Annotated in this window: 54 protein-coding genes and 2 pseudogenes (2 of these 56 cut by a window edge); 13 read left to right on the forward strand and 43 right to left on the reverse strand. The window is 40.8% G+C overall.

From position 1 onward, the window contains the following. From mutL to P6N53_RS09305, 12 genes are all read right to left on the reverse strand, one after another. Positions 1–82, reverse strand: partial view of a DNA mismatch repair endonuclease MutL gene (mutL, locus tag P6N53_RS09250; protein WP_304542560.1) — the 5' end (the start) only. 1,763 nt of this gene lie to the left of the window's left edge; 82 of the gene's 1,845 nt are visible here — the first part of the coding sequence; the start codon lies at positions 80–82; its stop codon lies beyond the left edge, outside the window. 11 nt (positions 83–93) lie between these two features. Then, positions 94–1,449 carry a histone deacetylase family protein gene (locus P6N53_RS09255; protein WP_304542561.1) on the reverse strand — a complete coding sequence of 452 codons (1,356 nt, stop codon included), beginning with the start codon at positions 1,447–1,449 and terminating at the stop codon, positions 94–96. Then, the gene (locus tag P6N53_RS09260; protein WP_304542562.1) at positions 1,446–3,128 is read right to left on the reverse strand and encodes a hydantoinase/oxoprolinase family protein; all 1,683 of its coding nucleotides are present in this window, start codon (positions 3,126–3,128) and stop codon (positions 1,446–1,448) included. Before P6N53_RS09260 ends, P6N53_RS09255 begins: the two co-directional genes overlap by 4 nt. Positions 3,129–3,261: 133 nt before the next feature. Continuing rightward, positions 3,262–5,871: a DNA mismatch repair protein MutS gene (mutS, locus tag P6N53_RS09265; RefSeq protein ID WP_304542635.1), complete on the reverse strand. Its 2,610-nt coding sequence runs from the start codon at positions 5,869–5,871 to the stop codon at positions 3,262–3,264. A gap of 474 nt (positions 5,872–6,345) precedes the next feature. Beyond that, positions 6,346–6,723, reverse strand: a complete 378-nt coding sequence (locus P6N53_RS09270) for a YlbF/YmcA family competence regulator (protein WP_304542563.1) — start codon at positions 6,721–6,723, stop codon at positions 6,346–6,348. A gap of 34 nt (positions 6,724–6,757) precedes the next feature. Next, positions 6,758–8,092 (reverse strand): tRNA (N6-isopentenyl adenosine(37)-C2)-methylthiotransferase MiaB, encoded by a 1,335-nt coding sequence (gene miaB, locus P6N53_RS09275; protein WP_373323029.1) that lies wholly within the window; start codon positions 8,090–8,092, stop codon positions 6,758–6,760. Positions 8,093–8,186: 94 nt separating this feature from the next. Further along, the gene (locus P6N53_RS09280; RefSeq protein WP_304542565.1) at positions 8,187–9,938 is read right to left on the reverse strand and encodes a two-component system sensor histidine kinase NtrB; all 1,752 of its coding nucleotides are present in this window, start codon (positions 9,936–9,938) and stop codon (positions 8,187–8,189) included. A 1,014-nt stretch (positions 9,939–10,952) separates the two neighbouring features. Beyond that, positions 10,953–12,590, reverse strand: coding sequence for an AMP-binding protein (locus P6N53_RS09285; RefSeq protein WP_304542566.1), 1,638 nt, complete (start codon positions 12,588–12,590; stop codon positions 10,953–10,955). Positions 12,591–12,836: 246 nt separating this feature from the next. Further along, complete coding sequence (locus P6N53_RS09290; protein ID WP_304542567.1) at positions 12,837–13,760, reverse strand: NAD-dependent epimerase/dehydratase family protein; 924 nt, start codon at positions 13,758–13,760, stop codon at positions 12,837–12,839. Positions 13,761–13,794: 34 nt separating this feature from the next. Next, entirely contained in the window at positions 13,795–14,778 is a 984-nt protein-coding gene (locus P6N53_RS09295; protein WP_304542568.1) for a GDP-mannose 4,6-dehydratase, read from the reverse strand. Beyond that, the gene (gene rfbF / locus P6N53_RS09300; RefSeq protein WP_304542569.1) at positions 14,771–15,559 is read right to left on the reverse strand and encodes a glucose-1-phosphate cytidylyltransferase; all 789 of its coding nucleotides are present in this window, start codon (positions 15,557–15,559) and stop codon (positions 14,771–14,773) included. Before rfbF ends, P6N53_RS09295 begins: the two co-directional genes overlap by 8 nt. Then, positions 15,516–16,262, reverse strand: coding sequence for a glycosyltransferase family 2 protein (locus P6N53_RS09305; RefSeq protein ID WP_304542570.1), 747 nt, complete (start codon positions 16,260–16,262; stop codon positions 15,516–15,518). Before P6N53_RS09305 ends, rfbF begins: the two co-directional genes overlap by 44 nt. Before the next feature lie 119 nt (positions 16,263–16,381). Between P6N53_RS09305 and P6N53_RS09310 the strand changes: the two genes are divergently transcribed. Beyond that, positions 16,382–17,797 carry an MptA/MptB family glycosyltransferase gene (locus tag P6N53_RS09310; protein ID WP_304542571.1) on the forward strand — a complete coding sequence of 472 codons (1,416 nt, stop codon included), beginning with the start codon at positions 16,382–16,384 and terminating at the stop codon, positions 17,795–17,797. 141 nt (positions 17,798–17,938) lie between these two features. Next, on the forward strand, positions 17,939–18,628 hold the full coding sequence (gene minC, locus P6N53_RS09315) for a septum site-determining protein MinC (protein WP_304542572.1): 690 nt from the start codon (positions 17,939–17,941) through the stop codon (positions 18,626–18,628). Positions 18,629–18,793: 165 nt separating this feature from the next. Here minC and P6N53_RS09320 read toward each other — a convergent pair whose 3' ends face one another. Next, positions 18,794–19,333, reverse strand: coding sequence for an NUDIX domain-containing protein (locus tag P6N53_RS09320; protein WP_304542573.1), 540 nt, complete (start codon positions 19,331–19,333; stop codon positions 18,794–18,796). 176 nt (positions 19,334–19,509) lie between these two features. Here P6N53_RS09320 and P6N53_RS09325 point away from each other — a divergent pair, with 176 nt between their 5' ends. Genes P6N53_RS09325 through P6N53_RS09335 form a run of 3 tightly spaced genes read left to right on the forward strand, consistent with a single transcriptional unit; the run spans position 19,510 to position 22,588 of the window. Further along, complete coding sequence (locus tag P6N53_RS09325) at positions 19,510–20,517, forward strand: acyl-CoA dehydratase activase-related protein (RefSeq protein ID WP_304542574.1); 1,008 nt, start codon at positions 19,510–19,512, stop codon at positions 20,515–20,517. Further along, positions 20,511–21,632 carry an acyl-CoA dehydratase activase-related protein gene (locus P6N53_RS09330; protein WP_304542575.1) on the forward strand — a complete coding sequence of 374 codons (1,122 nt, stop codon included), beginning with the start codon at positions 20,511–20,513 and terminating at the stop codon, positions 21,630–21,632. The genes P6N53_RS09325 and P6N53_RS09330 overlap by 7 nt, the downstream gene beginning before the upstream one ends. Continuing rightward, complete coding sequence (locus P6N53_RS09335; protein ID WP_304542576.1) at positions 21,629–22,588, forward strand: acyl-CoA dehydratase activase; 960 nt, start codon at positions 21,629–21,631, stop codon at positions 22,586–22,588. Before P6N53_RS09330 ends, P6N53_RS09335 begins: the two co-directional genes overlap by 4 nt. A gap of 329 nt (positions 22,589–22,917) precedes the next feature. On the opposite strand, the gene P6N53_RS09340 is transcribed toward P6N53_RS09335, so the two are convergent. Continuing rightward, positions 22,918–23,832: a DMT family transporter gene (locus tag P6N53_RS09340; protein WP_304542577.1), complete on the reverse strand. Its 915-nt coding sequence runs from the start codon at positions 23,830–23,832 to the stop codon at positions 22,918–22,920. A 167-nt stretch (positions 23,833–23,999) separates the two neighbouring features. After that, positions 24,000–25,379 (reverse strand): coiled-coil domain-containing protein, encoded by a 1,380-nt coding sequence (locus P6N53_RS09345; RefSeq protein WP_304542578.1) that lies wholly within the window; start codon positions 25,377–25,379, stop codon positions 24,000–24,002. A gap of 389 nt (positions 25,380–25,768) precedes the next feature. Between P6N53_RS09345 and P6N53_RS09350 the strand changes: the two genes are divergently transcribed. Further along, positions 25,769–26,431, forward strand: a complete 663-nt coding sequence (locus tag P6N53_RS09350) for a GNAT family N-acetyltransferase (protein WP_304542579.1) — start codon at positions 25,769–25,771, stop codon at positions 26,429–26,431. A 47-nt stretch (positions 26,432–26,478) separates the two neighbouring features. On the opposite strand, the gene guaB is transcribed toward P6N53_RS09350, so the two are convergent. The 5 genes from guaB to cobU form a co-directional block, all read right to left on the reverse strand. Beyond that, positions 26,479–27,933, reverse strand: coding sequence for an IMP dehydrogenase (gene guaB / locus P6N53_RS09355; RefSeq protein WP_304542580.1), 1,455 nt, complete (start codon positions 27,931–27,933; stop codon positions 26,479–26,481). Between the two features lie 102 nt (positions 27,934–28,035). After that, complete coding sequence (locus P6N53_RS09360) at positions 28,036–28,428, reverse strand: FxsA family protein (protein WP_304542581.1); 393 nt, start codon at positions 28,426–28,428, stop codon at positions 28,036–28,038. Between the two features lie 77 nt (positions 28,429–28,505). After that, a complete protein-coding gene (locus tag P6N53_RS09365; protein ID WP_304542582.1) occupies positions 28,506–28,730 on the reverse strand; it encodes a helix-turn-helix domain-containing protein in 225 nt (74 codons plus the stop codon). A 145-nt stretch (positions 28,731–28,875) separates the two neighbouring features. Beyond that, positions 28,876–29,511: an alpha-ribazole phosphatase gene (gene cobC, locus P6N53_RS09370; RefSeq protein WP_441315723.1), complete on the reverse strand. Its 636-nt coding sequence runs from the start codon at positions 29,509–29,511 to the stop codon at positions 28,876–28,878. A 13-nt stretch (positions 29,512–29,524) separates the two neighbouring features. Continuing rightward, a complete protein-coding gene (gene cobU, locus P6N53_RS09375) occupies positions 29,525–30,094 on the reverse strand; it encodes a bifunctional adenosylcobinamide kinase/adenosylcobinamide-phosphate guanylyltransferase (RefSeq protein ID WP_304542584.1) in 570 nt (189 codons plus the stop codon). Positions 30,095–30,188: 94 nt separating this feature from the next. Between cobU and P6N53_RS09380 the strand changes: the two genes are divergently transcribed. Further along, complete coding sequence (locus P6N53_RS09380) at positions 30,189–30,704, forward strand: HD domain-containing protein (RefSeq protein WP_304542585.1); 516 nt, start codon at positions 30,189–30,191, stop codon at positions 30,702–30,704. A gap of 79 nt (positions 30,705–30,783) precedes the next feature. Here P6N53_RS09380 and P6N53_RS09385 read toward each other — a convergent pair whose 3' ends face one another. From P6N53_RS09385 to P6N53_RS09470, 18 genes and pseudogenes are all read right to left on the reverse strand, one after another. Then, on the reverse strand, positions 30,784–31,056 hold the full coding sequence (locus P6N53_RS09385) for a translation initiation factor 2 (RefSeq protein WP_304542586.1): 273 nt from the start codon (positions 31,054–31,056) through the stop codon (positions 30,784–30,786). 66 nt (positions 31,057–31,122) lie between these two features. Then, positions 31,123–32,289: an LL-diaminopimelate aminotransferase gene (locus P6N53_RS09390; protein WP_304542587.1), complete on the reverse strand. Its 1,167-nt coding sequence runs from the start codon at positions 32,287–32,289 to the stop codon at positions 31,123–31,125. Between the two features lie 27 nt (positions 32,290–32,316). After that, positions 32,317–33,153, reverse strand: coding sequence for a PHP domain-containing protein (locus tag P6N53_RS09395; protein ID WP_304542588.1), 837 nt, complete (start codon positions 33,151–33,153; stop codon positions 32,317–32,319). A gap of 81 nt (positions 33,154–33,234) precedes the next feature. Beyond that, positions 33,235–34,176, reverse strand: a complete 942-nt coding sequence (locus tag P6N53_RS09400) for a dipeptidase (protein ID WP_304542589.1) — start codon at positions 34,174–34,176, stop codon at positions 33,235–33,237. A gap of 94 nt (positions 34,177–34,270) precedes the next feature. Further along, positions 34,271–34,531: a stage V sporulation protein S gene (locus P6N53_RS09405; RefSeq protein ID WP_008413380.1), complete on the reverse strand. Its 261-nt coding sequence runs from the start codon at positions 34,529–34,531 to the stop codon at positions 34,271–34,273. A gap of 111 nt (positions 34,532–34,642) precedes the next feature. Further along, the gene (locus P6N53_RS09410; protein ID WP_304542590.1) at positions 34,643–35,422 is read right to left on the reverse strand and encodes a TIGR00282 family metallophosphoesterase; all 780 of its coding nucleotides are present in this window, start codon (positions 35,420–35,422) and stop codon (positions 34,643–34,645) included. A 17-nt stretch (positions 35,423–35,439) separates the two neighbouring features. Beyond that, positions 35,440–35,958 carry a hypothetical protein gene (locus P6N53_RS09415; RefSeq protein WP_304542591.1) on the reverse strand — a complete coding sequence of 173 codons (519 nt, stop codon included), beginning with the start codon at positions 35,956–35,958 and terminating at the stop codon, positions 35,440–35,442. 169 nt (positions 35,959–36,127) lie between these two features. After that, positions 36,128–37,669, reverse strand: coding sequence for a ribonuclease Y (gene rny / locus P6N53_RS09420; RefSeq protein WP_304542592.1), 1,542 nt, complete (start codon positions 37,667–37,669; stop codon positions 36,128–36,130). Positions 37,670–38,020: 351 nt separating this feature from the next. Next, positions 38,021–38,416: pseudogene (locus P6N53_RS09425) on the reverse strand (RecA family protein); the annotation flags it as partial. Between the two features lie 148 nt (positions 38,417–38,564). Then, positions 38,565–40,499, reverse strand: a complete 1,935-nt coding sequence (locus tag P6N53_RS09430; protein ID WP_304542593.1) for a reverse transcriptase/maturase family protein — start codon at positions 40,497–40,499, stop codon at positions 38,565–38,567. Between the two features lie 649 nt (positions 40,500–41,148). After that, positions 41,149–41,793 (reverse strand): annotated as a pseudogene (recA, locus tag P6N53_RS09435) (recombinase RecA); the annotation flags it as partial. A gap of 144 nt (positions 41,794–41,937) precedes the next feature. Then, the gene (locus P6N53_RS09440) at positions 41,938–43,536 is read right to left on the reverse strand and encodes a DEAD/DEAH box helicase (protein ID WP_304542594.1); all 1,599 of its coding nucleotides are present in this window, start codon (positions 43,534–43,536) and stop codon (positions 41,938–41,940) included. A gap of 24 nt (positions 43,537–43,560) precedes the next feature. Continuing rightward, complete coding sequence (locus P6N53_RS09445; RefSeq protein WP_304542595.1) at positions 43,561–44,805, reverse strand: competence/damage-inducible protein A; 1,245 nt, start codon at positions 44,803–44,805, stop codon at positions 43,561–43,563. A 158-nt stretch (positions 44,806–44,963) separates the two neighbouring features. Continuing rightward, entirely contained in the window at positions 44,964–46,445 is a 1,482-nt protein-coding gene (locus P6N53_RS09450) for an AAA family ATPase (protein WP_304542596.1), read from the reverse strand. After that, positions 46,429–46,995 carry a hypothetical protein gene (locus tag P6N53_RS09455; RefSeq protein WP_304542597.1) on the reverse strand — a complete coding sequence of 189 codons (567 nt, stop codon included), beginning with the start codon at positions 46,993–46,995 and terminating at the stop codon, positions 46,429–46,431. The genes P6N53_RS09450 and P6N53_RS09455 overlap by 17 nt, the downstream gene beginning before the upstream one ends. A gap of 174 nt (positions 46,996–47,169) precedes the next feature. After that, positions 47,170–47,715 (reverse strand): CDP-diacylglycerol--glycerol-3-phosphate 3-phosphatidyltransferase, encoded by a 546-nt coding sequence (gene pgsA, locus P6N53_RS09460; protein WP_304542598.1) that lies wholly within the window; start codon positions 47,713–47,715, stop codon positions 47,170–47,172. Continuing rightward, positions 47,712–49,046: a 30S ribosomal protein S12 methylthiotransferase RimO gene (gene rimO / locus P6N53_RS09465; RefSeq protein WP_304542599.1), complete on the reverse strand. Its 1,335-nt coding sequence runs from the start codon at positions 49,044–49,046 to the stop codon at positions 47,712–47,714. The genes pgsA and rimO overlap by 4 nt, the downstream gene beginning before the upstream one ends. 43 nt (positions 49,047–49,089) lie before the next feature. Further along, positions 49,090–49,590, reverse strand: a complete 501-nt coding sequence (locus P6N53_RS09470) for a YajQ family cyclic di-GMP-binding protein (RefSeq protein ID WP_304542600.1) — start codon at positions 49,588–49,590, stop codon at positions 49,090–49,092. Between the two features lie 113 nt (positions 49,591–49,703). Between P6N53_RS09470 and P6N53_RS09475 the strand changes: the two genes are divergently transcribed. From P6N53_RS09475 to P6N53_RS09490, 4 genes are all read left to right on the forward strand, one after another. Continuing rightward, positions 49,704–50,279 carry a DNA-processing protein DprA gene (locus tag P6N53_RS09475; protein WP_304542601.1) on the forward strand — a complete coding sequence of 192 codons (576 nt, stop codon included), beginning with the start codon at positions 49,704–49,706 and terminating at the stop codon, positions 50,277–50,279. Between the two features lie 156 nt (positions 50,280–50,435). Beyond that, on the forward strand, positions 50,436–50,708 hold the full coding sequence (locus tag P6N53_RS09480) for a hypothetical protein (RefSeq protein ID WP_304542602.1): 273 nt from the start codon (positions 50,436–50,438) through the stop codon (positions 50,706–50,708). A gap of 87 nt (positions 50,709–50,795) precedes the next feature. After that, positions 50,796–50,954 carry a hypothetical protein gene (locus P6N53_RS09485; protein WP_304542603.1) on the forward strand — a complete coding sequence of 53 codons (159 nt, stop codon included), beginning with the start codon at positions 50,796–50,798 and terminating at the stop codon, positions 50,952–50,954. A 101-nt stretch (positions 50,955–51,055) separates the two neighbouring features. Continuing rightward, positions 51,056–51,262, forward strand: a complete 207-nt coding sequence (locus P6N53_RS09490; RefSeq protein WP_304542604.1) for a hypothetical protein — start codon at positions 51,056–51,058, stop codon at positions 51,260–51,262. A 438-nt stretch (positions 51,263–51,700) separates the two neighbouring features. Here the strand turns inward: P6N53_RS09490 and P6N53_RS09495 are convergent, their stop codons facing one another. The 3 genes from P6N53_RS09495 to P6N53_RS09505 form a co-directional block, all read right to left on the reverse strand. Beyond that, on the reverse strand, positions 51,701–52,450 hold the full coding sequence (locus P6N53_RS09495) for a helix-turn-helix domain-containing protein (protein WP_304542605.1): 750 nt from the start codon (positions 52,448–52,450) through the stop codon (positions 51,701–51,703). 17 nt (positions 52,451–52,467) lie between these two features. Continuing rightward, positions 52,468–53,523 carry a tRNA 2-selenouridine(34) synthase MnmH gene (gene mnmH, locus P6N53_RS09500; RefSeq protein ID WP_304542606.1) on the reverse strand — a complete coding sequence of 352 codons (1,056 nt, stop codon included), beginning with the start codon at positions 53,521–53,523 and terminating at the stop codon, positions 52,468–52,470. Between the two features lie 104 nt (positions 53,524–53,627). Then, complete coding sequence (locus P6N53_RS09505) at positions 53,628–55,937, reverse strand: FtsK/SpoIIIE family DNA translocase (protein WP_304542607.1); 2,310 nt, start codon at positions 55,935–55,937, stop codon at positions 53,628–53,630. Positions 55,938–56,098: 161 nt separating this feature from the next. Between P6N53_RS09505 and P6N53_RS09510 the strand changes: the two genes are divergently transcribed. Further along, positions 56,099–56,311 carry a hypothetical protein gene (locus tag P6N53_RS09510; protein WP_304542608.1) on the forward strand — a complete coding sequence of 71 codons (213 nt, stop codon included), beginning with the start codon at positions 56,099–56,101 and terminating at the stop codon, positions 56,309–56,311. 18 nt (positions 56,312–56,329) lie between these two features. Next, positions 56,330–56,767 (forward strand): spore coat protein, encoded by a 438-nt coding sequence (locus P6N53_RS09515; protein WP_304542609.1) that lies wholly within the window; start codon positions 56,330–56,332, stop codon positions 56,765–56,767. Between the two features lie 54 nt (positions 56,768–56,821). Here the strand turns inward: P6N53_RS09515 and P6N53_RS09520 are convergent, their stop codons facing one another. Together P6N53_RS09520 and P6N53_RS09525 are read right to left on the reverse strand one after the other, a co-directional pair. Further along, a complete protein-coding gene (locus P6N53_RS09520; RefSeq protein ID WP_304542610.1) occupies positions 56,822–57,028 on the reverse strand; it encodes a YlzJ-like family protein in 207 nt (68 codons plus the stop codon). Then, positions 57,025–57,671: the 3' portion of a ClpP family protease gene (locus tag P6N53_RS09525; RefSeq protein WP_373323027.1), read on the reverse strand. Its footprint extends 196 nt past the window's final position; the window shows 647 of its 843 coding nt (coding positions 197–843); its start codon lies beyond the right edge, outside the window; its stop codon occupies positions 57,025–57,027. The genes P6N53_RS09520 and P6N53_RS09525 overlap by 4 nt, the downstream gene beginning before the upstream one ends.

A 57,671-nucleotide genomic window follows, 5' to 3' on the forward strand; every position in this document is an offset into this window, starting at 1 on the left:
CCACTGAAACCGGTCTTTCTACAACTTCCCCTGCAGCGATCTGGTTGGCTGTAAACTCGTCAAGAACTTTAATAATACCCAAATTGTCAACCCCTAACCGTCTGAACGTAGTTCCCGGCGTTCTTCACGCTGGTGAGTCATATAGGTATCAGTGGATTTATCTTGAAGATATACATAATTAAACCGATAGTCCTTCTTAAAACGCTCATAGGTATCCCAGCCGTCCTCTTGACAAAAGCGGCAAGCCTGGAAGGGTATAGTAACAGCCAGGATTCGGTATCTTTTACCGTCCTGGTGATAGGCCTGGGAATCAATGGCTATATAACCTGGACATTGGTTACATACCCTAACCTTTTCAATTTGCTTTTCCTCAATGAATTGGGTGTCATAAAATATTGGTTTTGTTCTTTGGTAGTATTTATTGCCGGAGGCCAGTTCAAACTTATCCTTAGAATTTCTGTTGGCCCAAATTTCTTGGAGATTTTCTACAACCTCATGTACCTGGGATGTCACTTTTGGATCTTCTTTAAACCCTCCCGAACGATAATCAGGCTCTACCACCGATGAATAATCCTTCCCGGCAAGGGCCAGGAGAATTGCTAAATTAACATAGGGCAGGGCCGTTTCAATGGCATAGCCACCCTCCAAAACCGCTAAATCAGGTTTAAGCTTTTCTGTAAGCTGAGCATAGCCCTGGGCCGTGATTAGCATTTCTCCCAGGGGATCGGTAAAATGATTATCCTGTCCAGCGGAATTCACCACAAAATCAGCCTCAAAGTCCTTTAGTATGGGTGATATTAGGTTGTCCATAACATAATGTAGTCCTGAATCTGTTACCCCCGGCGGTAAAGGAATATTTATTGTTGAACAGTAGGCACCAGGTCCACCAAGCTCATAGGTAAAACCTGTACCTGGGTAAATGGTGCGGCCATCCTGGTGGAAGGAAATGAATAACACATCAGGGTCGTGGTAAAAAATATCCTGGGTGCCATCACCATGATGCACGTCAGTATCAACTATGGCAATTTTTTTAACACCATGGACCCTGCGCAAATACTCAACCAGAACAGCCTCGTTATTAATGCTGCAGAAACCCCGGTTGCCGTGAACAACCCTCATGGCGTGGTGGCCGGGAGGCCGAACCATGGCAAAGCCATTTCTCAGATCTCCAGCTATTATCCGATCCCCTAAATTTAAAGTAGCACCTGCAGCTATTCTATGGGCCTCTAAAACTTGATCCTTAACCCCTGGAACACAAAAATGAGCCCTGGCTATATCATGCTCTGTGGCTAAACGCGGGGTAAATTCCTCAATCTCGGGTAAATCTAAAATTCCCTCTTCAAACACCTGATCCCTGGTATATAGCAAGCGTTCTTCCCTCTCTGGGTGAGTTGCAGAAATGGCCCAGTCAAAGGCCGGAAAGAAGATCAAACCTGTTTTTTTTCTCATTTTAACAACCTCCCACCGGAGCCAATATGACCCAATATACCCCTTGGTGTTTGAACAGATATATCGTAGAGCTTACCTGTGGTTTGCCATTCCCTTACAATATTAAATACATCCTTGTTAGTAATCTCTATATCTCTGACATAATCCTGCAGGTTCATTTTTTCTGCCCTTTTAACTAACCAGGACTTTGCCAGCTCCACTGCGCCAATTTCATCAAGGGACCCGGAGATTTTTCCCTGGTACCCCTCTTCTTCAATTACATATGTTTGCCTCTGGGTGTCTGCCCGCAGGGAAACCTGCAATGTTGGACGGGCTACAGCAGCGCCTATGGCATTGGCTACCGGAGCATAGGGTGGGAGGATTGGATAACATCCCATACGGGCAGCAATTTGAGGCACCAACCCAGCCGCACCGCCACCTACACCCACTACGTTTTGGGGACGTAGCTTTCTCTTTTGCAATACCTCCCATACCCGATAGGAAGGTTCCTGCTCCCATTCCATAAACATCTGTTCAATTTCTGCAGTTATTGTAGAAATAACCAATTCTATAATGGTGTGGGCAACTTCCATAGGCTTCATGCCCACCGGCGCACCTAAATTAATCATGGCCTCCAGGGCCCTATCCACGTCACCAAGCTGTGTCATACCCATAAAGCGCAAGGCATCGGTGGGTGTTGGCAAACTTCCACCCAGGCAATAGGCCGGACCCATACGTTCTGAATAAACAATAAATTCTCGGCCAACCCTTTCAACTACACTATCCCCACCAACAGGAACAGATTTGACAGAAAGGGCTCTAACCTGGGTAAATCGGTCTCCTATCTTTGCTCCTTGAGAAGCAAGTAGGGGCTGACCCGACAATATTAATGCCAAATCAGTGGTGGTCCCCCCAATGTCTACCACCAGGGAAGTTTCACCAGGAGGTGTCAAGGCCTGTACTCCTAGGGTGCTGGCTGCGGGACCTGAAAATATGGTTTCCACAGGTACTTGCTCGGAAGCTGTTAGGGGCAAGGTGCCACCATCAGCCTTAAGAATAAAAACACTGCCGGTTATATTTCTTCTGAGCATAGAATCCCTTACAGCGTTGGCAAAATAGTGATATTTTTCCCTGGTGGCACAGGTTAGTACGGTATTTGCTATCCGTCGGGGAAAGTTCAGCTTTCCACCAGCCATATAGCCCACCTCAATATGCCAATCAGGATGACGTAATTGAAGGTAATTTTTCACCCTCAATTCATGGGAATTATTCCGGGTAGAAAATTTCCCAACCACTGCCACTTTTGTATACCCTCTGCTTTCCAGCCAGCTAAGGGCATTTTCAATCTCATTATCATTTAGGGGAATAATCTCTCTACCACGATAGTCTATAGCACCGTTAAGAAAAAACACCTCATCCTGCTCACGAATATCATTAAAGGCACGGCCAGGTCCCGGCAGCAAGAGTACGCCCACCGGATCATATTTCTTCTCGGCTATAAGATTGGTTACGATTGTAGTGCTAAAGACAACCCGCTCTACACTTTCTCCCGGAATGCCCTTTAAAATATTGTCAAGGGCATCTCCTAAAGACAGCATTAAATCATCCTGGGTTTCTACCTTGGCTGTAGCCCTAACTGCACTGCCATCTAATAGAACTGCATCTGTACAAGTGCCCCCAACATCTATGCCGATAAACATAACTGGCCTCCCTTATCATTATTAACCTTCATCCTCGTGGGGATGACATATATCTATCCGAAAAGGACTATAGTTATTTAAGTTTATCATAATATCATTTGACAATGCATTATGAAAATACTCAATTATTCTTTCATTCATTCAATTCCTTCTGTAGTTTATATAAATAATTTAAGCACTCAATGGGAGTCATGTTCCCAAGATTTAATGCTGTGATATCTGATTTAAGTCGTTCCAATGGATTTTCAGCAAATAGGGTGAGTTGATGTTGCGTTTGTGCCCCTTGCTTTGAGCCGGCAACAACCTCCTGGGCAGCACGCTGATGAAATTCCAATTGTTCCACCAGTTGATTAGCCCTCATAATGATATCGTTGGGCAAACCAGCCAGTCTGGCACAGTGAATTCCATAGCTTTTGCTAGCCTGAGACCTGATTACCTTCCTAAGAAAGGTTATATTATCACCCTGCTCCTTAACAGCAGTTGCATAATTTTTTAAGCCAGGTAAAATATCCTCCAACTCCGCCAATTCATGATAGTGAGTTGAGAATAGTGTCTTACAACCCACAGAATTATGAAGATATTCTATTACTGCTTGGGCAATGGCCATACCCTCAAGGTTTGAGGTACCCCTTCCTAACTCGTCAATAATAACCAAGCTCCTGGAGGTTGCCTTATCAATGATTTGTTTTGTTTCAAACATTTCCACCATGAAAGTACTTTGACCCGATGATAAATCATCTGAAGCGCCCACCCGGGCAAATATCCTGTCTACCACTCCTATTTCTGCGGTGGCAGCGGGAACGAAGCTACCAATTTGTGCCATAAGAACTATCAAAGCAACCTGTCGCTGATAAGTACTCTTACCACCCATATTGGGACCGGTGATTAAGCAAAGATGATTATGCTTATCATCCAAATGACAATCATTTGGTACAAAGGCTCCTGGACCGAGGTTTAGCTCCACCACTGGATGTCGGCCATCAATTATAACAATTTCGCTGCTATTGGTAACCATTGGACGGTTATAGCCTTGACGTTGTGCAACCTGAGCCAAGGAGAGCATCACATCAAGGGTGGCTATTAATCTGGCTGTTTTCTGAATCCTTACCACCTGGGAGGCCACTTGACTGCGAATCTCCACAAAAAGGCAGTACTCAAGTTCAACCAGACGATCCTCTGCCCCTAATATTGTACTTTCATATTCCTTTAACTCCGGTGTTATATATCTCTCAGCGTTAGCTAAGGTTTGTCTTCTTTGATAATATTCTGGCACAGCAGCTAAATTTGATCTGGTAACCTCCAGGTAATAGCCAAATACCTTATTAAAGCCTACCTTTAGTGATTTTATCCCGGTTTTTTCTTTTTCCCTGGCCTCAAGCCCAGCCAGCCACGCTTTTCCATCTCGAGAAGCTGACCTTAGCCTGTCCACCTCGGGATCAAAACCATCTTTAATCAAGCCCCCATCCCTGAGAGATAAGGGAGGGGACTCACTTATTGAAGCTTTTAGCAACTCCCGCAAATCTTCAAGCTGATCGAATTGTGAGCATATATCTTTCAGTAGCGGGCTAGAACAATCCTCTAAAATTTGATGAAGCTGGGGTAGCTTTTCCATGGAGCAAAGTAGTGCAGACAAATCTCGTCCGTTGGCACTTCCGTAAACCGCCCTGGCGGCTAATCTCTCTAAGTCGTATATTTTATTTAGGGCATTAGACATTTCTTCCCTTAACATAACAGAATTATTAAGCTCTTCTACTGCGTCAAGGCGTCTATTTATTTCGTCTAGCTCAACTAAAGGCTGGTCCAGCCAGGTCTTTAGCATCCTGCCACCCATGGCAGTCTTAGTTGCATCAAGAACCCAGAGCAGAGAGCCCTGCTTACTCCCATCCCTAAGTGATTTGGTTATCTCCAAGTTTCTACGGGCGATACTGTCTAACACTAGGAAGGAGACGGTTTTATAGGTTATTATCTCGCTAATATGCTCTAGCTTTCGTCTTTGAGTTGCTGAAAGATACTGAATTAGTGCCCCTGCAGCACCAGCCAAATGCTCAACCTTAAGGCAGCCTGAAGCTTGAACTTTAGACTCACCAAAATGTGTACAAAGGACCCTTTCTGCCTCTAGAGAATCATAGAAGCGGTCCTCCATAGTGGTAACTGTTGATTTAAGGCTACTGATTGTGTCTACTAAATGATCACTTATCTTTAACCCTGTGGGAAGGATTATCTCCCTTGGAGAAAGACGTTCTATTTCATCTATTAGGCTTTCTGTAGAATGGGGATCTTCTAATAATGTAATTTTAAATACTCCGGTGGATAAGTCAGTAAGAGCCAAACCATAGCCAGTTTTACCGGGGCAGACAGCTACCAGATAGTTATTTTCCTTATCCCCCAGCATGCTTGCATCTATTAAAGCCCCCGGCGTAATTACTCTAATAACCTCTCGCTTAACCAATCCCTTGGACGCTTTAGCGTCCTCCACCTGTTCACAAATGGCCACTTTAAATCCCTTTTCAATCAATCTGGCTATGTAACTATCAGCTGCATGAAAGGGTACTCCGCACATTGGAACACGCTCAGGTTCACCTGCCTCCCTGCCTGTCAGGGTTATTTCCAGCTCTTTAGAGGCCAGCTTGGCGTCCTCAAAAAACATTTCATAGAAATCACCAAGTCTGAAAAACAATATTGTATCAGGATACTGTTTTTTTATATCTAAATACTGCATCATCATGGGAGTTAATGCCACAATATCTACCTCCTGTACCAATTATAGCACAGTAATAGACTTCATCATCAAAGAAACTTGGCTTCTGTCAAGCTTTATAGATTAGACTTCAGCTATAAAAATAGAAACTCCCAGGAATAAACCTGGGAGTTTTCAGATTGTCGAGAAACTATCTATATTCGGGTTTTAATAATCCCTCACGACTCCTATCTCTGCAGTGAACAGCGCTAATCCCTTGCTTCGGGCGAAAATGGGCCGCCTTCGAGTAAACATCGTGTTTACCTCAGGCTTTCGCGGACGTCCATGTCCGTTCACCCATTTTCGCATCCTCAGCTTCGCGAAGCGCTGTTTCCACTGCTTCGAACGTCGCTGCTCGGGATTATTAAAACCCAATTATAGCTTTTTCAACAGGCTGAAAACTCCCGGGAATAAACCTGGGAGTTTTCTAACATTAGCTATGTTGTGAATATCCGGAAACTCCGGATAAAGGATTTAGCCTCAGGAATGGGGTCCGCAGCTTGAACAACTGTGGGACTCCTTGGGCTTACCTTCAATCCCCTCACTGATTTGTTCATTTACCTGACCAAGGTACTTCTGAAATTGATCTTGAATTTCAGCAAATTCCTTAATCAAAGGGTTATTCATCATTTTTTCTTCCATTTCATAAACATCATTGACCTGAGATTCGGTAAGCTCATGGCCCTGCATTCTAACCATTTGATGACTCCGCTGCAATTGTTGAAATTGTTCAATTAACATGCACGCATCAACATCAGACATCATGGCCGATTCCTTCTGTCTCATTGTTTGATACTTTTCGGAGTTAGCAATCAATTTGCCCAGTTCCAATGCTTTTTCCAATACAGCATCACTCATTAATATCACCTCCTAGTAAATAGTACAGAGAATTTTATTTATTGGCACTAACCAGTACCAGTTCTCCCTCTAACAAGTTTGGACGACCTTTATTTATCTTCACTGAGACCAATCGCCCTGACAATTCCATAGGCCCTTCAAACACAACCAATTTGTTTGTCCTAGTCCTACCCGCTAATTTTTCCCGGTTTGTTTTTGTTTCCCCTTCCACCAGCACTTCAAGTATTTTACCCTCATCTTGAATGTTATTCTCAAGGGAAATGTTATTTTGTAGTTCTATTAATCTTTGTATTCTTGCAGTTTTTACCTCCTCCGGCACCTGCTCCATTTTAGCAGCCGGGGTGCCACTGCGGATGTTATATATAAACGTAAATGCACTATCATAGCGGACCTGCCGCACTAAATCCAGGGTATCTTCAAAATCCTCTTCAGTTTCCCCAGGAAAGCCAACCATAATATCTGCCGTAATTGAGCTGTCGGGAATTGCTTTACGAATATCCTGAATAAGCTTGAGATATTGCTCCCTGGAGTAACCACGGTTCATTAGCTTTAATACCCTATTACTACCGGCCTGGGCAGGTAAGTGGAAATGCTGGCAAACCTTATTTGAGGCTGCAATGACATCTATTAGCCTCTGGTCAAAATCCCGGGGATGAGAGGTCATAAACCTTATTCTTTCTAACCCCTCAACCTTTTCAATATTTATCAATAGATCAGCAAAATAGTAATTGATATTTAAATCTTTACCGTAGGAATTTACATTTTGCCCGAGGAGAGTAACCTCCTTGTATCCCTGCCTGGCTAAATCCTCCAGCTCATGAATAATATCCTCAGGCTTTCGGCTGCGCTCTCGCCCCCTTACATAGGGTACAATGCAGTAGGTACAAAAATTATTGCAGCCATACATGATGGTTACCCAGGCTTTGAGCTTGTCCTTTCTACGGACAGGAATATTTTCAGCGATACCCCTTTCAGTGGACCACACTTCAAGGACAGCTTCCTTTGTTTCCTGTATCTGCTGAAGCATTCTTGGCAATTCATGAACGTTATGAGTACCAAAAATCAAATCAACAAAGGGAAAGCTATGACGAATTTTTTTAGCAACATCCTGTTGTTGGGGCATACAGCCACATACCCCGATTATCAAATTTGGATTGGCCACCTTTAGCTTTCTAAGCCGTCCCAATAGGCCAAACACTTTGCTCTCGGCAGTCTCACGAACACAACAGGTGTTTAGGATAATCATATCTGCATTATCCTGAGCATCTATCTGAAAGTACCCTAAATCCTCCAGCATACCGGCCAGGGTCTCGGTATCCCTCTCATTCATCTGGCAACCAAAGGTCTGGATATAAACGTATTTTTTCATATCCGGCATTTATCTTAACCTCCAAGTGGTTGGAAAAATAATCTATAAGCATTAACATTTTCCCATATTTATTTGGATAATGCAAATTATTACTTTATTTTTTAAATCTGACATAAAAGGTTGTACCCTTAGGGCCAGTATCTACTTCTATAACAGCATTGTTTCTTTCTGCAATACTATAACAAGTTACTAAACCCAAGCCTGTCCCTTGTTCTTTAGTAGTCAAAAAAGGTGTGGCAATTTTATTAAGGACTTCCGGGGCAAATCCAGGACCTTCATCTTTAATAGCTAGAACTGTATCTTGGTCATCAGCAAAGGTTTTGATGGTAATTTTTCCACCACTGGTCACACTGGTCATAGCCTCCAAACCATTTCTCACCAGATTAAAAATAAGCTGATGAATTTCATCCCTGTTAATTTTAATATCCGGCACAGACAATTTATCTAAATGGATACTATGATTAACGTTCAAGGCATCTGCCTGAAGCAATGGGTATAAGTTATCAATGATTTTGTTTAGATTATGTAATTTAATTTCTGAAGATTGATTTTTTGATAAAGATAAATATTGGGTGATTATTGAATTTGCCCTATCCAGTTCGGTGATCATTAGATCAAATATTTCCTTTTCCTTGAAGTATTTGGGCTTATCTTTAAGTAGCTGTAAAAACCCCCTTGTTGTAGTCAGTGGATTTCTAACCTCATGTCCGATACCTGCAGCCATCTGACCTATTAGATTAAATCTCTCAAGGCGCCTTAATTCTATCTCCAACTGCTTACGCTCGGTTAGATCACTGCCAACCCCAACAAACCCCTTTAGTTTACCTGATAAATCCTTAAATATCCCAAGAGCTAAATGAAAGGGTACTATTGTACCATCCTTCTTAATTAGAGTAATTTCACCCTCCCAAAATCCGTACGCTTGTATTTTTTCCATCACAGCCTTGAAATGACTTCTCTTATCTTCCGGCGTTATAATTTTTATATTATTGCCAACAGCTTCCTCTTTGCTCCAAAGAAATATTTGCTCAGCCGTTTTATTCCAATAGATAATATTATATGACAAATCACATGCAATAATTGAATTTCTAACCTGATCTAAAATTGAGGCCTGAAAATATATTTGTTCTTCTGCCTTTTTGCTTGAAGTTATAGACAGTTTACACAGATTATTTTTTATGATATTGATGGATCCTTTAGCAGCAGTCAAGAGAAGTCCCACTGTAATTAACCAAAAACTAATTATTATTGAAATGTTTTTTATTGCAGAAGCATAAATAGCATCTGTTTTCCCATTAGCCCAGATATGTCCAATAATTTTGCCATTTCTTACTAGGGGCTTAGCATAGTAAACTATTGTTTTTCCATTCCAGCCCCCCGGGTTACTTAACTCTCCAAATTCCGGCTTTTCATTGGCATAAATATTAGTGTAGGGATACATATTGTGTTCCAATTGAACAAGCTCTGTCTGATCATAGTTAGGAGCTATAGCTACAATGTGATCTAACTCGATAGAATAATATCCCATCCCAATATCTAAAAAGGAATGGGATATTGAATTAACCAGTGGCTGTAAAACACTGTTTATTACTATAATTTTATCGTTAATGCTTTTGTTAATTGCTCCCTGCTCCATTAATATTTCATCATAACTCAAGTTTAAACTTTCATCTAACCTATCAACAATGGCAAATAACAGTTTTTGTTGCTCCATTTTACCCATTTCTATAATACTATGTTGGATTATGGCTGCCATAATCAGCATCGGAATAACTGTTATGAGAATAATCACTAGCATTATTTTATTAGTTAGTCTAATCGGAATTAGTTTCTTAATTGCACACAAAATAACACCCCCACAACCATTCCATTCTATAAATATACTCTAGTTCCTTTTTAGAGCAAATATTAATCACTGTGATTCACGGATTTAATACAAAAAAAACCTGCCTAAATAGGCAGGGACATTTAAAATGATCCGCGTGATTATGTCGGTATTATTTTACTCCAACGGGAATTTTTTATCCCCGCTAAACTTGAAGTATTTATTTTAGAATATTTATGGGTGTAATTATAAATGTTTTCCACTGCGTAATATTGTGTCCATAACTACGGACGTATCCAAGGATACATTAGGTACAACCCAAAGGGCAAGGAGAACTATTGCCATTGATAAAAGTGCGATGATTAATTTTCTCATGGAGGACAATCCTTTCAATAAATTATCGTATTACCTAATTATAATAGTAAGTTGTTACAAATTCCTAAAATTTAAATTAATTATTCCTCAATATTAAGACGTTCCTCTAGAGCATTTTGTTACAACTTTCAGTATTAAAGTTATAGATTTATTTCATCATAACATATTTAATAAATTTAAAACTATCTGCCAGACGACCATGTTCGACCTTTATCAATTTGTCCATATTTGCACATAATTACTATTGAGGTGATAAAGATGCTTTCTCTTGGAACAATCCTCTATGTGCTTATTGTTGGTAGTATTGGATTATTTTTTTTAGGGTTAATTTTGTCTAAAATGAAAATAAAATAGATTAGAATAGAATATTTCTTTATTATTTTTACCGGTAGCAGGTAAAATTTCTCCTAATTATAACCAATGAAAGTGGTCAAGAAACCTTAATTTCACAATTGGTTAAGGAGCCCCATATATTGAAGTAAATCATTTAAAGGGGGTATTTAGGAGATGTCATCAACCTCTATTTGCATTTGTTTGGGGTTACTAGTTTTACTAATTATAATTTTGCTTGTATTAGTATTAGTGGGTATATTCTAAAGACAAAATATTAATCCCGCCGAACTTCAGCGGGATTAATATTTTAACTCTTGTCTAAATCTATTATTTACCCTTGCCCTTTTTGGACCATTCCATTTCACGTAACTGTACCCTTCGTATCTTTCCACTCACTGTTTTAGGCAGGGACTCTACAAATTCAATCTCCCTTGGATATTTATAAGGTGCTGTTACCCTTTTAACATAATCTTGAAGTTCCTTAACTAATGATGAAGACGGGTGATAACCATTTGCTAATACCACAAAGGCCTTAACTATTTCTCCCCTTAATGCATCTGGGCTGGCAACTACTGCTGATTCGGCAACAGCTTCATGCTCAATTAAGGCACTTTCCACCTCAAAGGGCCCGATTCGATAACCCGCCGCAAGGATAACATCATCAGCACGACCCACAAACCATAAATAACCATCCTCATCCTTTACAGCCCTATCCCCTGTAATATACCAATCCCCCCTGAAACATCTTGCTGTCCTCTCGGGTTCTTGCCAATACTCCATAAATAGGCCAACAGGTCTTTCAGGTTTAACCCTTATCGCTATATCTCCCTCTTTTCCTGGAGGTAATATTTGTCCCTGTTCATCGATTACTTCCACAACAAACCCAGGTGCAGGTTTACCCATGGAGCCAGGTCGAATAGGTACGCATGGAAAATTACCCACCACAAGAACTGTTTCTGTCTGACCATAACCATCTCTGATGGTTATGCCTGTTGCTTCCTTCCAGGTATCAATAACCTCAGGATTTAATGGTTCTCCAGCACCAGTACAACTTCTTAGGGCAGAAAATTCATATGCACTCAAGTCTTCTAATACCAACATTCGGTAGTTGGTAGGCGCACCACAAAGGGTTGTTATGGGATATTTCTGCAATAATTCTAAACAGCGTTTGGTATTAAATCTAGATTCATGATGAACGAACAAGGCCGTTCCCATATGCCAGGGTCCAAACAAACTACTCCAGGCAGCCTTACCCCAGCCTGTATCGGAGAGGTTCCAATGTAAGTCTTCAGAATTTAAATCCAGCCAATACTTGCCTGTAATTAAATGGGCATATGGATAAGTGGTATGAGTATGTACAGTCATCTTAGGATTTCCTGTAGTTCCAGAGGTAAAGAATAGAATGGCCGGTGCATCACTTCGGGTTTTAGGACCATTAAATTCAGTAGTATAGCTTTCTAATGCTGGATTATAGTTAATCCAGTCCTCCCTATCCTCACCTACAACTATTTTTACTTTAACAGATGGAAGTTCAGCTTTTATTTCATCTACCTTAGCCGCCGTGCGAGAATCAGTTATAATGGCTGCTGCACTGGCAGTATCTACTCTAAACAATAAATCTTTGGTGGTTAATTGGATGGTTCCAGGGCTAACAACCGCGCCAATCCTTAAACATGCTAAAAAGGTTTCCCACCATTCGATGTATCTGGGCATAATCAGGATGACTATGTCACCCTCTTTAATTCCCTTTTCAACCAGAAGGTTAGCTAACTTATTGGAACGATCTTGGAAATCCTTAAAGGTTCGCCTTACCTCATTATCCTGCTCATCAACCCAAAGCATGGCAAGCTTGTCCGGATTTTGTGCCCATTTATCTACCACATCCGTTGCAAAATTAAAGTACTGGGGAATATTCCAATTAAACTCAAGGCGTTCCTTTTCATAGTCTGTCATGTTGCTAACCATTCCATTACCTCCGTTTGTTTAATTTTTTCTCCCTAAATTCAATAAGTTATATGCCTATAAACAACAGCAAATTATAAAGATTATAGAAAAATATAAATTTACTGTTAATTTTCTTTCTTATTATATCAGATATTGTCAAGTATCCAGACAGATTAATATTCCTGCCAATTTCTCAAAATACGTTCAAGAATGTGATATTTTACTCATTCCTGCATAATCTCTAAAAATATAAGCTAAGGAACCTCCTTAGCTTATAAACCATTCTATTGTTTTTTTAACTCCAGGGATAAAATCCGTTGTTGGCTTCCAATTCAAAATTTCCCTGGCCCTTGTTGAATCTACACAATAAGCAAATTGTTCATCCCTGCTATAGGGTATGACACCTACCTTTAATAGTTCAGCTTTGCCTAATTGATCAGCCACAATATTTGCTGCTTCCCTCAGGGTAATGGATGCTCCGGTACCTATATTATATACTCCGCCCTGTCCCCTTTCTGTGGCTGCAGCCAGCCAAAGGGCCTCAATTACATCATCCACATAGATAAAATCTCTGTATTGTTCACCGCCGGTCATTGCAAAGGGCTGATTAGCTAACAAACTCTTAATTAATTGACTCAAAAATAACTTCTCACCTTGACCCGGTCCATATACTAGGGTTGGCCTTATTACTGTTATCGGCATTCCAAACATTTTAGCTACTAGCAAAGCCAATTGTGTAGCTGCTTGCTTGGAAGAGCCGTAGGCAGTACTGGGTTGACAGGCTTGATTTTCTTTATAGGGTGCCGGTCCTGGACCATATTCCGAGGTACTGCCCACAACAATGACTGCCCTGCAGCCATTCTCCTGCAGGGCTTGCAGGACGTTAAGTGTTCCAGTTAAGTTATTTTGGTAAGCCTGTTGAATAGTCCCCCAGGCACCTCCCAACGGTCTGGTCCCTGCGAGATGAAAGGCTAAATGGGGTCTAAAGGACTTTACTTCCTTGCCAAGTTTGGAGAAGTTTAATACATCTGAACTTATATAGTTTATATTAGGGTCAGGTTTAATAATTTCCTTTCTACACCTGCCCCTAATTAATGCACCAACCTTTAGACCATCAAAGGCTAATCTATTTACCAAATGAGATCCAATAAACCCCCCGGCACCGGTAACCAGAACCCTGGTTTGCTTCACCCCACTTGCTCACCCCACAATAAACCTGTATTATTTATTCGGATTCCTTAAATAAATATTTTTGATACCATTTTATAGTTTCATTTAGACCATCGTTTAAGCTCCATTTCGTGCCCCAGCCTAATATTTTTTTTGCCTTTGTACAATCACAATATTGATGGATTATTTCTCCCTCCAGGGTCCCGGAACCGCGAATATCAGGTATTAAGTCTTTGCCGGAAACCCTTACTATTTCATTTACTATTTCTAAAACCGTACTGGGTCTATTGGGTCCGAAATTAAAGGCTTCTCCAACAACGGCCTTACGGTGTAGATTCTCAGCCAATAAAATATAGGCCTCAACGGCATCCAGAACATAGAGGTACTCACGTAATGGACTGCCATCACTTCTAATAATAGGATTTCTGCCCTCTAAAACAGTCCTAATGCTGCCAGGCACAATCCTGTTAAAATTCAAGTCCCCACCACCATACACATTTGACAATCTCGACACAGCCACAGCCAGACCGTAGGTTTTATGATAGGTCCTGGCAATCAGATCAGCACATGATTTGGAAACATCATAGGGATGTGTCCCCCTTAAAGGGTGATCTTCATGATAGGGTAGTCGCTCATGACTGCCATAGGCCTTATCGCTGGACGCAACCACAACCCTTTCCACAGTGGCCGACAAACGACAGGCCTCCAATAATGTCCAGGTACCCCTAATGTTTGCTTCAAAGGTTGAAAGGGGGGATCGGTTGGCTATATTTACTATTGTCTGGGCTGCCAGGTGAAATACCGTATCAACCTCGTATTCAGCCAAAACCCTGGTAACAAAATAGTAATCTGTAATATCACCATAAGCAGCATTAATTCTATTAATCAACCCCTCTTTAAATAAATTGCTGTACCCCACATGATCCCTTATTATCCCAGTTACCGAGGCACCTTTCTCTACTAGCCTATTAGTTAGCCAGCTTCCGATAATTCCGGTGCAGCCGGTAATTAAAACACTCTTACCTTGCCAATCACTCATGCCCTCTCACCTCCCAGGGAGCATTCCCTTGCTGCCAAAGCCTATTTAATTGCTCCATATCCCGATATGTATCCATACATTGCCAAAAGTCCCTATGTCTAAATATTTTGAGCTGTCCATCCTTGGCCAGCTGTTCCAGTGGCTCTCTCTCAAGTATGCAATCAGCCTGGTCAGTCAAATAGTTAAAAAACTCCCTCCGAAAAATAAAATATCCTCCATTTATCCAACCCCTGGCGACCTGGGTTTTTTCACTAAATTCAAGGACATTATCACCCTCCACGGCAAGCTCTCCAAATCTTGATAGGGGACGAACACCTGTTACTGTGGCAATGCATTCGTGCCTATTATGAAAAGCCAACAGTTCATTTAGATTCACATTGCAAAGTCCATCACCATAGGTAACCATAAAGTTTAAATCACTTTCAACATATCTCTGTATTCGTTTAAGTCGGCATCCAGTCATTGACTCAATACCGGTATCTGCCAAAGTAATCTGCCAATCCAATTCTTGTCTCTTGTGAATCTTTATCGAGGAACCTCCATTGGAAAAATCAACTGTTAAGTCACTGTTCATCAGCTCATAATTTACGAAATATTGCTTGATCATATCGCCCAAATAACCAAGACAAAGTACAAAATTGTTAAATCCATAGCTTGAATAGTGCTTCATGATATGCCAGAGTATAGGCTTATCTCCAATACTGACAAGTGGCTTTGGGCGGTAAACGGTTTCTTCCTTAAGCCGGGTCCCCTTCCCGCCACATAATATCACCACTTTCATTCCAGTCCCTCCTCTTTCGGTAGCTAGCCATGTTACGTAAAAATTCCCAAACAGTTTTAATCTTCACGTTTGAGCTACCCCCCTGTCGCTGGCGAAAGACAACCGGTATCTCACCAATGGGTGCTGCAAGGGCATTGACTTTGAGCATAACCTCAGCATCAAGAAACCAATCTTTACTGCTTAAATTTAACCTCTCATAACATTTCCTCGTCATTATTTTAGGGGTTCCGTTAATATCCCCAACATTTACCTTAAATGTATATACAAATAGTTTATTAAATATGTGGGAAACAATTTTTCTGACTGCCCCGTCCTCCCTCCGGCATCTCTTAGCCTTACAAAGCTGTAAATCACCCTCAAGAATTTTATTAAATACTCCAGTGACATCCTTTGGATCTATTTGACCGTCTCCACCCATAAAGCCTAAATACTCCCCATTTGCCCATTTTAATCCATTTATAACACCCCAGCCGTAACCCTGGTTAACAGGCACAGTAATAGTCTTTATTTGTGGATATGTTTCAGCCAGTTTTGCTAGGATATATCCAGTCCTATCCCTAGAGCCGTTATTGACAAGAATTAACTCATAATTAATTTTTTGTTTATTCATTTCTTCCACTAATTCAACAGCAACTTTTTTTGCGGTGGCCTCTTCATTATAAAGGGGAATCACCAGTGAAAGGGTTGGTCGATTTCTAGTCATATTCTTTCTCCTTATTACTTACTGTAATATGGAGTTTGGCCCTGAATATGGCCATCTATTCAGGGTATATTAGATAATGATCGGGAAATACTAAAGGGGTTAATTAAGTAGGTGAACTAATGAGCTACAGGTTGGTTTTACAGGGCAGTTTAATTACCCTTGCTTGGATATTACTTGTAATTCCCAGCATTGTCGGTTATCTAAAAGGAACTTCTTATACAGTTTTTTATCGTTCATATATCCTAGGTCAAATGCAAAAAACCCCCTTGTTAGATTCAATATTACTGGGGGTAGTTTTTTTAATAGTTTTTGTTTTATATTTCTGGACATTAAGAATTAACCTGCTAAATATTAGCTCCATGACAATTTTTGTATGGACTGCAGTTTTTACAGTGATTCTAGTCCTATTATTTCCCTATACCTGTCATGATGTGTTTTATTATATTGCCACTGGCCAACAGCAAAGCCAATATCAAATAAATCCCTATCTAACATCAGTACATCAGATGCCTGATTGGCGCTCGGATCCCTTACTTAGTAATACACGCTGGGGATTTCTTCTCCATGTTTACGGCCCCCTATGGGCCAAGGTATCCAGCATATTGATTGCACTGGCAAGCAACAGCCTCTGGGCCGCCTTATTTATTTTTAAAGCCTTTGCCGGCTTAGTCCATTTGCTAAATCTTGTATTGATTGGTCTTACTGCCCGACGGCTAAACTTAAATACCTCCTGGGCTATGCTAGCTTACGGTTGGAACCCCCTTCTACTTTTCGAATTACCTGGTCACGCCCATAATGATGCACTCCTGCTGACCTTTATTATTTTAGCCCTTTATTTTTTGACCATATCAAAAGGCTTATTTTCCATCCCCGCCTTAACCCTGGCTGCTACAGTAAAGTATACTTCAATACTTCTAATACCCCTCTTTGCTGTCTGGTTACTTCTACAAAGGAAAATTAAACCTCTGATCCTAGGGGGGGTAATCTCCTTAGGATTGTTATTAGCAGCCTGGTATCCCTATTGGGAAGGCCTTGCGACCCTAAATGGTCTATCCCGTCAAATGAATTTTTACTCTATCAAGTCATTGCATTTTTTACTTTGTCAAGGGATTCAATACTTCATGCCCAGTCTTTCTAAGGATGTTATATTCTCAAACCTATCAAGCATATTGATTTTAATATTTATTCTCTCTTACTGTTATTTGCTTATATATCAAATTCGGTCCAAAAACTCCCACCATGGTTTAATCTCACTATGTATAGTTGCTATTATTCTATACCTTTTTATTGCAAACAAATGGTATCAACCCTGGTATATTTCTTGGATTATTCCCCTTGGGGCTTTAATTAGACCCGGTGAGCCAAACTTTATGGGTACCCTGCTGCTCTCCTTCTCCGCAGAAATGTCAAGGCTGCCTCAAATGCTGATGCAAAATGTAAGTGTCTCAGTACAATTAGCTACCTTTCTTATTGCCTGGCTGCCAATAACCTACTTCTTATGGCACCCGAAGAGGTTCCCTCCTGCAAATAACTAGTTTTTTACTCGTATACCGTCAGTGAAAAGAATTTTTATGCGAAATATGTTTTTTATAATATTTTTCCTTAAATTTAAGAAGGAATTGGTCGGCGATGGTCGAATAATTTCACCAATATGAAAATATTGGAAGGTGACCTTAATGAATGATGTTGTAAATATCAAGGGAACACGCCACGGACTTTTGATTCTTTTTGACCCTACACGAGATTTTGATGATATTCGTAATAATCTTAAAAATAAAATGGAAGCCGCCAGAGGCTTTTTTAAAGGTGCAGAATTTGCATTTTATCAAGAGCCTGAAGTTGTAGAGCAGAAAAAACTTCTGGAAGAAATATGCCAGGAGTATGGACTAATACATCAACCTGATATCAAATCCAAAATTAATAATCAGGCTGAAGCTGCAAAAGTTACTGCAGCTTCCCAAGCAATGGCAGGAGAGAAAATAAAGGAAAAGGCAGCCACCTCAACCCAGGGTGATACTCTTCTTGTGAAAAGGAGCCTACGTTCAGGACAGCAGATTAATTATCCCGGCCATGTGGTCATCCTTGGGGATATACACGCCGGTGCAGAGGTAATAGCCTATGGCAATGTTATGGTAATGGGTGCCTGTCGAGGTGTAGTACATGCCGGTGCAGGAGGAAACAAAACTGCCCGTGTAGTGGCACACAGACTATCTCCAGCCCAACTAAGAATCAGTTCATCCATAGCCTGCTCCCCCTCGGACAAACATTCAGTCGCCAAGTACCCTGAAATAGCCTATTTATCCCCCGAGGGTCAAATAATCGTAGAAACCTACAACAGCAGCCGCCCCGCAGGTTCATCAAAATAATCAAAAGTTGCACCCAAGGTGCAACTTTTTTGACTGTTAAAAAAGATTCAACTGGGTTTTAATAATCCCGAGCAGCGATATTCGGAGTAGTGGATACAGCGCTTCGCGAAGCTTAGGTAGTTTCTCGACAAAAGGAACTTATATAAAGGGTTTCTTTCATATAAACTACTTACTAACAGCAGTCTGCGCTGCTAGTAGCCCAGCAATGGACTTCCCATCCCTAATCTTGCCATCAAAAATCATCTTAAGGGCCTCCAAAAAGGGAACTACCTCCACCTTTACAAACTCATCTTCATCGGGACTAGCCACACCAGCAGTAAGCCCTTGGGCCAAAAACACATGCATAAGCTCTGTAGTAAAACCAGGTGTAGTATAAAACTCACATAATTTTACCAGAGACTTAGCTGTATACCCAGTCTCTTCTTGCAATTCCCGCCGTGCGCAGGTATCAGGGTCCTCATTGTGGTCCATTTTCCCGGCAGGTATCTCAAGCAATACCTCAGATACAGGATAACGATACTGCTTTACTAGCAGCACATTATTCTCTTCGGTTAGGGCAACCACCGCCACTGCCCCGGAAAATTCCACTACTTCCCTACCACTTTCTTTTCCATTGGGCAGCAAAACCTTATCTACCCTCAGGTTTAATATTTTCCCCTCATAAACCATTGTTGAAGAAAGAGTTTTTTCCGAAAGATTATCCATATTATAACTCCTCTCTAGATCTTTCCAAATCATTTATTCCCTTTACAAAATTTAATTCCTGCAAAAAAGATATTGTTTGTATTCTAAATACAATATTACATGGCCTACTTTTGGCAGGACTTTCATAATATTATGTAGAAATAAATTCCTGTCCGTAAGTAAAGGAGGGCATAGAGATGTCTGGTACTACGGTAGGAATACCAAGGGCTTTAGCATACTATCTATATTTCCCCAGATGGAGAACTTTTTTTACAGAATTAGGGGTAAACGTAGTTACTTCCAAACTTAGCAACCGCCAAATGCTTGATGACGGAGTTAAGGAAGCTCTAGCGGAAGCATGTGTTCCAATAAAGCTTTATTTTGGACATGTTCTTTCCCTTAAAGACCGTGTTGACTACATCTTTGTACCCCGCCTTTATTGTCTTAATGGAAAAACCTTATTCTGCCCAAAATTTTTAGGTTTACCCGATATGATAAAGCATGGTATTGATAATTTACCCCCTGTCTTAGATACCATGCTTAATAACCGGGACAAGGGCATAATTTCCAGAAGAATTGAAATGACAAAGTCCTTTTTTCAACTGGGAGAAAAGTTCACCAGAGATAAAGTAAGGATAGTAAAAGCTATTTACAATTCCCTAAAGGTAGAAAATAAATATTGCCAGCTTTTGCATAAGGGACTATTGCCAAACCAAGCTTTAGAGGTATTGGACGGTGCCAAGGTTCCAGAAAAATTAGGTAAAGGCTCGCTAAATTTTGCAGTATTAGGCTACCCCTATCATCTATATGACGATTTTATCAACGTAGGAGTATTTAATAAACTCCATCGCCTTGGGGTTAATACCATTACGACCGAAAACCTTAATTCAGGTCTCCTGGAGAATATAAAACACAACCTTCCCAAAGAAATGTTCTGGACCTTTAGCGACCGAGCCTATAAAGCAGCCTTACACTTCTTTAAAGAGGGAAAGGTGGACGCTATCCTTTACGTTACAGCCTTTGGATGTGGACCAGATGCAATGGTCTACAGAATGATAGAGCTAGAAGCTAAAAAGTACCCCCATATTCCCTTCATGGTACTCATGATCGATGAGCATAGTGGTGAGGCTGGTATGTCTACCAGGTTAGAAGCCTTCACAGATATGGTCAGACGAAGGAAAGAGTTAGGTGCTTGCTTATGCTAAAAGTTACTTTTCCCCGCATGGGCCACTCATATATTGCCTTCAAGATGTTATTGGAGGATTTGGGAAATGAGGTAATTGTTCCTCCTCGACCAAGTAAGAAGACACTGGATTTGGGGGTGCAGTACTCCCCTGAATTTACCTGCCTCCCCTTTAAAATATTAATGGGCACATATTTAGAAGCAATACAAATGGGTGCTAATACCCTGGTTACCTCGGGAGGGAATGGACCCTGTCGTGCAGGCTTATATGCACAGGTGCATCAACGAATTATTGAAGATCTTGGGCATCAGATTAACATGATTTGTTTTGAAGCTCCCTTAAGTCACCCCATCGACTTCCTTAAAAAGGTGAAGTTTTTGAATAGCTCAAAGCTATCCTACCTTTCCGTTTGGCAGGCCATTAAAAAGGGTTGGCATAAACTTAAAGCTCTGGACAATATAGAAAAGCTAACTCACCAAATAAGGCCCAGGGAAAGGGATAACGGTACTACCTCCAGGGTATACAGGCAAGCCCAGAATTGGTTAGGTCAGGCCAGTACCATAAAGGATATTGATGAGGCTTACCAGGAAGCTGTGAAGTCCTTAAATAATATCCCCCAGGCTCAGGATCGTTTAATAATCAAAATTGGCATGGTTGGTGAAATATATGTGTTGCTTGAACCCGCCAGCAACCATGAAATTGAAGAGGTTCTTGGCAGCCTGGGCGTAGAAATAGAACGTTCAATGTTCCTTACTGGTTGGACCAAGGATAATTTAAATGAAAAATGTAATGAGGTTGTAACCTGCCATAATGCAGCTAAACCTTGGATTCCAGTGGCGATTGGAGGACACGGCCAAGATACTGTTGGCCATGTTATTTTATACTCTCAACGGGGTTTTGATGGAGTAATCCAGTTGGCGCCTTTCACTTGTATCCCTGAAATAGTGTCTAAAACCGTGCTAACACAGGTAAGCAAGCAGCATAACATACCAATATTAACTTTCTTCTTAGACGAGCAAACGGGCAAAGCCGGTATGGCTACCAGATTGGAAGCCTTTGTAGATCTACTAAAACGAAAAAAGCTAGGAAATCCAGTGGATAAAACAATAGCTACAGCAAGTAGGGTGATCATATGAAAGCATATTTAGGTATAGACGTTGGTTCAGTCAGCACTAATATAGTTTTATTAAGTGATGAAGGTGAAGTCATAACAAACCTTTACATAAGAACCAGAGGCAGACCCATTGAGGCACTTCAAGCCGGCCTTCGGGAAACTGCTAAAGATATTCCTGCAGACATAGATATTGCAGGTGTAGGAACAACAGGCAGCGGCAGATTTCTTGCCGGTGTGATGGTCGGGGCGGATGTTATTAAAAATGAAATAACCGCCCATGCTGTGGCAGCTTCACTATATGAGCCCCAGGTGCAAACAGTATTGGAGATCGGCGGCCAGGACTCAAAAATAATCATTTTAAGGAATGGTATTGTTACGGATTTTGCAATGAATACCGTTTGTGCTGCGGGCACAGGCTCTTTCCTGGACCAGCAGGCTTCCAGATTAAACATACCCATTCAGGAATTTGGCAGCCTGGCATTGAAATCTACTGCTTCGATTAGAATTGCTGGACGATGTACTGTTTTCGCTGAATCTGACATGATCCATAAACAGCAAATGGGTTTTCGGGTGGAGGATATCATTAACGGACTATGTGAGGCCTTGGTGCGAAACTATTTAAATAACGTGGGAAAGGGCAAAGAGATCCTATCACCAGTTCTCTTCCAGGGTGGTGTTGCCGCAAATCAAGGAATTAAAGCCGCCTTTGAACGTTCTTTAAATATAGACATTCAAATTCCCAAGCACTTTAATGTGATGGGTGCCGTGGGTGCAGCCCAGTTGGCCAAAGAGGAAATGGGTCGAGGAGGTAAGACAAAATTTAAAGGCTTGAATATTACCAATCTTTCTTACCTTACCCGCAGTTTTGAGTGTAATAGCTGTTCCAACCTTTGCGAGATTGTGGAGGTACTGGAAAACGAATTGGCCATAGGACGTTGGGGTTCCCGCTGCGGACGCTGGGATTTAGCCGACGGTTAATTATAAAGGTACGCTGAAATGCGTAGCTTCAGCCTGTTGAAAAAGGTATAACTGGGTTTTAATAATCCCGAACAGCGACATTCGAAGCAGTGGAAACAGCGCTTCGCGAAGCTGAGAATGCGAAAATGGGTGAGCGGACATGGATGTCCGCGAAAGCCTGAGGTAAACACGATGTTTACTCGAAGGCGGCCCATTTTCGCCCGAAGCAAGCGATTAGCGCTGTCCGCTGCGGAGAGAGGAGTCGTGAGGGATTATTAAAACCCGAATATAGGTAGTTTCTCGACAATCTGAAGGTACGCTTAAATGCGTACCTTTTTGGATCATCGGACTTAATGTTTTTGTATACTGACTGTGGGGTGGCCTTTAATTAAATGCACTGGCCTATTCACCAAATATACGCCACCAAGAATTAAAAAACCACCCAGGGGATGAAAACTCTTTAAGTGCTCCCCTAATAGAATGATAGACAAAATAGCTCCGGATAGAGGCACAATGTTTTGGAAAATAGACGCTCTGCCAGCCCCCACCCTCTGAATTCCCACAAACCAAAGCACAAAGCCTAAGGCTGAAGCAATAATGGCTAAATAACCCAATCCTAAGATTGATTTATAGGACATGCTATGGATAATATCTCCCGATAGCTGGGGCAGTGCTGCTAATGTTAGCATTATTGCTCCAATACCTAAGGCATAGGTTGTGGAGACCACTGGAGAAAGACTCTTCATGGCAATCTTACCTCCAATGGAATACAAACTCCAGGCAAGTACACTTATGGTAAGCATGATATCTCCTGGGTTTAAATCCCATCCAACAAGTGAAGCCGGATGACCCTTAGTCACAATAACTATTACGCCGGTCAAGGAGATAATAAAGCCTAAAGCCTGACGAATATTAATCCTTTCCTTAAGTATTATACCGGACAAGACAACAGTAAAAACAGGGCCACAGGCCACTAATAATGAACCATCCATGGCGGCAGATATCTGTAGTCCTTTAAAAAATAAAACATTGTACAAAAATACTCCGGTCAAGCCCAAAAATATTAGGATTGGCCAGTCTTTAAGAGCTACCTTTGCCTTACCCCTCTCCTTCCAAAGCATGAAGGGCAATAAACAAAAAAAAGCCAGCCAAAAACGTCCTGTGGCCGCCACTAAAGGATGAAGCTCACCAACCACAACCTTAGCTGCTACAAATGCTCCTCCCCAGGATACAGTAGCACAGATTAACATTAAATAACTAAGCATGTTTCCCCTTAATATCAAGCTTTCCACCCCGGTCTTAAAGTTATTAGGCTATCATTCATTAATCATAGCACATCTAATAACACATCTTAAACATTATTTTCTAAGTGCCTTAAAGTAAGCAAGACACGCATTAACTATTTAATGCGTGCCTTGCTACATCAGATATTTTATAGTCCAAAAATACTGCTTATTTTGCTGAAGAATTTAACAAGAGGTCTATTTAATGTTACTTCTAATTCTCTCTTCTCTGTTTGAACCTTACTTAATTCCTGCTGTGTTAGCTTTAAAGATTTTTGTAAATCCTCACCGCCCTCCAAAGCCTCCTTTAAATCATTACTGAGGATATTTATGTCCTGATGAAGTCTGCGCTCTTCTATATTTGTCATCTCTTGATATTTTTGTATTTTTTGCTTAAGCTCCACTATCTCTGTTTGTAGTTCTGCTACCCTTGTACTATACCTCTCCTTTAGTTCAGCCAAACGAGCCTTGTTTTCCCTGTCCCTCTCTTTATATTGCTGCAGCTTTGAAAATAAACCCTCCAGGCTGTTTTGATTTTTATCCATTGAACACTTTAATCTTTGGTTTTCATTTTCTGATTCTTTAGCCTTACGTACCCAAAGTCGACATTGGTATAAAATACTGTTTGCTTTATTCTCTGTTCTTTCCAATTCATTGCGGTACCTTAATATCTCTTTCTTCCTTAAATTAAGCAGTAAATCCTTTTCAGATAATTGGGTTGCTAACTGATTATATTGAGTTACCACCGAGGCCCGCTGGGCTAGGGCGGCTGCAGCTTCCCTTTGGGCCGCTCCAATTTCATTTAACTGTCGGGACATGTTCTCTGCCTTCTGTACCCATTTTGTGCGATCCTGCTGCCATTGTTTCTTTTGTTTATTTAAAATATTTAGGTATCTTTTAACTAATTCATCATATAATAATTGTGCCTGCTGGTTATAATTCCAGACATCACTTCCCATTCTTTCAAAGTATGGAAACTTACCTAATACCTGTTGGACAGCGGGCTTGCTGGTGGGACGCCACTCGTTTACACACTCAAATATTTGTTGAGTGGACAACCCCCCTTGGTGTAATTTAAGGGCCTTTATTACCAGGTGCTTTAATGAATATTGTCCAGCCTCAACATTCCATTCCGTTAGTCCCCAATTTCCATTATCTAACTGAATAAATCTCCCATCAGACATTAGAGAAGCTTCTTCAGCTAGTTTTCTAATTCTTTTCTTTTTGGCAACAGGATTGCTGACTACCTGACGCAGGGCAATGGGTTGCTGTCGTTTAATCAGCATGGCATATAAGTGATCATTTTCAGAGTGCCCCTGCAACTTTAGCCGCCACTTTCCATTCTCATCTGTGTAAAAGCAGGGGTGTTGCTTTAGGCATAGCCGGACCTTCTCAATAACCTGCTGCTGACCATAATCCTGCAGCATTTTTCTTTGCACATAAGGGGCTATCTCTTGAACGGACAGGCCGTCAAAAAAGAATAGAGTCTTTTTAAGGACATCAGTAAGAGAATTCAATTTAGCCGTCACTTCTACCCATCACCTTCCTGATTATAATAAAAGGTATATTTGGAATTTAATCCCTTTTTATTACTCTTATTATTCCTCTTTTTTGTCCAGTTCCCTGCGTCTTCACTGTAAATTTTTTCCTACAACATTCCCAAAATAGTCTCAACAGGCTGACTAAGTTTGACTTATAACTACTTAGTTTTGTCGTATTTATTAAAACAATAATGGCCCATGTCAATAACTTTTTATGTTACTGACTATCCCTCAAGAAGGATTAAAGTAATAAATAAAAAACCATTAAATGCTTGTAATTATCGGCACAAGTAACATATAATAAGTTAAAAGGTCATTTTTATTGCTCAAACGGTCAATACTGACCCCCTAACGGTAATTACCTGGGAGGTGATATTATGAGCATTGCCCTTAACTCCGAAACTAACAGTCAAAAAGGTTTCCCACCCATTCGCCCCGAAAATGGTGTGCTCACAACTTCCCGTGGTTTACTTCATTTAGAAGGTCCCTGCACAGCAGATTATATCTCTAGGTTAACCATGGATGAAGGACTGCGGAGTTTTAGACCACCGGCAAGACAACAGGAAGCCTTGATGCTGATTTCAAACCTCCCGGAGGGAAAGGTGTTTATTGCCAGATTTCAGGATAGCATCATCGGCTATGTAACTTTCCACTATCCAGATGATTACAGTAGATGGAGTAAGCACCCCTATGTACTTGAGTTAGGTGCAGTTGAAGTAAGTCCTGAATGGCGCAAAGACAAAGTAGCCCACTTTTTATTAACTGAAGCATTTATGCACGATTTTGTTGAAAATCATATTATAATTACTATAGAGTTTTGTTGGCATTGGGATCTAAAAAACAGTGGCTTAGGCATGATTGAATACCAAAGAATGCTAACCCGGCTATTCTCAAGTGTTGGATTAAAAAAACGTGCCACTGATGACCCTGATATCACTGAACATCCAGCCAATGTCATGATGGTTAGATTCGGAAAGAACATACCAAAAGAAGCAATTTTAAAGTTTGAAGAGCTTACATTTTTAAATCGAGGAAGATAAACAAAACCTGCAATCCAAGATTGCAGGTTTTGTTTTCTTATTTTCAATTAAAAGCTATAGTTTGGCGACTCTTTAGTGATGCTTACACCGTGGGGATGGCTTTCCTTTAACCCCGCGGGAGTAATTCGGATAAATTGTGCCTTAGTCCTTAATTCCTCAACGGTTCGGGACCCGGTATAACCCATTCCCGCTTTAAGCCCTCCAATGAGCTGGAAAATTGTATCTGCCAGAGAGCCTTTATAGGGGACACGACCTTCTACACCCTCAGGAACCATTTTCTTAGCTTGCTCCTGGAAGTAGCGATCCCCGCTACCGTCTTTCATTGCACCCAGGGAGCCCATGCCCCTGTATACTTTATAACTCCGACCTTGATAGATTTCCTTTTCTCCAGGGCTCTCTTCCGTTCCCGCCAAAATACTACCTAGCATAACTACACTGGCCCCGGCAGCTATTGCCTTGGCTATATCCCCTGAATATTTAATGCCTCCGTCAGCAATTATAGGAATATTATATTTTGCTGCTTCCTGGGCACAATCGTAAACAGCTGTAATTTGAGGAACTCCAACCCCAGCAACTACCCTGGTGGTGCAAATGGAACCTGGTCCGATACCTACCTTAATTGCATTGGCACCAGCCTCAATTAGATCTTTAGTAGCTTGTCCTGTGGCAACATTTCCTGCGATTAGATTTAAATTAGGGTAGGCTTCTCTAACTTTGCGAACTGTTTGAACCACCATGCTTGAGTGTCCATGGGCGGTGTCCACCACTATCACGTCTACCTTTGCTTTTACCAGGGCCTCCACCCTTTCCAAGGTATCTGACGATACCCCCACCGCTGCAGCCACCCTAAGTCTACCACGGTGATCCTTAGCAGAATTAGGATATTCCTTAGCCTTTTTTATATCCTTAATGGTGATTAAGCCCTTTAGATAATAATTTTCATCCACTATCGGGAGCTTTTCCACCTTATACTTCATCAATATCTCTTTTGCCTGATCCAAAGTGGTACCCACCGGGGCTGTAACTAAATTATCCTTGGTCATTACTTCTCTGCAAAGGCGGTTGTCATTGGTTTCAAATCGAAGATCCCTATTTGTTAGAATCCCCACCAACTTGCCTTCAACTGTGATAGGAACTCCTGAAATGTGATATCTTTCCATCAATTCATGGGCTTCCCTAACAGGACTTTCAGGAGAAAGGAAAATCGGATCTGTGATAATACCATGCTCGGATCTCTTAACTCTATCAACTTCCATGGCCTGACGTGTAATGGACATGTTTTTATGAATTACCCCAATTCCCCCTTCACGGGCAATGGCGATGGCCATTCTCGACTCAGTAACAGTATCCATTCCAGCACTCATGATGGGAATGTTTAGTTTAATATCTTTAGTGAGGTAGGTACCGGTTTCTACGTTTCTTGGTAAAACCTCTGATGCAGCCGGAACTAACAATACATCATCAAAAGTCAGACCAGCTTTTGCAAATTTGTCTGGATACACCTGCCCTCTCTCCCTTCTTGAAATTATTTAAAAAATGTATTCGTTTATTATAGCACAGGTATGTTAAAGTTTGTCATAAAAAATATTATAAAGAAGTTGCTGTTACCAACGAATTCTCACTATTCTTCCCGGCAAAAAAACCTTTATTAAAATATTTTTCAAAATATTTTTTGCATAATTCCTAACAGGGGGAATTAAAAGGGTTAGCCCAATAAAGTCGGTTAATAACCCGGGTGTCAACAGTAATAATCCGCTGGCTATAATAATCATGCCTTCAAGTACCGAAGAAGTTGGGATCTGCCCATGGGCAAGCTCAAGCTTAATATTATTGATCACCACAAACCCCTGGGATCTTATTAAAACAATACCTATAATACCCATTACAACAATAAAACCTAAGGTAGGCCAAAAACCAAATCTCCGTCCTGATTCTATAAGTATTAACATTTCTATAACAGGAACAATCAATAATAACGCTAAAATCCTTTTAAACATAATATCTCCTTAACTGATTAAGCTATTTTACTATGACATGAAAGGTGCAAGAATTTCAGCACCCTTCATTTCATATATTAGTCTTGTCCAACAATGGAGCCAATACCTCTAGTCATAAAGTGCTCCCTGAGATGACCAATAGTTTTGGGATTTACACCAAATTCTTCACCCATTTGCTCATCTGATTTATCATTTTTGATTCCATCAATAAGGGCATCAAAGTTAATTCCAACTTCCTTGGCCTTAGTTTCGAGACTTGGTTCTGTACTCCAGGGTACCCTTGATCTTAAATACTCTTCCATAATATTACCTCCAGTACCAATATTTCAAGATGAAATTAGTTTTTCTCAAGCTTTATTATATTATCCCCTACATACCTTTATAAAATGAGTAGCTAGTCGCATTTACAGCAAAAGCCACCTTAACGGGGATAACCCGGTAGGTGGCTTAATCACAAGCTTTTTGCCCATCTAAGTGACAGGTATCATTATAAAGCTCTAGAATAGCTTTATCACTTTCAAAAATTTCAATAACAGTTAAAGATACATTATCTAAACGTAATTTCCAGAAATAATTCAAATCCATCCCCAGGACCGTTCCAACCAGGGCACGAATCACCCCGCCATGGGCAACTACCACAGAGCTTTTATCAACCTGCTCCTCAGCAATTCTTAAGATAGCCTCCTGGCAACGATGGACAACATCTAAAAGCCTTTCACCAGACGGAATTTGCGTCGTCAGTGGTTTTGACCACCACTCTGAGCTAATTTCACTGAAATTTTCCGATATTTCTCTGCTTGTTAGACCTTCCCATTGTCCAAAGTTGATTTCCCTTAGTTCCTTTACGTTTTGAACAGGCAAACCATGGGGTTTAGCTAATATTTCAGCAGTCTCCCGTGCCCTTAACAGGTCACTGCTGTAAAAAGCATCAATTTTTTCTTTCCTTAGACGTTCTGCTAAGTATTGGGCTTGTTCCTTCCCCTTGTCTGTCAATGGAATGTCGGAATGACCCTGAAATCTTCCCCCTGCATTCCAGGAGGTTTCACCATGTCGCACTAAATATATTCTTGCTCTCAAAGGCACCAACCCCTTTATTCTAGATTTTTACCTCTTGAGACTTTATCTCTATGGGAATTCCTGCAGTGACCAGATATACTTCATCAGCAATTTTCGCAATTTCTTGATTGGTTATTCCATTTAAATCACGAAATAATCTAGCCAACCTGTTTCCGGGAACAATTGACATACCCACTTCACTGCCAACTATAATTATATTGCACTTAACTTCTTGACAGCTTTGGGCAAATTGTTTTACCTGTTCAATTATATATTTTTCCCTAGCAACCCAGTTTGCTTCAACATCCGGTTCACTGCCCATAGTCAGCAAGTTGGAGATCCATAATGTTAGACAATCTAAAAGTATAACATCACAATATTGCTCCATTTCTTGTATTGCTTTACCTATCTCCAGGGTCTCTTCCTTTGTTATCCAAGCTATAGGTCGCCTTTGCCGATGAAGCTCGATACGTTTGATCATTTCCCCGTCCCCAGGCAAGGCTGTAGCCAAATAGCCTATCCTCTGCCCTTTTGATGCTAATCTTTCAGCAAAGCTGCTTTTTCCTGACCTTGTGCCACCTAATACTAAGATTATTTTCCCTCTTTCCATTATTCTCCTTCTTTCGTTAACATTGCAACAAAAATAAATATATATTATTCTTAAGTGAGACTTTGCTTCTTTATTACATTAACGGAGGTCCAGTGTGTTTAATAGAGCAAGACAGTTTTGGAACGCCTTGTTTAGTAAAATGGGTACAGAAGAGCTTACCTTTGTAAAAAAGCACCTTAATGCAAAGGAGCAACACCTTTTTTTTACCATGGATCGGCCAACCCAAACCCATTGTGTAAGGGTGGCCCAAACATGTCTAAAATTGGCAACACAACATAAGGTGAATAAAGAGTTGTTGGTGAAAGCCGCTTTACTGCATGATATAGGCAAACCGGCGAATGTAATAAAAACATTCCACCGAATAATTATAGTACTGACTTCAACCCTAGTCCCAAAGCTATCAAAACATCTTATTAACCAGCACAGTGATTTCCAATTATATAAAGCCTTTCATGCCCACTATTGTCACCCTGCTACAGGGGCAAATATTGCCAGAATGTCAAAGCTCCCTGAGGAAATGGTATATCTAATCGAAAACCACCATCATAAGTCCAGACCTAATGACTCCCTTGAACTCCAGCTTTTGCAGCAGGCTGATGATTTAAACTAATTATACCATGACATCCCCTTTATAACACCGTGACCGCCATAAGGCGGTCATCTTGCTACTTGCATTTATTAAACATTGTCTACCTTGCTTCGTCTTCTAACATTGTTTCCAACTTAGCCTGCAATTCAACAATACGCCTGTTCTGCTGCAATAGATTTTGGGCATAACGGTAGTTATCCTTATGCAACTTACGGTTTTCCTTTTCTAGGCGAGATACAAAACCTGATTTATCTTTTTCAATCTTCTCAATTAGGTTCATCAATACCCGGCGGCTAAGTCGAAGCTGCTCAATTTTTTCCTCTAATTCCTGAATCCTTTTTTGCAGATAATGGATATCAGCACTGCCATTCAAAACCACACCACCCCTTAAATCTGCTTAAACTAGTATATGCCGGGTGGTGGAATTATAGACTTTTAACTAGCTAAATTGGAAGGATGAACCAATTCTTACCAGTGCCTCTTTAAGATTTTCCTCGTTTTGAACCATGGCGATCCTTACATAACCTTCTCCCTGTTCACCAAAGGCTACTCCCGGCACCATTAGAACCCCTGCCTTATTCAGTAGCTCTAAACAAAAGTCTACGGATGATTTATATCCTTTTGGTAAAGGAGCCCAAATAAACATTGAGGCCTGGGGCCGAGGCATTTGCCAGCCCAGTTGACCCAAACCGTCAACAAGTATATCTCTGCGGCGCTGGTAAGTTTCTGCCGTTTTCCTAACACACTCCTGGTCTCCCATCAAGGCCGCAATACCTGCTTCCTGTACAGCAAAAAAGACACCATAATCGATATTGGATTTAATCTGTCCCAGGGCACTTAGAACCCTTGAATTACCTACGGCGAAGCCAAGCCTGCAACCTGCCATATTGTAAGTTTTTGAAAGGGAGTAAAATTCTATGCCTACCTCCTTGGCACCAGGAATTTGCATAAAGCTTGTTGGTTTAAAACCATCATAGGCCAACTCAGAATAGGCTATATCGTGACAAATTAATATATCATATTTTTTGGCAAATTCCACAACCTCAGTAAAGAAGCCTTCGTCAGCAGAGGCAGCCACAGGGTTATTTGGGTAATTTATGGTCATCATTTTAGCCCTCTGGGCAATTTCAGGTGGAATAGCAGCAAGATCTGGTAAGAATCTATTACTTGCCAGCAGAGGCATTGGGTATAATTCTCCTCCTGCCAGCAGAATTGATGCTGAGTAGATAGGATAACCGGGATCAGGAACCAGGGCAATATCACCTGGGTCAATGTAGGCCATGGAAATATGCGCCAGACCATCCTGGGAACCCATTAATGTTATCACTTCTGTCTTGGGATCAAGCTCAACATTAAATCTTTCCTTATACCAGGTTGCTAAGGCTTGATGAAGCTCTAACTTACCCTCTAGGGGATAAGTATAATTATTGGGGTTTTCTACCCCTTTGCGAAGTGCCTCAATAATATGGGGAGCGGGCGGAAGATCAGGACTGCCCACACTTAGATTAATAACCTTTAAACCCCTTGCCTCCACCTTGGCCTTTGCCCGTGCCAACTCTGTGAATATTCCCGGCGTTAGAGATTGCATTCTCTGTGCCAATTTCAATTCCATCATCCCCTAATTCAATTTTTTCTAATTATAAGCCTGTGCTAAATCCTTTAATCTCTGTACAGACTCGTAGGGTGCCCCAGTAGTTCCCAAAGTGTTGCAGGCCTCATGTCCCGTTCCATGGTAATCAGATCCACCGGTGGGTACTAAGTTATACTTCTTGGCTTTTTCCAAATAATACTGTACCATTAATGGTGAATGTTTTAAATGCCATACCTCTAATCCCTTTAGACCAACTTCCAGTAGTGATTTAATAATAGGGCCACTATCTTTTAATAGTCCCGGGTGAGCCAATACTGGTACGCCACCGGACCTTAAAATCAGCTCTACGGCTTCCCTGGGGGTAAGTTTCTCCCTTGGTATATATGCCGGCTTTTCAGCACCAATATATTTACTAAAGGCCTCCTGGGCTGAAGATACATAGCCTTTCTCCTGCATAGCTCTAGCCACGTGAGGTCGTCCTACTGAGCCACCCTTTGAAAATTCTAAAATTCTATCTAATTCTAAGAATATATTTAATGCTTTAAGCTTACAAAGCATCTTCTTAATCCTGTCTAATCTATCTCCCTGAAGTTCTCGTAATTTTGATATAAATTCATCATTATTGGGGTTTATCAGATATCCAAGTACATGGATTTCATTACCCTTCTGGTAGGTATTCACCTCTACACCGGACAATACTTCAAGGTTAAAACCATTGGCTGCCTGTTGAGCTGGGATTATACCTTCCATGGTGTCATGGTCAGAAATAGCAATGGCCTTAAGACCCAATCTTAAGGCCCTGCTTACTACTTCACCAGGTGTATCGCTCCCATCTGAGGCAGTTGTATGAATATGCAAATCAGTTAACAAGTCTATCACCACTTTTTAGTTACAGTATGCCCCTTTAAGAACATATTCATTTTTCTAGCTAGTTGTACGAAATTCCTTCTAAATATTTCTTTATCCGCAAACTTCTTTAAATAAACGTAGCCAATTAAGACCCAATATATGCTCTATTTCACCGGACTTATAGCCTCTTTTACTCAAACTTTGTTCTATGTTTGGTACTGCAACTCCTGCATCATCTAACCCTTCGGGTATTATGTCAATACCATCAAAATCTGAGCCAAGCCCTATACAATTCAGACCACCAATTTTATATAAATGATCAATGTGGTCTATTAATCTATTAATATTTGGCTCTCGTATATCTATGAACTGCGGAACATAGGTTACACCTATGACACCACCCTTGTCTGCCACAGCCTTTATTTGATTATCTGTCAGGTTTCTCAAATGGTTGCAAATAGCTTGACAATTTGAATGTGAGGCAGCTATTGGGGTTTTGCTCTCCTTAACAACATCCCAAAAGCTAGGTTCTGACAAATGTGAAATGTCTATCATCATTCCCAGGGCTGACATTTTATAAACTACTTCCCTGCCGAAGGGAGTCAATCCCGTGGCCATTTGCCCCATACCAACGCCATCTCCCAGGTCATTTCTTCCGTTCCAGGTTATAGTTAAACCCCTCACCCCCAGGCGGTAATATTCTTCCAGTTGCTCAATATTACCGTTTAAGGCCTCCCCACCTTCTATAGTAAGAACCGCAGCAATTTTACCTTTTTCTGTGCAAGCTATTATTTCATCATAATTATTTACAGACTCAATATCAGAGTAATTTTTTATTACTTCACTATTATATAAGTTGATCATTTCCTTTGCATATAACAATGGACTGCTGTAATATTCTGGACCTATAAAAATAGCAAAAAATTGGACATCAACCCGTCCTTTTTTTAACCGGGGGATGTCCAAGTGTCCCTGGGTAGATATTTTACCAAGACTTCTATTTTGGCTTTGCAGTACAGTTATGGTATCACAGTGTGCATCAATAACAGGCATTTTAAACCTCCTTGAATCACACAGGAAGCCCAAGCAAGTAAGAAACCTGTCTGCATTTTTGGCAAACAGGCTGTACCGAATTAGTTATATTAGTTTACCGGGGCTCCACTATTAGTTTAATGGCGGTTCGTTCATCACCATCAATTATAACGTCAGTAAATGCAGGGATGCAAATCAGATCTACTCCACTGGGTGCTACAAAACCTCTGGCAATCGCAATAGCCTTAACAGCCTGGTTTAATGCACCCGCACCAATTGCTTGCATTTCGGCACAACCGCGTTCCCTTAGAACTCCAGCCAGTGCTCCGGCAACAGAATTTGGATTGGATTTTGCTGAGACTTTTAACACTTCCATGCTGTAACCCTCCTTAGTTAGTTTGGATGATTGCTCTAATCCCTGTATTGATTTTATTCTGCTAAATCCTAAAAATTCCTGCCTTTTAAAGAAATTTAAAAATTTTGCAGCTTATTCCAAATTAAATACCCGTTCTATGGTAGTGGCCTCACCCGTATCGGGATCAACTTCTATTAGTACTGCGTTTAATTGATAGGCTGTATCGGCTACCTCAAACCTTCTTGGCATTTGTGTTATAAATTTTTCAATAACTACCTCAGTGTTAACGCCAATTACCGAATCCCTTGGCCCAGTCATACCTATATCTGTTATGTAGGCACTACCGTTAGGCAGAATTCGTTCATCCGCCGTTTGGACGTGTGTGTGGGTTCCGCATATTGCTGATACCTTACCATCTAAAAACCATCCCATGGCCATTTTTTCCGAAGTTGCCTCAGCATGAAAGTCAACCACAATTATTTTAGCTTTACCGTTTATCTCTTCAAGAATTTGACTTATGGTACGAAAGGGACAATCCAATTCTTGCATAAATACCCGACCGGATATATTTATAACAGCAATTTTATTCCCACAAGGACTGTTATATATGTTATATCCAAGACCCGGCGTACCCGGGGGGTAATTGGCTGGCCTTAGTAAACGTTTCTCTTTATCAATATAATCAATAATTTCTTTTTTATTCCATACATGATTTCCCATTGTAAATACATCAATGCCAGCTGTAAAAAGTTGCTTTGCTATATCTTTAGTTATTCCGTGACCACCGGCAGCATTTTCCCCATTGGCAATTACAAAATTAACCCTTAGTTCTGACCTTAGGTAATTTAAGTTGTCAATTATGGCCCTCCTGCCAGGGTTGCCAACAATATCTCCAATCATTAAAAAGCGCAAAGTCCTATGAATCCTCCCTACTTGTTAAAAACCAAAACGCGACCTTCTTCTCTAAAGGCATAAAGTCTTTTATTCTCGGACTTAGCTTTTACGCTTTCAAGCATATGCTCAATTAATTCCTCTTGTACAACTAAATCCTCGTCTATTAGATGATCGGTTTCTTCTGTAACAAGCTTATTGTTTATGTACTGTCGAAACAGCTCAACCATAAGGGCTATCTCTTCCTGTACTAGTGTATCCACATCCCTCTGAATCTCAATCATGGTGAAACCTTCAGATTGTTTATACTCCAGGTATACAACCTCAGGCTTTTTTCCCTCAAGGGAATTATAAATTTCAATGCTTGTTAATATTTTGTTCTTTAATCCGTCCAGCTCTGTAATGCCTAGAGTCCCAGCATAGATAAATGTAAACCTTAATACCTGCCTATCCGGGTCAAAATTAATCTTGGCCACCTCGGGATGTCTTATTAAAATTGAAATCAGTAGGCTTACACTGCTGGTCACATCTTCTTTACCTTTGTATCGAAAATCCAAAACCTTAGTCACCACCCATTATGCAGTCAAATAATTATTAATTCTTTTATTTACTTGACATTCCTGCTAAAAACACACAATCCTTGATAAAAACTTTCTTCCATTTCTGGCAGATTTCCCTTTTAAGAAAATAATTTAGACCCAAGAAACTTGGGTCTAAATTTAAGTATTATTTTGCATACTCAACATATCTGGTTTCTCTAATAATTATTACTTTTATTTGACCCGGATAGTCGAGTTCATTCTCAATTTTCTTTGCCACATCCCTGACCAACCTAATTGCTGCCAGGTCATCAATCTTATCCGGTTTAACCATAATCCTAATTTCTCTACCGGCTTGTATAGCAAAGGACTTCTCTACACCTTCAAATGTGCCTGCAATCTCTTCAAGCTTTTGAAGACGTTTAATATAGGACTCGAGGGTTTCCCTTCTAGCTCCTGGCCTAGCTGCTGAAATGGCATCTGCTGCTTGAACCAATACTGCTTCAATGGTCCTTGGTTCTTCATCACCATGGTGAGCAGCAATGGCATGAATAACCTCTGCACTCTCTTTATACTTTTGACAGAGATTTACACCAATAGCTACGTGAGGTCCTTCCACTTCATGGTCTACAGCTTTTCCAATATCATGGAGTAATCCTGCACGTTTTGCCAATTTGACATCAATACCTAACTCAGCCGCCATTAATCCTGCTAGATGACATACCTCTATGGAATGTTTAAGTACATTCTGTCCATAACTGGTCCGGAATTTAAGCCGTCCCAATAATTTAACCAACTCAGGATGGAGTCCATGCACTCCTGTCTCAAAGGTTGCTTGTTCTCCGGCCTCTCTGATTTGTACCTCAACATCTTTTTGCGCCTTTTCGACCATTTCTTCAATTCTAGCCGGGTGAATACGCCCATCAGATATTAATCTTTCTAATGCTAATCTAGCTACTTCACGACGGATTGGATCAAATCCTGATAATATAACGGCCTCAGGGGTATCATCAATTATTAAATCAATTCCGGTAAGGGTTTCAAAGGCCCTAATATTACGCCCTTCCCGTCCTATGATACGGCCCTTCATTTCATCGTTAGGCAATGGAATAACGGCAACAGTCGCCTCTGCAACATGATCAGCAGCACACCTCTGGATAGCCGAGGATATAATATCCCTGGCTCGTTTTTCTGATTCTTCTTTCGCCCTGTTTTCATGTTCCTTGATCATGACCGCCACATCATGCTGCAGATCCTTTTCGATATCATTTAGCAATACTTGACGTGCCTCTTCGGACGAAAGGCCGGAAATTCGTTCCAGTTCGGTTAATTGGCGATTTAAAACATTGGTTAATTCACCTTTAGCATTTTCAATTTCAGATTCCTTTTTGCTAAGAGTTTCCTCTTTCTTTTCCATGGAATCCATTTTTCTGTCTAGAGTTTCCTCTTTTTGAAGTAACCTACGCTCTAATCGCTGCAATTCATTCCTGCGCTCTCGGATATCCCGCTCCATTTCATTGCGCAGCTTTAGAACTTCTTCTTTAGCTACTACTATAGCTTCACGTTTTTTGCCCTCAGCATCCTTCTCAGCTTCATCCAGAAGTCTTTTTGCCTGGATTTCAGCAGATGCAATTTTACCTTCGGCAATATTCTTTCTAATTACATAACCCACAGCCAAGCCGACTATGAGAGTAATTATTATTACTAAAACTACTTGAGTAAGGTCCATTTTTTCTCACCTCCTGTAATATAAGCTTTGTTTACACACGTTTAATTTTCCCAATAAAAAATACCGAGTAAAACTCGGTAGAAAACGAACAGATATCTGGTTGTCCATATCACAGGTAAGCTACTATACCATTTAAAGGTATAGCTATAAACATAAAAAGCCAAAGATCCCTAAACAAGGGGTTATGCCTAAAGGATATTGGATTTGTTATATATAAAAAACCTGTTGCCAGATATCAAATTCTATTTTCTCCCAAACGTAATTGTACATCTTTTTGTACTAACTGTCAAGGTGCTGCACCGCTGGCAACTCCGGGCAGGACCTATGGTTGGGAGTATAATTATCTATCCCTTAATTAGCTTCGTCATCAGGTTCAATTGCTCCAAAATCAGTGGGCAAATCTACATTACCCAGGGATAGGCTTTCACGGACTTTTCTTTCTATCTCCCGGCAAAGTTCCGGACGCTCCTTTAATAAATCCTTGACATTCTCTCGTCCTTGACCAAGTCTTTCATCCCCATAGGAGTACCAGGCTCCGCTCTTGTTAATTATCTTTAAATCCGCTGCCACATCCAGGACACTTCCTTCTCTAGATATCCCTGTACCATACATGATGTCAAACTCAGCAGTTTTAAATGGTGGGGCAACTTTATTCTTTACTACCTTTACCTTGGTGCGGCTACCCACCATGTCCGCTCCCTGCTTAATATTCTCTTGCTTACGAACTTCTAATCTAATGGAGGCGTAGTTGGCTAAGTGCCCAACGCCTTTCTACATTGCTGTAGTAGGTTTTCAAACACTCGCCACCGAACCGTACTTGAAAGTTTCCAATCATACGGCTCTCCAGTTGTTACTAAGATACTTTCAATTTCAATTCATTGGATGATTCTGCATTTTAGTCTAGTTCTCCGTTGTGAAGTTTTCTGTGACAGTTATTTTCTGAACCGTATCCACACAGAACTAGTGTTTTTCTATTCCTGGCGACCATTGTTTCTTCCCATTTTTTCTTTCCTTTGAGGTTTTTTAGTTTCCTAACGTGGTGTACCTCGAAAGGACCTGTTTTATCTCCACACCATTCACATTCATCGGCGAGAAGTCTTTTGATTAGCCCATTTCTGCCTCCATAGTTGGTATTTGGCATGAAGTCTATGCTTTGGTCAGTTGGTTGGTCGTCAAATATTTTTTTGCAGAATATTATTTCATCGTAATGAAGTAATGGTACGAAATTAGAATGGCCTTTTTTGTTAGTCCATGTTATTCCCCATTGTCCATCCCTGTAGTATGCTTGTTCGCCTTGTTCCGTCTTTTTTGACATAAGTTTTGACACTTTTGTCCTATATTTTCCTGCTAGTGTTTTGCAGAAACTTTGTTTAAAGATAAAGTGTGCATTTGTTAGCTTTGTCTTGACATCAAAGGCAAATTTGTAATATTGATAGAATCCTCTGAACTCAGAATTGTATGCCTTGATTATTTCTAATTCGTCATTGTTGAGAAATTTAGGTCTGTGTGCGGGCTTCCAGTTCTTGCTATTGGCTTTTGTGTATCCATTTTTAGTCATGAAATTTACTAGAATTTCATGAGGAAGCGATAGCTTGATACTTTCCACTGCGGTTCTAGCTAATACTTTTCTACCGCTTATTTTCCGCCTTCTAAGGAGGTCTCCTCCTTGATTCACGAATATATCATATCCAAGGAATCTTACTTTTTCTGAGTTATGGGTTATCAATGTTTTTTCTTGGCTTAATTCTAGGGATAGTCTTTCTTTGAGGAAGATCGTTAACTCCTCTTTAACCTTAATAGCATCTTCTTTGGTTCCAATGATACCAATTAAGAAGTCATCGGCGTATCTGACATAATTCATCCGCTTGTATTCAGAGTCATTTTGCTCATAAGTTCTGTGTTTTTGAAGTTCTTTTGTAAGCTCCTTTATTTCTCGGATAATTTTTCTCCTTTCCTCTTTCGTGGGTTTTCTGAGGAATAGGTTTTGTTCTATTTTTTCCATAGCAACTTCCGTTTTATCTGGTGGAAGGGTTTCAAGGAATCGTCGTCTTTTGAATATCTTATCCGCTATAATCTTATATGTTCTATTGTTCTTCCTCTTTTTACCCTTGTTAAACCCGAGGATGTAATCTTCTACATATCTGTCTAATTCATTGAGATATATATTGGCTAAGATTGGGCTAATTATTCCACCTTGTGGAGTGCCTGAGTAGGTTGGATAGAACTTGAAATCTTCCATATATCCAGCTTTAAGGAACTTCCAAATAAGTCTTATGAACTTTTCATCCTTGATACGCTTTCTGAGAAGGTTTATTAGGACTGTGTGTTTAATGTTGTCAAAAAATCCTTTGATGTCACCTTCAACCCACCATCTTGTTCCTGTATATGCTCCTTTGACTTGAAGTAGAGCCGAGTGACAACTTCTCTTAGGTCTAAATCCATGAGAGTTTTCTGAGAAGTTTTTTTCATAAATGGCTTCTAGGATTAACCTTACGACTTCTTGTATGAGTTTGTCGTAAAAGGAGGATATTCCCAAAGGCCTTTTCTTATCACTATTTTTCTTAGGAATGTATTGTCTTTTAGCAGGTTTAGGTTGATAGGATTCATCCTTTAGAACTCTGATTACATCTTCGATCTTTTGTAGACTAAAACCATCTATTGTTTGACCGTCAGAACCTGGTATCATATTTCCTTCTTTGGCATAAATTTTTTCATATGCTTTAAGATAGAAATCTCTATTATATAGGTTCCTGTACAATCCTTCGAATACGTACCCATCTTTTTGTGAATTGTTATTTAGTATCTCTAAAACATCATCCGGGTTTCTCATGGTCTCACACCATAACCTTTCTTTTGTTTTAGATTCACAACCTGTCCCCCTTTGCCATGTAGTAGTTATTAACTACCTCAGACTACTACGGGGACTCCGTTACCATATAAGGCATTTTCATATCAACCATTTCAGGTTATATGTTATCTATGGGTAGTTTAACCAAATCGAACATATGTTTTAAGACCTAGTATCTTTTTGTTTCCATAGACGCCCTACTTAGGTAATCCCAGGTTATCCTTATATCATAATTTATCTCTTTCGTTTAGGTTCCTTTTCGACATTTACCTCTGATAGAGGTTGTGAAGGAAGTGTCCTTTAAGCCTTAATGCAAATTTTAAACATTAGGCATCTTCCTCAGCTACCAATACTAGACATCTTAGGTAGCCCCAGCCCTTACTTGGCACTTTGTCTGGGATTCAAGCAGTGTAGCTTTGACCATGCGAAAGATTTCCGTCTTGCCATTCATCTGTACCCTAGATGACTTAGGGTAGGTTATGACTTTTCAACCATGTGGTGGTCGCCCATTCCTTTCGGTTAGGGGTAAGGTTGCTGACGGTAACTCATAGGACTGAGTTATCTACTTTCCAGTAGCAATGATATATAGGACTCGTTACAGATATGGTTATGCTGCAACTTCCTGGCACACAAACTTTAGCGCCCTGCCGCCAGTGGTAACTTCAGGCGAGCCATAGATTACGCCCACCTTCTCCCTGATCTGGTTAATGAAAATTACAATGGTCTTAGACTTACTTACTATACCGGTAAGCTTCCTCAAAGCCTGGGACATTAATCTTGCCTGCAGCCCCACATGGGTATCACCCATTTCCCCTTCAATCTCAGCCCTAGGTACCAGGGCGGCAACCGAGTCAACCACCACCACATCAACTGCGCCACTACGCACCAGAGCTTCACAAATTTCCAAAGCCTGCTCACCTGTGTCCGGTTGAGAAACAAGCAGGTTTTCAGTGTCTACCCCTAAACGCCTGGCATAAACAGGGTCCAGGGCATGCTCTGCATCAATAAAGGCAGCCATACCGCCTTGTTTTTGGGCTTCAGCTATTACATGCAGGGCTACTGTGGTTTTACCGGAAGATTCAGGACCATAGACTTCTACTACCCGTCCCCTAGGTACTCCTCCAACTCCCAGGGCAATATCCAGCGACATGGCGCCTGTTGAAATGGATTCGATGTTAAGTTTGGTAGACTCTCCCAATTTCATGATAGATCCCTTACCAAACTGTTTTTCTATTTGTGACAAGGCGAGTTCCAGAGCTTTTGATTTATCTGACATAGAATCACTCCTTTATATAATATAAACATATGTTCGGTCTCTTCCATTATAAGGTATCTTTAAATAACTGGTCAATTAAAAACTCCTAAAAACAAAAGTTCAAATTTAAGCATCCATGCCCAAATTTGAACTTTACATTAAGTCTTATTTTCTTGCGCGGGCTGGTTCGACAAATAATCTCCGGCCCCTTATAGTTTGTCTGTGCAAACATCCGATTACACAATTTGCCCAATCCTCGGGGACTTCTACAAAGCTAAAGTTTTCGTAGATATTAATGCTGCCAATTTTGGCACCGGGTATTCCTGACTCTTCGGAAACAAGCTTGATAATCTCTGCAGGGGAGGTACGATCCTTGCGCCCAAGGGTAACAAATAATCTTACCATGCCGGGTCTGGCACCTGTATTGCCAAAGTTAAATGTATCTAAATCAACATCCTCGCTGGCCGGTTCTAAATCCAGTGAAAGTTTTAGAGCGGCAGCTGCTATATCTATAGGATCGTACTCATCAACCAATGAATCTACAATGGAACGATAATAACCTAGCTTTCCTTCCTCAATGATTTGTAAAAGCCGGTCTTTAATACCCTCCCTTTGCCTTTCCGCAACATCAGCGATACTTGGCAGCCTTTCCCTGCGGATTTTCGTCTTAATAATATTTTCTATCAATCTTAATTGACGATATTCCCTTGGAGTTATGATGGTTATGGCTACACCGGATCTGCCTGCCCGTCCGGTTCTTCCAATGCGATGTACATAAAACTCCGGATCTTGGGGAATATCATAATTGATAACATGGGACACACCTTCAATATCAAGTCCCCTTGCTGCCACATCGGTAGCCACCAGCAATTCCACTTCACCTGATCTAAACTGTCTCATAACTGTGTTTCTCTGTTGCTGGCTAAGATCACCATGTAATGATACAGCTGTATAGCCCCTGGCCTGCAGACCTGCCACCAGTTCGTCTACGCCCCGCTTAGTTCGGCAAAATACAATTCCCTGGGTTATTTCTGTTATGTCCAGCAATCTACAAAGTGCTTCTAGTTTATGCTTTTCGGGTGCCTCATAAAAGACCTGTTCGATTTGAGGGACAGTTAAATTAGCCTTACTTACAGTTACATATCTCGGCTCAGTCATATACCTGTGGGCCAACCGGGAAATTTCCTCCGGCATTGTGGCCGAAAACAAAAGGGTCTGTCTCTCATTGGGTGTATGTTTTAGAATATCTTCAATATCATCAACAAAACCCATATCAAGCATTTCATCAGCTTCGTCCAAAATTACTAAATTCACCTGATCAAGCTTTAATGTCTGGCGGCGCAGGTGATCCAATAAACGTCCAGGGGTACCTACAACCACCTGAACACCCTGCCTCAAGGACCTAATCTGGCGATCAATGGATTGACCTCCGTAAATGGGCAGTGCCCTGATTCGCCGATACCTACCGATTTTAGATATCTCTTCCCCCACCTGAATGGCTAGTTCCCTAGTGGGAGTAATAATAATAGCCTGCACTCCTCTTCTTTTAAAATCAATTTTTTGACTTAGAGGAATACCAAATGCTGCTGTCTTTCCTGTGCCGGTTTGGGCCTGTCCAATAATATCATAGCCAGCTAGCACCAGTGGTACCGCAAGCTGTTGAATTGGAGTGGGTTCTTCAAACCCCATTTCAATTAATCCATCTACAATCTTAGGGTCCAGTTCAAGCTCACCAAAAAACTTAGGAACATTTTCGTGACTCATTAATTTCCTTCTTTCCAGCTATAATTATTTTCCTTGCAAAAAGTGCTTTGCCATCTTAAGGGCTGCATTTACTGTGCCATTTCTTATGGCTGTTCTTTCACCAGGGAATATGTACTCTCGGAAACAGGTTCCTGTTGGTGAAGACAACCCAATATATACAAGTCCTATAGGTTTACCCTCTGATGAGGATGGCCCGGCAATACCGGTAACCGCAAGACCAATATTACTACCAAGTTCTCTACGAACACCCTCTGCCATGGCAATGGCAGTCTGTCTACTTACAGCGCCAAACTGTGTCAATATCTCCTGGGGTACTCCTAATATTTTTTCCTTAACATGATTATTATAAGCAACTATGCCACCCATTAAATAGCGTGAGGCCCCAGGTATATCTGATAATCTAGCTTCAATTAGCCCCCCAGTACAAGTTTCAGCAACCCCTAAAGTTAGACCGGCATCAATTAACAGTTGTCCGACAACCTGTTCAATCTTCTCTTGATCCTCAGCAAATATATACTGAAAAAGTCTGCGTCTTACCTGCTCTGAAAGGAGATTTACCAAATTTGAAGCCTCTTCTAAGGTCTCCCCCTGGGCTGTAATCCGTACTTCCACAACACCCGGTTGAACTAAGAAAGCAATCTCCGGGTTACCCATACCACATAAATCATAAATTAACTCTTGGACTGTGCTTTCACCAATTCCTGTAAGCTTAAAGGTTTTGGACGTACATAATACACCCCTGTGTGGGAGGTTGTTTAAATATGGTACTACGGAGGCCTCGAACATGGTCTCTAATTCCCAGGGAGGACCTGGCAATATAATAATTGCCTTCTTTTCTACCTCAACAATAGCGCCTGGCGCTGTCCCCCTACTATTAGGTAAGATTCTGGCACCTTCCGGGAAATAAGCTTGCTTTGTATTATTAGAGGGCATTTCTATGCCTCTTTTGGCAAAATGACCCTTAATGGCCTCTAGGGATAACTGGTCCAATTTCATGTCCAGTTCTAATACTTCTGCCACAGTTTCCTTTGTTAAGTCATCTATGGTTGGCCCAAGCCCTCCGGTAATAAATATTAAATCAGCCCTTTCCAAGGCCTGAAGTAAAACTAATCCCATTCTTCCCCAGTAGTCGCCAACTGTGGTATGTTGTATTACCTCAATGCCCATTTCCGTTAGCCTACGGCCAAGATATTGGGCATGGGAGTTTAGGACTTCTCCTACCAACAGCTCGGTTCCAGTAAAAATTATTTCTGATTGCACAGAGATCACCTTTTCTAACTTAATCTGTTAATAATTCGCCGGTACTTTTTATTTTCCTGTTTGACTTTAACACATCTATTACTTATTTTAAACCTTATATACATAAAAATACAAAACACTGAAAGAACCTTATTTGGTTTCTTTCAGTGTTTACTTTAATTCTTTCTTTATGCAACTGCTAATCCATTCATAATGCTTCTGAATTCTTCACCGTTTATTTTTTCTTTTTCTAAAAGGATTCCCATTACCGTGCTTAAAAATTCCTTTTTTTGAAAAAGATAACTCAAAACTCTTTGTTCTTGATTTTTTATAATATCAGCAACTACTCGATGTTTTGTTTCCATAGGCAGGTGTTCAAAATTTACAACTCCCATTTCAGACATACCTGTTCTGATTATTGTCTCTGCAGTTTGCAAAGCTTTTTCATAATCATTTGATGCACCTGTGCTGCGATTGCCCAACACTACTTCCTCAGCAGATGAGCCAGCTAGCATAATGGCAATTTGATTTTCAAGATAGTCTTTAGTATATAAATAGGTGTCATCCTCTGGATTTTGACGCATATATCCTAAGGCCCCTCCCCGGGATGTTACTGTCAATGTTGATACTGAACCGGGTCTTACCATCTCGCTTATCAATGCATGTCCAATTTCATGAATGGCTACCCTCTTTAGCTCCTCCGGATTAGGCCTCCGGTCAAGTCTTTCACCCATGATAACCTTATCTACGGCTTCATGAAAATGTCGATAATGAATCTCTTTAAGACTCTCACGCATAGCCAAAATGGCCGCCTCGTTGGCTAGGCTTTCCAAGTGTGCTCCGGAAAAGCCAAAGGTTTCCCTGGCTACTAATTTCAAGTCAACATCACTGGCTAAGGGCTTATTACGGGAATGGAGTTTTAAAATTTCTAAGCGCCCCGTCTTATCCGGTAATTCCACCTTGATCTGACGATCAAATCTACCAGGTCTTAATAGCGCTGGGTCCATCATGTCCACTCTGTTTGTGGCAGCCATGATCAAGAGTCTAACAGAGTCATCAACCTTTAGACCGTCCATCTCCACCAGCAGAGCGTTAAGTGTTTGATCATATTCCATATGGCTGGAGTTTTGACCCCTTTTTGCTGCTAACACTTCTATCTCATCCACAAAGATAATGGCAGTCTTTTTACTTTTTTTCTTAGCAGTGTCCCTGGCTGTTTGGAAAAGTTTACGCACCCTTTGGGCACCCACTCCTGCATACATCTCAACAAAATCAGAACCACTGGCTGAAACGAACACCGAGTCAGTATAACTGGCTGCTGCCCTAGCCATTAAAGTTTTGCCTGTTCCCGGAGGACCGGTCATAAGAATACCCTTAAGTGGTCTAATTCCCAGACTCTGTATTTCTCTGTGATTTCTAATAAAGTCTAAAGCCTCTTTTAGCTCTTTAATGGCCGAACCTTGTCCACCAATATCATCAAAGGAGATCTCTTGCTTCTTTTCAGGCCGGGAGGTATTGCCAAAGCCCTTAAGCATTCCCCTAGCATTGGCCATATAAAGAAACACTCCCCCAACCAACAGCAAGAATATAAATGGCGTTACATCATAACCGGCTATTAAAGCAAAGACTAAAAGGGCTGCTCCTAATCCAAGGCTAATTTCCTTTAGCAACTTGGCCACCTCCTTGTCCTGCAACCGGCTTATCTAAATTTTGTCTGGGTATCACTTTATTAAGAGAATAACCATCATTTTTCATTTCAATATATATATTATTTTGGTCAATAAATACCTTTCCATCCACACCATATTTTACTGATGCTTCTTCAACCTTACTGGCTACCTCTGGAAAATTGCCGGCTATTTGAGCCTGGTATATTACATAGTGGCTATCAAAAAATGCATTCTCCAGTGCACTATTAGGCTCACTTTCTATTTCTAATACATAGGGAGTTTTACCCATAACCTCATTGGTTAGTTGGGCTATTTCCTGGTAGGAAGTCATTAGGTCTGGTGCTTCTTTCGATAGTTTTACTTTTACAACCGATTGGCTGCTGTTGTTTACTACTGTATAGTCCTCAACGATTTGGTTGCCTCCTAAAACCTTATTTAATGGTTGTTGGAAGATAAATTCTTTGTAAACTATTTGGCCCCCAAAGGCTAAAGCCAATCCGCCAACAAAAGCCAGGCAGACAATTGATAGTTTAAGGCCGTGCCATTGCATAAGCCATCATCCTTTCCGTTTCACATACCTACTGCTATATAAACACACTGAAAGGCACCCAGTGAGTAAATAATATTTTGGCGTGCCTTATTGCTATACCAGTATAACATGATAGTATATACGATTCTCCAAGAAAGTATTGCCAACAAAAAAACCGGGAAGCATGCTCCCCGGTCAATAATCTCCCTTTTTTAATAAATGCCAACCTTTACTCATGTAGTCCGCTCCGGACCAAATGGTAAAGAATACTGCAACAGACATGGCTACCATACCAAAGTCAAAACCAAATATTTGAATAGCAAAGGTATGTAAAAACATAGCCACAATGGCAACAATCTGAGTTACAGTTTTCCATTTCCCCAATTTACTGGCTGATATAACTACCCCTTCGGAAGCTGCAATTGCCCTCAAGCCGGTTACCATAAACTCACGTCCAATGATAATGACTACTACCCAGGCGGCCAATTTATCGAGCTCCACTAAAACTATTAGTGCTGCAGAAACAAGAAGCTTATCAGCAAGGGGGTCCATAAACTTACCCAGGGTTGTAACCTGCTTATTCTTCCTGGCAAAATAGCCATCTAACCCATCGGTGCTGGCTGCAAGTATAAATACTGCTGCCGCAATAAAATCTCCATATTTTATTCTCATGGTAACCACAGCCAGAAAAACTGGAATTAAAAAGATTCTGGCCAGGGTTAATCGGTTTGGTAGATTCATTGGGCCAACTCTCCCATCAAATCATACTCCAGAGCACGGTTTATTGTTACCTTTACGATATCACCCACGCTCAATTCCCTTGGACTCGAAAACTCCACAGTCCCATCAATTTCCGGGGCATCTAATGATGACCGTCCAATATATATATTCCGGGACCCCTCTACTAACTCCTCCACCAGTACCTCTAAAACCTGGCCTATCCTAGCCTGGTTGTGAGCCAGGGCTATGTCCTTCTGCAAACTCATGGCCCTATGGTAGCGCTCTTGTTTTACATCATCAGAAATTTGATCCGTCATGGTTGCTGCCGGGGTTCCTTCCTCCTGGGAGTAGGTAAATACACCGGCGCGGTCAAACTTCATTTCCTTCATAAAGGCAAGAAGCTCTTGAAAATCATTTTCAGATTCGCCGGGAAAACCTACAATAAATGAAGTTCTGAGCACAACCCCTGGGATCTTTTTCCGAAGATCCTTTACTAGGCTGCGTATCTGTTCTTGATTTACCGGACGTCCCATGGCTGAAAGAATTTTGTCACTGGCATGCTGAATAGGTAAGTCAATATATTTACAAATGGTGGGAGTTTCTGCAATTATATCAATTAATTCATTGGTAAATCTGTTTGGATAACAATACATTATACGTATCCACCGGAGACCTGTGACTTTCCCCAACCTATTAAGCAGTATATCAAGGCTGTATTTGCCATATAAATCCAATCCATACCTTGTAGTATCCTGGGCAATTAATATTACTTCCTTAACACCCTTTGCTACCAAGTTTTTTACTTCAACTTCAATGGACTCAATGGGTCTGCTTCTAAACTTACCTCGTATATCTGGTATAGCACAGTAAGCACAACGATTATCACAGCCTTCAGCTACCTTTACATAGGCAGTATAATGAGGTGTGCTTAATAATCTTGGTAAGTGCTCATTATAAATGAATTGTGGCTCGCTTATATGGGATATGCGTTCTTGGCCCAAGGCCTTATTGACTATATCTGAAATCTCCTGAACATGTTCCGGCCCAACCAGGGCATCGATCTCAGGCATTTCTTCCAGAAGCTCTGAAGAATATCTTTGGGCTAAACATCCTGCCACCACCAGCACCTTACATTTACCAGCCTCTTTATACTTTGCTAACTCAAGAATATGACGAATGGACTCTTCCTTTGCCGGCTCAATAAAACCACAAGTATTTACTATTAAAACATCGGCATTTTCTTCTTTACTGGTAATTTCAAATCCTGAATCCTTTAAAATGCCAAGCATTACTTCAGAATCAACCAGATTTTTAGGGCAGCCTAAACTTACGAATCCAACTTTAGTGGGCATAGCTGCTTCCTTTCTCATTTCTCGTTGACGTTATGTCAAATGACTAAAATGTTCTGTAGTTTGTAAATTCAACGGGAATATTTAAATCCATTTCTTTAATAACATTAATAGCGGACTGTAAGTCATCCCTATTTTTCCCTGACACCCTTACCTGATCACCTTGAACGGATGCCTGCACTTTTACCTTACTGTCCTTAATTCGTTTTACAATCTTTTTGGCAATATCCTGCTCAATTCCCTGTACCAAGGTTATTACCTGTTTAACAGTATTGCTGGCTGCAGGCTCAACCTTTCCATAACGCAGGGCCTTTAAATTAATCCCCCGTTTAACCATTTTACCTTCCAATATATCTATAACGTTACGTAATTTAAAATCATCATCACTTACCAGTGTAATTTCCGGGTTTCCCTCAAAGCTAATACTACTTTTACTACCCTTGAAATCAAACCTGTTTTCAATCTCCCTGGTGGCTTGATTCACTGCGTTGAGAATTTCCTGCATATCAACTTTACTAACAATATCAAAGCTATTTTCTTTAGACATTTATTTACCTCCCAACCTAAACTCTTTAAATTATAACACAATGGGTAATGTTGTCAAAAATCCTTTGGTTTTTTTGTTATACTAGGATCAAGATATTTTAGGAGTTGCTTAAGGTGTTGCATTTTCATGGTAGCTTTCCTGTAGATTATAACATCATAGCCATCATTGGGCCTAGAACCCCTTTAAGTAATGTGCCGGCTACTGTGATGACCCAGCATCAGCGAGACTGTCAAGTTGCCTACGAGCTTGCCCGTCTGGCGGCAAAAAAAGGAATCGTTGTACTATCAGGGCTAGCTACGGGTATTGATACAGCCGCTCACCAAGGGTGCCTTGAAGGTGGAGGAATCACCGTGGCCGTCCTTCCCAATGGTCTCTCTGCTCCTGTGTACCCGCCGGAGAATACCGAACTGGCAGAACAAATTGTTGCAGCAGGCGGTTGTCTAGTAAGCCAGTTTAAACCTGAGCAAACTCCAAAAAAGTGGACCTTTATTGCCCGGGATAAAACCCAAGCCCTTCTTTCCCAAAAAATTATTGTGGTAGGTACATTTCCCCCGGAAGGAATCATTACAGGTGGAACAAAATACTGTGCTCACTGGGCTAGAAAAATGAATAAATCCTTATACCATTATAGGCAGGTTAATAACTGCTATAAAGTTTTTAAGGATGATCAAGTAATAATAAGAAAATAGCCGAAACATATCTTTAGATTATATCTATATAGGGAATAATAAACTCGTCTATGTGACGAGTTTATTATTTGTATAAGTATTTGTAATTTTTAAATAATTTAAGTATGACTTGATATTTTTTTCACTATTCTATATTATATGAAAAAACCTTGGGAGGTGCTTAATTTGTTAGTTGTTCGTAGATTATCCTTAGAGGAAATAATAGACTTAGAATGGTTAGCCATGTTGGTAGATCAAGTCTTGGAATATAACAATTACACTGTTCCATTGGAAGAAAAACATCTTAAAATGATTCAACTCTCAGTGAACGGTTCTCTAGATATTGAAACAATTGCCAGCTATGTTGTTGACTACCTTTCTCCTGAAGCTATTGATTTTCAATATCAATATACAAATCATACACTGATACCTCAGGATGAGGTTGGATAAGCAAATTAAGAATGTTGTAAATCCTTGGTCAGTTAATTTAAATGTGGTATACTTTTTCTTAAAATGGCTAAGGAAGGTTGAAAAGAGTTGAAGAGAAAGTACGACTGGAAATTTATTGTTGGTACTATAGGTTTTATCTTAATTGGCGTAAGTATCATTTTCCCCGAACAGTCCTGGATACTAATATTCGGAGCAGTCTTATTTGCTGTGGGTATGTTTAGAAGAAAGCCAAAGAAAAAACGTTAAAAGAATTTCAATCTAACAGTTGCTTAAAAGGCAGCTGTTTTTTTGTGAAAATATCGGAGTAAAATAAATTTCACCTTGGCAAACTAGGATTAATAAATTTAATGGGGGTGATAATTATTATTTATCGAGATAGTACTTGGAGATACCCAAATGCTGGTTTTTGGGCAGTTCATGCCGTTTCTTTGGCTGCTATGGGATTATTAGCCTATAAGGCTATGGATAGGCATTGTGGCATGGGCTTTACAGAAAACATGTCCTATCCAGAGCAAGTACCTCAAACAAAAGAGCCCCAGGAAGACCAGTTTTAACCCGACCATAGGTCGGGTTATCTTTTTCCATAGATCAATAATCCCAGTCACAAAAAGGATTTTATTCACTTCCTGTAGAAACTTTAATCGAGGTGATGAGCTTGCATATTCTTTGGATTGTATTTGGTTTGATAGGAGCCATTTGGATCTTTTGGGACACGCGCAATCAGGGATATACTTTTCCTGCCTCTTTTCGCTGGGCCATAGGGACGTTTTTAGTTCCTGCAGCGGTAATACCCCTATATTTAATGCAGTCAAACCTAAAGTCGAGACAAAAACCTCCCAGGGGAAAACCACAAGACGTTACTTCAGAAATGTTTCAACGCTGTAATTATTGCGGAGAGTTTTATCAAGGAAATCCAGAACATTGCCCAAAATGCAAAAGATTGTTAAAAGAAGATTAGGGTCTAAATATAATCCCTAATCTTCTTAATTATCTTAACCCCTATCCACCTCTGGAGTTTGACCAGCAAAGAAGTCTTTCTTAACTACTTTACCCTTTTCGCCTAATTTCCCTAAATCCTGACCATTTACGTTTGCCTCAACTGCCCCGGCATTTCCTACATGAAGGAATATTTTTTCCCTGGCCTGAAAATCTTTCATCTCACCAGGGGCAACCAGTCCTGAGAAAACTGTATTTCCATCTGCAACAACTTGCATCCAACTTTCATTTTCGGTTACCCTTAATACCACCCTTACTCCATCATTAGGCTGGACTGGTCCCTGAGATTGTCCATTGGAGGACGGTGTACCGGCGTTGTTAGCATCTCCTGGCTGTCCTTCTACAACCCTTGGTACATCAGGCTTGTTTTGTTCGGGGCGTGCTCCGGCGTTATAAATAGCATTAATGCCTATTAATGCCACCACAGCAAAACCTGCAACAATATATCTCCATCTTTTAGAGGCTGTAAGATTTGTAGCTTCTTCACTCACCCTATTTTCAACAACAACAGGTGTATCTTCCTGCCCACTATTATACTCAGACATTATTTCATCGATATTTAAGCCAAGATATTTCGCATAGGTTCGTAGAAATGCCTTTGCATAAATTGGTCCTGGTAGAACGTCGTATTTCTCGTTTTCTAAAGCCTCAAGATATTTTGCCCTGATTTTAGTGGCTTCCTCAAGGTGTTCGAAAGAATACCCCTTTGCTATTCGTGCGCTCCTTAACGCTTCTCCAATAGGCATGGCCCTTCACCTCCGTTTCACAATGGGACACCATACTCAGGTAAAGTTTTAACCCACTCCGCTATTCTCATAGAGCATTCCTCAATATTAGTGCAGTCAACAGATAGACTATAGCTATCACTAGGTTTGTCCGGATATTTATATAATGGGTCATAATAACTTGATAATAGAAAGCTAAATACCTCTTCAAAATTCCTTTGGGCTAACTTTTCATTTAACTCTTCCACTTTGTTAGTACCTAAAGATTTTCTTAGCATACTGGTGCATTTTTGTAATTCTTCGATATTACTATCAGGTCCCACAGTATATTCATCAATTATTCTCTGGACACGTGTATGTAAATCAGTATAAAGAAGAATTTTGTATCCGCCACCCATAGAATTCATTACCGAAGCCGGCACAATTAGTTTACCCACTCTTCTACTTTCGCACTCAACAAAAACAACACCAGCTGCCTCTGCTGAAACAAGAGCCTTGACAGCTTCAGCCTCAAAATCCTTTTGGGAAGGTGATGGTGGCAGGCCAATTTTACCATAGGCCGACCCTCTGTGTCTTGCTATATGTTCAAGATCCAGAATAGGTAGTCCCATATCAGCTAACCTATTTAATACCAATGTCTTGCCAACTCCCGTAAGACCACATAAAACAATACTTTTGTGAGGAATGGCTTCCCTGTCCAGATAGCCATGAACATACCTTCGATAAGCCTTGTACCCGCCCTGAATTCGGCATACATCTAGCCCGAGGGAATTCATCACGGCCCAGGTATATTTGCTTCTCATACCTCCACGCCAACAAAATAGTAAAACCTTTTTTTCATTGGCCAGATTACTTATCTGTTGGAACAGCTTTGGTCCTTTAGGTCCTGCAATTTCAAGTCCTAACGCCTTAGCCTCTGCAGTGCCAATTTGTTTATAAACGGTACCTACTTTAGCCCTTTCCTCATTGTTAAATAATGGTATATTTACTGCTCCGGGAATTGAGCCATCTTCAAATTCTCCTTCAGAACGCAAATCTATCAAACATGCATTCTCTAATTTGAGTGCTTCTATAATTGGAATATCCTTTAGCATAATCTTTACATCCTTGCCGACATCTATTCTTCTGCCTATCCTGTATTGCAACGACAGTATAGCATGTGATTAGTGGAAGATCAACTTTGGAACAATCGATAATTCTATTGACCGGGTGTTTTTTTCCCTTTAAATGTCTGAAGGTATTGTTCCATAGTCATTAAGATGGCTCTGGGTTTGCTACCTTCATATCCACCTACAATACCTTTCTTTTCCATGATATCAATTAGTCGAGCAGCCCTGGCATAGCCAATGTGCAGCCGTCGCTGGAGCATAGAAATAGAGGCATGACCAGTTTCAATCAATATTCTAACTGCCTCGGATAGTAGTTCATCTTCTACCTCCTGTTCTACTTGCTCCTTTGGTTCTTCCTTAGCAACTGACTCGTCATAGGTAGGCTCCGATTGTTTCTTTAAGAAATTCACAACATCTTCTACCTCACGATCCGATAAATATGCTCCTTGAACCCTTAATGGTTTAGATGCACCCACCGGGAAAAACAGCATATCTCCCTTACCTAAGAGCTTTTCAGCCCCAGCCATATCCAGAATTGTCCGGGAGTCTACCTGAGAAGACACCGCAAAGGATATCCGGGAGGGAATATTGGCCTTAATAAGGCCGGTTATTACATCAACTGAGGGACGTTGGGTAGCTACCACCAAGTGAATACCGGCAGCCCTGGCCATTTGTGCCAATCTGCAGATGGCATCTTCCACATCAGCCGGTGCAACCATCATTAAATCTGCTAACTCGTCGATGATTACAACAATGAGGGGTAATTTCTTTTGACCTGGACCTGGGTCCTTATCATTAAAGAGGCTATTATATCTACCAATATCACGCACCCCTGCATTGGCAAATAATTCGTATCTTTTCTCCATCTCCCTAACAGCCCATCTAAGTGAAGTAGCAGCCTTTTTAGGGTTAGTAACAACTGGAGATACCAGGTGGGGAATTCCATTATAGGTTGCTAACTCCACCATTTTAGGGTCAATCATTAAAAATTTAACTTCCTCTGGTGTTGCCTTAAATAAGATACTGGCAATCAAGGTGTTAATGCATACACTTTTTCCTGCTCCTGTGGCACCTGCAATTAAAAGGTGCGGCATTTTTGTTAGATCCGCCAGAATAGGTGTACCCGCAATATCTTTTCCGAGGGCGACAGTTAACCTGGATTGGGCTCCGCCAAATTCCTTGGATTCAAGGAGGTCCCTCAAATTAACCATGGAGATTTCTCTGTTGGGTACCTCAATGCCTACCGCTGCCTTCCCCGGAATGGGAGCCTCAATTCTAACATCCGGTGCAGCCATGGCAAGGGCAATATCATCAGCCAGGCTTACAATTCTGCTTACCTTAACACCTGCCGGGGGCTGTATCTCATAGCGTGTAATGGCTGGTCCCCTGGAAACCTGAGTTACCTTTGCTTTGATACTAAAGTTGTCTAATGTTTCTTCAAGCTTGGAAATATTATCAGTAATATCTTTAGCACTTGAAATATTCTTATTGCCCCTTAAGGGACGAGACAATAATGACAATGGCGGCAGCTTAAAGGCGGTAATATCGTTTAAGGACATTTGGGTATAGGAAACGTTTTCGTCTTCCTCCCAGTGTTCCTTTTCGCCTAATTTTTCAGGTAATATTCCCTCTTCGGATTTAAGTTCACAAGTAAGATCTATTGGTCCTGTTCTTTCTAAAGTATCTGCCAAGGGGTATTTTTCAATATCGTTTGTGCTATCCATAAATTGCACCTTACCCTCGGAATTATTGATAATTACAGCTCCAGGAGGCAAGGTATCCTCAAGGCTATTTTTACGTGACTTAGAATCCTCCTCAACATCTGTAAACAGGAAGTTATTTAATCTGCTTCCCGTACCCTTAATAGATGTCTTAACTTTTGAGGTGGTTTTTCTGGCCATAACTGAAACAGAAAGGTTAGTCATCAGCAATATTCCCACTACAAATCCTGAGGTGAGCAATATGTAAGTACCTGCCTGTCCAAAGGACTGCAGCATTAAAAATGCCATAATTGAACCGATTAGCCCACCTCCTTCACTGGCTTTAACGGGATCTACAATTGTCATAAGTACTTCTAGAAAAGTATTTTCCATGGGAGTCATAAGACTTAATGTGGTTAGGGCAATTATAAATATCAAAATTGCACCGTAGGCTTTTATGTTTACTGGCGTACGTCCCCTCTCAACGATGAGCTTTATACCAAACATCGATAAGAACACCATTAATGTAATACCACCAAAGGTTCCAAATAACCCCTTGATTACTCTGCCTACAAATCCTCCCACTGCTCCAAGGGGCGTATCTGCGAAACTAATAAGTCCTAATACAGAGGCAGAAACCAGGAGAATACCAAATATTTCATATTTTAGGTCATCCTTTAGTTTTTTAAGAAACTCCAATGTCAGGCACCTCCTTTGTAATATATACTACAGAAATTTCCAAAATCCTTTTGGCTCTGCCCTCTCAGTTACTGATATAAAAGTGCATAATTTTCACCATTATTAATCATATTAACACAGGATAGTTAAATATTCCTAATTTAAGAAAGGAGGCTACTACCTTGCCACATGCTAAAGGGCAAATTACTACCAGGGAATTAATTGACTTACAGGCACATCTTATGTTAGAGACTAATTTGGTTGGCCAGTTTAACCACTTTGCCAGGGAATGCACTGATCCCCAACTCCAAAGAATGTGCCAAGATATGGCTAGAAGCCGTATGAGTTGTTACCAGCTTTTATCCCAGCACATGAATATCGGGAATATGCAATAAGAAAGGAGGCACATTTATATGAAACAGGACCAAGTAACAGATAAAAACCTTTGTATGTCCATGATCAACCAATTAAAGTGGGATGCCACCTGCCTTACTCAAAAAATTCTTGAGACAAGTGACCAGCAACTGCGTCAAGACTATATCAATGTACTAGATCGTACCTTTGCTGAGCAAAAGCAATTATATGATCTAGCCAATCAATATGGCTGGCATCAACCCATGATGGCTGATCAAAGCATGATTAGCAAGGTTCAAAGTGGTTTGCACAATTTGAGCAATGAAATTCAGCAGAGCATGATGAGCATTCATCATCAGCAAGCTCAACAGCAGGGTATTCAAGCACCGACCTATTATAACACAATGGATTTTGGTCAGGGAATGACCAATTCCGTTAACCAGCAGCAGCAATTACAATACCAGGGATTAGGACAACAACAGAACTATAATCGCTAAACATAAATTAGTCGGCACCCCACGGTGCCGACTAATTTATTATATTTTGAATTTTTAGGTGATCAGACCTGGATATACATTTTGATTGAGATAATGCTCGGGATTTGAACTGTTAATGCGGACAACCCTTTTTTGTCCATCCCCAATCTTCTCAAGTAAAACCGGAACGCCCTCCACTTCTGATTGCTCATAATTCAAATAGCTATTTTCTTCGAGTCCATCTAAGACCTGTTCAGCAGGCAAGGGTGTCCATAAAATCATTGCAGAGGAACCCCCTTTTGCTGTCTATTTTCCTCTATCAGCTGTTTTAATTTTTCAAGGGCCTGACCAATGCCGCCAATTTCGTCGATAAGTCCACACTCCACTGCATCCTTGCCAATCATCACTGTTCCAATATCCCTTGCTAATTCACCTGTTCTAAACATCAGTTCTCTAAAACACTCCTCCGTTACCCTAGAGTGCTGAGTTACAAATCTTATTACCCTATCTTGCATTTTGTCTAAATATTCATAGGTTTGGGGAACACCAATAACCAACCCGTTAAGTCTTATGGGATGTATGGTCATTGAAGCAGTTGGTGCAATAAAGCTGTATCTGCCGCTTACTGCGATTGGTACACCAATGGAATGTCCTCCACCCAGCACCAAGGTAACAGTTGGTTTAGTCATGGTTGCCACCACTTCGGCAATAGCTAGACCAGCCTCCACATCACCACCCACTGTATTGAGTATCAATACTACTCCTTCAACCTCATCAGATTGTTCAATGGCCACTAATTGGGGGATTACATGTTCATACTTTGTTGTTTTGTTTTGCCCTGGAAGAATAATATGGCCCTCAATTTGGCCAACTATAGTTACGCAATGAATATTGCTCTTTACCTCTGGTACTGCAGGTGTCCCCA

Origin of the sequence: Desulforamulus aquiferis (assembly GCF_030577015.1) — a bacterium.
Classification (GTDB): domain Bacteria; phylum Bacillota; class Desulfotomaculia; order Desulfotomaculales; family Desulfotomaculaceae; genus Desulfotomaculum; species Desulfotomaculum aquiferis.

What these genes read in the sequence shown, in the direction of transcription:
- P6N53_RS09270 (WP_304542563.1), bottom strand. Translation starts at nt 6,723, where the DNA reads ATGAGTGATGCTGTATTGGAAAAAGCATTGGAACTGGGCAAATTGATT.
- P6N53_RS09260 (WP_304542562.1), bottom strand. Translation starts at nt 3,128, where the DNA reads ATGTTTATCGGCATAGATGTTGGGGGCACTTGTACAGATGCAGTTCTA.
- P6N53_RS09285 (WP_304542566.1), bottom strand. Translation starts at nt 12,590, where the DNA reads ATGGTTAGCAACATGACAGACTATGAAAAGGAACGCCTTGAGTTTAAT.
- mnmH (WP_304542606.1), bottom strand. Translation starts at nt 53,523, where the DNA reads ATGCTAAAGGATATTCCAATTATAGAAGCACTCAAATTAGAGAATGCA.
- P6N53_RS09360 (WP_304542581.1), bottom strand. Translation starts at nt 28,428, where the DNA reads ATGTTTAAAAGGATTTTAGCGTTATTATTGATTGTTCCTGTTATAGAA.
- rfbF (WP_304542569.1), bottom strand. Translation starts at nt 15,559, where the DNA reads ATGAAAGTGGTGATATTATGTGGCGGGAAGGGGACCCGGCTTAAGGAA.
- rny (WP_304542592.1), bottom strand. Translation starts at nt 37,669, where the DNA reads ATGGACCTTACTCAAGTAGTTTTAGTAATAATAATTACTCTCATAGTC.
- rimO (WP_304542599.1), bottom strand. Translation starts at nt 49,046, where the DNA reads ATGCCCACTAAAGTTGGATTCGTAAGTTTAGGCTGCCCTAAAAATCTG.
- P6N53_RS09340 (WP_304542577.1), bottom strand. Translation starts at nt 23,832, where the DNA reads ATGCTTAGTTATTTAATGTTAATCTGTGCTACTGTATCCTGGGGAGGA.
- P6N53_RS09490 (WP_304542604.1), top strand. Translation starts at nt 51,056, where the DNA reads ATGGGGGTGATAATTATTATTTATCGAGATAGTACTTGGAGATACCCA.
- P6N53_RS09350 (WP_304542579.1), top strand. Translation starts at nt 25,769, where the DNA reads ATGAGCATTGCCCTTAACTCCGAAACTAACAGTCAAAAAGGTTTCCCA.
- P6N53_RS09305 (WP_304542570.1), bottom strand. Translation starts at nt 16,262, where the DNA reads ATGACTAGAAATCGACCAACCCTTTCACTGGTGATTCCCCTTTATAAT.
- P6N53_RS09495 (WP_304542605.1), bottom strand. Translation starts at nt 52,450, where the DNA reads ATGCCTATTGGAGAAGCGTTAAGGAGCGCACGAATAGCAAAGGGGTAT.
- P6N53_RS09455 (WP_304542597.1), bottom strand. Translation starts at nt 46,995, where the DNA reads ATGCAATGGCACGGCCTTAAACTATCAATTGTCTGCCTGGCTTTTGTT.
- miaB (WP_373323029.1), bottom strand. Translation starts at nt 8,092, where the DNA reads ATGAAAAAATACGTTTATATCCAGACCTTTGGTTGCCAGATGAATGAG.
- P6N53_RS09515 (WP_304542609.1), top strand. Translation starts at nt 56,330, where the DNA reads ATGAAACAGGACCAAGTAACAGATAAAAACCTTTGTATGTCCATGATC.
- P6N53_RS09405 (WP_008413380.1), bottom strand. Translation starts at nt 34,531, where the DNA reads ATGGAAGTGTTAAAAGTCTCAGCAAAATCCAATCCAAATTCTGTTGCC.
- P6N53_RS09430 (WP_304542593.1), bottom strand. Translation starts at nt 40,499, where the DNA reads ATGAGAAACCCGGATGATGTTTTAGAGATACTAAATAACAATTCACAA.
- P6N53_RS09440 (WP_304542594.1), bottom strand. Translation starts at nt 43,536, where the DNA reads ATGAGTCACGAAAATGTTCCTAAGTTTTTTGGTGAGCTTGAACTGGAC.
- P6N53_RS09330 (WP_304542575.1), top strand. Translation starts at nt 20,511, where the DNA reads ATGCTAAAAGTTACTTTTCCCCGCATGGGCCACTCATATATTGCCTTC.
- P6N53_RS09470 (WP_304542600.1), bottom strand. Translation starts at nt 49,590, where the DNA reads ATGTCTAAAGAAAATAGCTTTGATATTGTTAGTAAAGTTGATATGCAG.
- P6N53_RS09520 (WP_304542610.1), bottom strand. Translation starts at nt 57,028, where the DNA reads ATGATTTTATGGACACCCTTGCCTGCTGAACAGGTCTTAGATGGACTC.
- P6N53_RS09295 (WP_304542568.1), bottom strand. Translation starts at nt 14,778, where the DNA reads ATGAGTGATTGGCAAGGTAAGAGTGTTTTAATTACCGGCTGCACCGGA.
- pgsA (WP_304542598.1), bottom strand. Translation starts at nt 47,715, where the DNA reads ATGAATCTACCAAACCGATTAACCCTGGCCAGAATCTTTTTAATTCCA.
- P6N53_RS09325 (WP_304542574.1), top strand. Translation starts at nt 19,510, where the DNA reads ATGTCTGGTACTACGGTAGGAATACCAAGGGCTTTAGCATACTATCTA.
- P6N53_RS09335 (WP_304542576.1), top strand. Translation starts at nt 21,629, where the DNA reads ATGAAAGCATATTTAGGTATAGACGTTGGTTCAGTCAGCACTAATATA.
- P6N53_RS09400 (WP_304542589.1), bottom strand. Translation starts at nt 34,176, where the DNA reads ATGCCTGTTATTGATGCACACTGTGATACCATAACTGTACTGCAAAGC.
- P6N53_RS09320 (WP_304542573.1), bottom strand. Translation starts at nt 19,333, where the DNA reads ATGGATAATCTTTCGGAAAAAACTCTTTCTTCAACAATGGTTTATGAG.
- P6N53_RS09310 (WP_304542571.1), top strand. Translation starts at nt 16,382, where the DNA reads ATGAGCTACAGGTTGGTTTTACAGGGCAGTTTAATTACCCTTGCTTGG.
- P6N53_RS09365 (WP_304542582.1), bottom strand. Translation starts at nt 28,730, where the DNA reads ATGGAAGAGTATTTAAGATCAAGGGTACCCTGGAGTACAGAACCAAGT.
- P6N53_RS09255 (WP_304542561.1), bottom strand. Translation starts at nt 1,449, where the DNA reads ATGAGAAAAAAAACAGGTTTGATCTTCTTTCCGGCCTTTGACTGGGCC.
- minC (WP_304542572.1), top strand. Translation starts at nt 17,939, where the DNA reads ATGAATGATGTTGTAAATATCAAGGGAACACGCCACGGACTTTTGATT.
- cobU (WP_304542584.1), bottom strand. Translation starts at nt 30,094, where the DNA reads ATGGAAAGAGGGAAAATAATCTTAGTATTAGGTGGCACAAGGTCAGGA.